We start from the raw sequence: 57,671 nt of genomic DNA on the forward strand, positions 1-57,671 counted from the left end.
ACACCTTTGTATTTACCAAATTTAAATAATGACTCCGCTACTTGATTTGCAAGTTCGCGAGTCGGTGCAAGAATTAATGCTTGCACGTGATCATTTTCAATATTAATGCGATCAATTAACGGTACACCAAACGCTCCGGTTTTCCCCGTACCTGTTTGTGCTTGACCAATAATATCTTTACCTTCTAGGGCTGTTGGAATCGTAGCCGCTTGAATCGGAGTTGCTTCCTCAAAACCCATTTGTGTTACTGCTCGAACTACCTCAGAGTTCAAACCAAATTCATAAAAAGTTGCCAAATCGAAAATCTCCTTTATCTTATCTGATTTTAGCGCCTTGGTGAGCCTATCCTGCGACACGTAAAAGATGTCACATAAAAGAGTTCAATCACCTCTTTTGGCTCCCCGTAAGCCTAACATCTTCTCTATTAGCTATTATATACGTACGTAGAAAGACCATACCCCACAACGATCTGGAATATGGTCGTTATAACGATGCTATGTGTCGCCTATTCCCAAAAAGGTCGGCGCAAATTTCCTTTTAAAAACAAATTCAATCATACCACGTGGGTTATAGAAAAGCAACGTAAGGAAACTTTATTATTTAGTTCATTAACAAAACTGCCACTATTTACACCCAAAAAAGCAGTCCCTTATTAAAGAGACTGCCCAGAATAGATGATTTTATGCTAATCGGTACACTCTTGCCTCATAAGGACGAAGAGAATCGAGCGAACCGTTTGCTGTATAATTCGCAAGTACGAGCGGAGAGTTTTCTGATAAGGCTAGGCTTCTTAAGTCCACTTCAGCCTCTGTACCAAACATGTTCACAAGGATCACATATTTCTCCTCCCCGAGTGTCCGCGTATAAGCATATACTTCTTTATGCTCAGGGAAAACTAGATCATACTGACCATACATTAAAACGTCTGTTGATTTGCGAAGTGCAATCATCTTTTTGTAGTAATGTAAAATGGAGTCCTCTAGCTGCTCCTGCTTTGCTACATTGATGTCACTGTAATTAGGATTCACGCCAAACCAAGTTGACTCGGCTGTAGAGAAACCAGCATTTTTCGAGTCATCCCATTGCATCGGCGTTCTCGAATTATCGCGGCCTTGCTCCCAGATAATCTCCATGATCTCTTCATGAGAACGGCCCTTAGCTGTTTCAATCCGATAGAAGTTTTTCATCGAGACATCATCATACTCTTCAATCGTATCAAATTGTACATTCGTCATGCCGATCTCTTGACCTTGATAAACAAATGGCGTGCCTTGCATGAAGAAAAACATCGTTCCAAGCGCCTTTGCACTCTCAGACCAATACTCTTTATCATTTCCCCAAGTCGATACACTCCGGGGCTGGTCATGGTTTTCAAGGAATAATGCATTCCACCCGCGGCCTTCTAACCCTTTTTGCCATTTAGTCAGTGTTTCTTTTAAGGAAATAAGATCGAGCTCACCGCCCGTTTCTTTTCCCCAAAGACCTAGATGCTCAAATTGGAAGATCATATTAAATGCACCGCGATCTTCTCCTACCCAATCATCTGCTTGATCAAGCTTTACACCGTTCGCTTCCCCAACGGTCATCACATCGTATTTAGCTACCGTTTCATTTTTCATTTCTTGAAGGAACTTATGGATTCCCGGGCGATTCATATGTCCATCAAAAGAAGGGACATAATCAAGCCCTTTTGGGTTAGGAAGATCAGGCAGCCCGTCGATTTTCTTGATATGCGAAATAGCATCAACACGGAAACCGTCAATTCCCTTATCCATCCACCAATTCATCATGTTATACAGTGCCGCGCGAACATCAACGTTTTCCCAATTTAAATCTGGCTGTTTTGTAGAGAAAATATGCATGTAGTACTGCTTTGTCTTCTCATCATATTCCCACGCGGGTCCGTTAAAAATTGACTCCCAGTTATTAGGCTCACTTCCGTCTGCACTTGGATCACGCCAAATATACCAATCACGTTTTGGATTATCGACGGATGAGCGTGATTCGATAAACCAAGGATGCTCATCAGACGTATGGTTGATAACTAAATCAATAATCAGCTTCATATCACGATTATGAACTTCTTTTAACAGTTGATCAAAATCATCCATATTCCCGAAGTCTTCCATAATATCTTGGTAATCACTAATATCATACCCGTTATCATCATTCGGTGAACGGTACATTGGGCAGATCCAGATCACATCAATTCCTAGACCTTTAATGTAATCAAGCTTTTGGATCACCCCTTGCAGATCACCAATCCCATCACCGTTCGAATCCATAAAGCTTCGTGGATACACTTGATAAGCTACTGCCTCTTTCCACCATTTTCTATCCATTTGAATCCCTCCAACCGTTTAACATTCAAAATAAAACGTTTACATTATTAAATATTTATAAATTCATATCTGCCTTAGGAACGTATGTTGACAGCTTTAGACAAACGTTTGCACATTTTCTTTGCTCATTTATTATAGAACGGATTATAAAAAGTTACAATGCTTTCTCTTGATTCCCCCTTAAAATCCCTAACGAAAATAAACGAAACCATCCTTATTTCCCCGCACTCCACAAAAATAAATATTGTCTTTTAAGCAAGGCAGGACAACGATCTAGAATAAGAACTGAGAGAAAACACGGTAAAAAACACTTGCAAGTTAAAAAAATCTCTACTAGAATAACTCCTGAGCAAACGTTTGCATTAGAGCGCACAACTCGCTTTTTGAAAACGGATTCTGAAAACGATTTAATTTATATTTATTAAATATAACTTTAGTTAATTGAGGAGGATTTACATGAGACAGCTTATTTCATTTGATTTTTGGCAAAAGCTAGGGAAAGCATTAATGGTTGTTGTAGCTGTTATGCCTGCTGCAGGGATTATGATCTCGCTTGGGAAACTCATTGCGATGAGCGGCGGCGATTTGGCAGCAGTTGCAACAACTGCCCGCGTAATGGAAGACATAGGGTGGGCGATTATCACTAACCTTCATATTCTATTTGCTGTTGCAATAGGTGGTTCGTGGGCAAAAGAGAGAGCAGGCGGAGCTTTCGCTGCAGTGATTGCTTTCATTTTAATTAACCGTATTACTGGTGCATTATTTGGGGTTAATAATGATATGCTGCAAGACCCTGAAGCAACGATTACGTTCTTTGGCCGTGAATTAGTTGTTAGCGATTACTTTACATCAGTACTCGGAGCACCTGCCCTAAATATGGGCGTATTCGTTGGTATTATAGCTGGTTTCTTAGGAGCTGTACTATTTAATAAATACTATAACTTTGATAAGTTACCGCAATCTTTATCATTCTTTAATGGAAAACGATTTGTACCTTTTGTCGTGATATTTGGATCTACTATTACTGCACTTATTCTGTCATCATTCTGGCCGTTTGTGCAAACGCTGTTAAATGACTTTGGACAATGGATTGCAACTTCACGAAATACCGCACCTGTCATTGCACCATTTATTTTTGGTACACTAGAGCGCTTATTGCTGCCATTTGGACTTCACCATATGTTAACGGTACCGATTAACTATACAGAACTTGGCGGTACGTATGTAATTCAAACTGGTGAAAATATCGGCAGTGTGGTTGCCGGGCAAGATCCGCTTTGGCTTGCGTGGGTAACAGACTTAACAAACATGCTTCGTGCTGGCGATGTGGCTGGATATAATCAATTACTTGAAGAAGTTACACCTGCACGCTTTAAAATTGGTCAAATGATTCTTTCATCTGCTGCCCTGATTGGTGCTGCATTAGCTATGTATTTAAATGTTGATAAAGAAAAGCGTCACAAATATAAGCCTATGTACTTATCTGCTGGCTTAGCTGTATTTTTAACCGGTGTAACAGAGCCGATTGAGTTCATGTTTATGTTTGCAGCTCCACTTCTTTATGTGGTCTATGCTGTATTAACTGGTTTTGCCTTTGCAGCTGCTGATGTCATTAACTTGCGAATTCACTCATTTGGATTTATCGAGCTATTAACAAGAACTCCAATGTCGATCTATGCAGGCCTTGCTCGCGACCTTCTGAACTTTGTTGTTGTCTGCCTTGTGTTCTTTGGATTAAACTTCGTCGTCTTTAATTTCTTAATTAAGAAAATGAACCTTCCAACACCAGGACGTAACGGTAACTATTTAGAAAACGAAGAAGAAGGAAAAGGCTCATCTGAAAAAGCAGAAGTAAGTAAAGACGGCCTTGCTGGAAAAATCATTGCCTTACTTGGCGGAGAAGAAAATATTGAAGATGTAGATGCATGCATGACTCGTCTTCGTGTAACAGTAAAAGATCCAGAAAAAGTAGCGAAAGAAGCGGAGTGGAAAGAAACGGGCGCCCTTGGTTTGATCGTGAAAAACCGTGGTGTTCAAGTTATTTATGGTCCAAAAGCAGATATAATTAAGTCGGATGTACAAGACCGATTAGGAGCGTAGATACTCTTGAAACTATTAACATTAAACGTTCACGCATGGCAGGAAGAAAATCAAGAAAAGAAGCTCGATCATCTAGCAAAAACAATCTTTGAAGAACAATACGATGTCATAGCTCTGCAAGAAGTGAGTCAGCATCGTGACCAAGATGTGGTAGAAGGTCAAATTAAAGCTGACAACTACGGGTACATTTTACAGAAGAAACTCAAAGAGCTCGGCTCAGCTCCATATGAAATGGTCTGGGCTCCGTCTCACTACGGATATGAGGTGTTTGAGGAAGGCATTGCCCTCCTCACACGCCATCCTATTATTGAGTCAAATGACTTTTATGTAACGAAGAGCCGTGAAATGAAAAATTGGAAATCAAGAAATATTGTTGGTGCTGTCATTGAGATCGATAACAAACCGATTCATTTCTACTCCTGTCACCTTGGCTGGTGGGAAGATACAGAAGAGCCCGCACGCGGCCAAATGGATGCGCTGCTAGAGCAGATTCCAGCTGATGGGCGAGTATTTTTAATGGGTGACTTCAATAATCATGCCGATATACGTAACGAAGGGTATGATTACCTCATTCAAAATGGATTTTATGACACGTTTACATTAGCGGCCGAAAAAGATTCCGGAGTTACCGTTGAAGGAAAAATTGCCGGATGGGATCAAAATAAACGAGGAATACGTATCGATTTAATCCTAACAAACCAAAAAGTAAACGTATTTTCCTCAAAAGTGATCTTCAACGGGCGCAATCGTGACATTGTTTCGGACCACTTCGGGGTAGAAGCCGTTATTACTGAATAAAATAGTATCGTACAAAGTGAGCAGGCCTAATGGTCGCTCACTTTTTTTATGAAGTCTCCTCACTTTGAGCTGCAGCACTAAATCCTTTCATGAAATAAGCAGCGGGTAAGAGTAAGCCAAGACTAGCCTGAATGATCGAGAAAAACCTCGCACTTCCAACAGGGACAAGATCCCCGTATCCAATAGATAACATTGTTACCCCGCTGAAATACAGAAAATCTAAAAAGGTCTGTTCGGCAATTTCTCCAGTAGGATCATTAATTAGAAGAACAGGCTCATGAAACGAAAGGAAGTAATAGAGAAAGGCAAAGCCGAATGTAATCCCTACTAGGACGAAAAATAATTTATAAAATAGAGTCGGGCAAAAATAGCTCTGTTTATAGGATTTACTTGTAAAGAAATAATAAAGATTTCCTATTAAAAATAAAATCGTGATGGCTATTAACAGCATTGAAACCACGCTCATCCCCCCTCTCCTACCTTTTTCACTAATGAAACAGGTACAAACCTCTAATTTATCCAACGTTTATTAAAGGAGACATTTGGGAAAGTTCAAAAGAGATACGGATACTACAGCAGAAGGAGCGGATCGGTTATGAAAACATCACAAGCAAGCATCCCAAGTGAAAAAGGATTAGATCACAGCCTCTCACTCCTTAAAGACGGCTATTTATTTATTCACAAACGTGCTCAAGACTTCCAATCAGATATCTTCAAAACAAGACTGATGGGTGAAGAGGCGATTTGCCTTAGAGGTGAAGATGGAGCCAAAGTTTTTTATGATAATGATAAGTTCAAAAGGGAAGGCGCTGCCCCAAAACGTGTTCAAAAAACTTTATTTGGAGAGGGTGCCATTCAATCCATGGACGGCGAAGCGCACCGTCACCGTAAGCAGCTATTTATGTCATTAATGTCTCGTGAACGTCTTCAGGAATTAAATGAAATTACGCGTGCGCAATGGCTTCTTTACATAAAGAAATGGGAAACGCAAAAGAAAATTGTCCTGTTTGATGAAATGGAAGCGATGCTGACAAAGGTTGCCTGTGAATGGGCTGGAGTGCCGTTAGAAGAAAAAGAGGTAGAAAAGCGTACGAAGGATTTCGGTGACATGATTGATGCTTTTGGAGCTGTTGGTGTACGCCACGCTCGCGGAAGAAGCGCAAGGAAGAGAACGGAAGCATGGATAACGTCCTTAATTGAAGAAGTAAGATCTGAGCAGCGGAGTCCTCGTGAATCAACGGCTCTTTATCAAATGGCTTGGCATAAGGAACTGGACGGGACCTTAATGGATGCTAAGATGGCCGCCATTGAATTAATCAATGTCATCCGTCCAACGGTTGCGGTAGGTCGTTTTATTACGTTTGGGGCTGTTGGGCTGCATGAGTTTCCAAAAGAACGCGAGAAGCTGATGCAAGATCAAGATGGCACATACAGTCACCTCTTCACTCAAGAAGTGCGTCGTTATTATCCGTTTGCTCCCTTTACTGGTGCGAGAGTGAAAAAGGATTTCACGTGGAACTCTCATCAATTTAAAGAGAACACACTCGTTTTGCTTGATATATATGGGACCAATCGCCACCCAAAACTATGGGAGAGCCCAAATGAATTCCGTCCTGAACGATTTAAAGGCTGGGAAGGCAGTCCTTTCTCCTTTATTCCTCAAGGAGGCGGCGATGAACATAAAGGGCATCGCTGTGCAGGCGAGTGGATCACGATTGAATTAATGAAGATCAGCTTATCTCAATTGGCTCAGAACATTACGTATGACGTGCCGAAGCAGGATCTTTCGTATGATTTAAGCAGAATGCCAAGCATACCGAAAAGCCGTTTTATTATTCAAAATGTACGTAGACAACAACAATAATACTAAGGCTCGGAAAATATCATTTTAACTTATAGAAATACGAACAGCAGGAGTGGCCTATGTGGACCACTCCTGAAATATGCTCCATTTTCCGCGGGAGCTAGTAAGCCCCGCTCTACAAGAGGCTACCTAAAAAGTTTTCCCTACAGTGTGGTTGATTTCCGCTGCAGGCACTCGCTTTCCGCGGGCGGTCCGGGAGCCTCCTCGTCGCATGCTCCTGTGGGGTCTCCCCTGGCCACGCACATCCCGCAGGAGTCGGTGCCTTCCGATCCAATCAACCGAGCGCGTAGGTTAATAAGTGGTTCCTCTCATTGAAAACAGGTGTTCAGTGACTTACCTTTTTTAGTGAAAATAATTTAATTTGAGTTTCGATTGGTCTGATCGAAAACGAAATCATCCATTAAATTCTTTAAAAACCACGAAACCTAGCGGATGAAATGTGCGTAGACTCCTGCGGTGCCTAGAGCAGGGCTGAGATCCCACAGGGCCAAAGCCCGAGGAAGCTCATCAGCTCACCGCGGAAAGCGAAGCATATTTCAGGAGCGGCCATTCTCCTCTAACGTATGTTTATTTCAATCTTTTATTGTTCCAGCCTTATTTATATCCGGTCTGACCGTTCTTCTAGCCAGCTTTCGAGAAAATCCGGAATTTCTCCTGAAAGCGCAAGGCTGATATGGCCCCCTTTTACGCGCTTATATGTCCGGTCTTCACTCCCTATCATTTTCATCAATGGTTTTGTTAAATGTTCTGGTACGATTAAGTCGTCAGTCGTAGAAACAACCAGCAAATCCGCCGTTACGTTTCGAAGGTTAACATGTTCCCCGCCCAGATAAAGCTCATTTAAAATCAATTTATTTTTCTTTCCCAATTCATTCATTAACTGCTTTAATGCAGCCCCTGAAAAAGGAATATGCTCCTTCACCCACTTGCTTACAAGTTCTGCTTTCTTTGAACGTTTGGCATGGCTTTGAAATGCAGGAGACCATGTATTTGTAAAGGTAAATGGTTTGGTCATCGTCCGCATAGCAATCTCTACTAGCTTAGCAGGAATCAAACCATATTGGTCGATTACCTCATCAAAGCTAATCTCTTCTTTCTTCAATGCTTCCGCCCACTTTTCTAAAAAAGGCGGCTTATCAAAATCAAGCGGCGGCGCAAATAGAATGAGGTTCCGAATAGGCTCCGTGCTTAAGGCCGTATACATTAACGCCAACGTACCACCTAAACAATAGCCAATCACACTCATTTCCTCTGCCCTAGAATGAGCAAGTGCTCGTTTGACAGCCTGCTTGATATACTTCAACACATAATCATCTAGAGTAAGATGTCCATCCTCATATCCCGGCACTCCAAAATCAAGCAAATACACATCGTACCCCTGCTTAGTAAAAGCCTCCACCATACTCATTCCAGGTGCCAAATCAAGAATATAGGCTTTATTCAACAAGGAATAGACGAGAAATAAAGGAACACGATACGTTTTTTTCTTCGCTGGATAATACCAGAGCGTCGCTTTATTTTTCTTCCAAACGGCCACTCGAGATGTTTGTCCTATATGAGGGTTTAATCTATCAAACTGATCCATCTACTCCCACTCCTCATCTAGCATGCATTCAAGCTCATACTGAAACAGACGAGGATCTGTGATATGAGGATTCACCATAAGCATTGGTGATGCCGCATGATCATTATTTATAACGGTTTGCCTGCTGTCATTTCTCTTATTCGTTTTCTCTCTTTGGCTAACTCCCTCTGACTTTTTCTTTAAGGTTTTTGTTTCCTCCCCCAAACGATCAACCTTTTCTTCTAGCCTATCAATCTTTTCTTCTACTTGAATAACAAGATTAGCAACTCTTGCTACATCGTCCTTTGATGGTATATTCAGCTGCTGAGAAATAAGCTCAGAGTATCCTCTTACTTTCTTTAAAGAATGGACATGACTCTCTAGCATAGCATTCATCTGCTCAACACTTTCTGCAGATTCTACCCACTCTTTAACCTGTTGATTCATCTCGTTCTCTAGTTTTTTGCCAAAAGACGTCACGAGTGCTCTTTTAGATTTTGATTTTGATTTTTTACCCATTTTCTACTCTCCTTCTCTCCCTCTATTTCTATACTTCTTCCTGTGAAATTTGCCTTTTATACTATACACACGCTGCGGGTAATCCGTTCATAGATTAACCTACCTTTAAGAAAATCAAGCAAACGAACCAATTATCTCTGTTCTTCCGCATCTATACCTTTCCAATCTCTCTCTTCTACATATCCTAATTCCGTTACTAGTAAAAAAATGAGGATGATGAACAATGACTAATAGATTTCAAAGGAGAAAACCAATACCAGGGCCAAAAGAACATTGGTTAAAAGGGAGCTTACAAGCATTCACATCTGATCCGCTTCGCTTTTTAAGCAACCAAGCTGAGACGTTCGGGCCTGTGAGCTCTTTTCGTTTCGGACCATTTCAAGAAGTGTATTTCGTCAATGATCCAGATCTTATTAAAGAAATCTTGGTGACAAAACAAAAAGCATTCATTAAATCTCGGGATATCCAAATGCTAAAAGCTGTGGTAGGAGAAGGTCTATTAACCAATGAAAAAGAGTCTCACCTGAAGCAGCGGAGACTTATCCAGCCTGCCTTCAAAAAAACACATATCCACCAGTACGCTCAAGATATGATAGAAACAACAAACGCATTTATAAAAGATTGGAAGGACGAAGAAGAGAGAAATATTGCAGCTGACATGATGAATATAGCTCTTGGCATTATTACAAAAACAATGTTTGGCATGGATATGGGACAAGGGGCAGATGTGATAGAACAACCGATGGAAGCAGTCATGAAACTTGGTATCAAAAGAATGCGCTCCCTCTCTCCTCTGCCTTTATGGGTCCCTACTCAGGCAAATCGACAACTGAAAAAGGCGGTAAAAGAGCTGGATGATGTCCTTTTTTCTATCATTAGCAAAAGAAGATTAGAGGATAATCAATCAGAAGATTTATTAGGGATGTTAATGAAAGCTCGGGATGAAGAAAACGGGGCTGTAATGTCTGATCAGCAGCTACGAGATGAATTAATGACAATATTTCTTGCTGGACATGAAACGACAGCTAACCTCTTAGCATGGACGTTATATTTATTATCAGAACATCCAAGTGCTGATGAAAGACTGTACGCAGAAATAAAAGAGGTCACAAATGGAGAAGCGCTCTTACCAGAACATTACACCAAGCTTACTTATACGCAAAATGTAATATCTGAATCAATGAGACTTTATCCTCCGGCCTATGTGATCGGAAGGCAAGTAGAAGAAGACATAGAAATTGGACCCTACTTATTTAACAAGGGGGCGATGGTTTTAATCAGTCAGTATGTTATGCATCGAAACGCATCATTCTATTATGAACCTAACATTTTCAAACCGGAACGATTTGATCATAATTTTCTTAAAACCTTGCCTCCTTTTGCCTATTTCCCATTTGGCGGCGGGCCGCGAGTCTGCATCGGAAACCACTTCGCTATGATGGAGGCTACGTTAGCTTTAGCTGCGATTGCTCAGAATTATAAATTCACCTTAACAAGCAGCCAACAAAAAGTAACACCACAGCCCCTTATCACACTTCGGCCTAAAGGCGGGCTCATGATGAAGGTTGAGAAGAGGAAGTAAAAAGTCAGAAATAGAAGAGGCAAATTTTTTTCATAGACTTGATTCATTCGATTTGCTCTATTATTATTTACGGGGAGGATCCTCCTTTTTAATGTTTGTTTTCAGACACTAACATCATATCGGGGGAATCCTCTTCATTTTTATTAAAGTATCTTTTTATTTTAAAAAATCTTTATGCCCTACTCTATCATCAAGCTTCACATACCTCGATCTCCCTAGATATAAAGGAATTGAAAGTTGTTTTAAATTTGGCAGCCCATTACTCAAAAAGAGAGCCTCATCTCGGTAAAAGCCCACAAGTTCGGCGACAAAAAAATCATGGTCTCCATATGTCTTAACATCAACCGTCTCACATTCATACGCAACATAGGCCTCTTTTAAAATAGGAGCTCCCGTTGCCTCACCTTCAATAAAAGATTGGGTTGATAGTTTATCTGTATCAGCTCCTGAGGTCACCCCTGCTTTTTGAATAACTTCCGCCTTCTCAAACGGTAGAAAGTTTATCGCGAATTTCCCTGCTTTCTTCAACAACTGGTATGAATACCTTTCTCGTCCAATACTTACCCCGTACATAGGAGGCTCATAAGAAATATAAGTATGCCATCCACATGCCATTATATTATGTTCCTCTTCAACTGCCACCGTCACTAGCGCGCCACCATGCCAGGATAACTATGCATGACCGTTTTATCTAGCCGCTCTAACATTTACTTCACTCCTCTCTCCCAGCCTTTTCAATCTCATTTGATTGAAGAATCACTGTACCTGTACTTCTATTTTCTGACGCCTGTTTAACCATTGCCCGTGCAACCACCACGTCTTCAATTCCTCTATACTTTCTAAGCGGGCCCAACAAGAGAGGCTTCATCACTTTCACTGCATGCTCACCCATCTTTTCCCCAAAGCGAAATTCTTCACGATTGCCTAACAAAAGAGAAGGTCTGAAGATATCCACATGTGGATAACCTACTTTCTTCACTGCCTCTTCCATTTCGCCTTTTACTCTGCTGTAAAAAACCTGTGACTCTGAGTCTGCTCCTATCGCAGAGATAACAAGTAAACGCGAAGCCCCTTTCTCCCTCGCTATCCTGGCAACTTTAATCGGATATTCATAATCAACTTTTTTAAACGCTTCTTTTGTTTTAGCTTTTTTAATCGTGGTTCCGATACAAATGAATACATCGTCTACTGCTGGAATATCGTCGTCTTCTAAAGTATCAAAGTTTACCGTATGAACGATTTGTTTAGGGTTTGATTTATCCACAGATCTGCGGACTAGTAAATGTACTTCTTTGTATTCCTTCGACTGAGATAATTGGTTGACAACTTGCTTTCCTACAAGCCCTGTTGCCCCAAGTATTAATGCACGACGGTTCATTTTGAAGTCACTCCTTTGAACACCATTATAATGATTCTGTTTGAAAAGAGCGAAAATTTGACTTGATCTTCCAAACTTTCTCATGTTAGGATTTGGTTTGTAAGAGATTTTGTTTTAAAGAACTTAATAGCATTAACTAGGGGTGTCCAACGAGCTGGGCTGAGAGAAAAACGCGTTGAAGTTTTTTAACCCTTCGGACCTGATCTGGCTCATACCAGCGTAGGGAAGTTAGAGACTCCTAAGTATTTACATGTCTATTTGACTACTTCTACATAGTATAAGCCGGGCCCAAATCTATCATTTGGACTCGGCTTTTTATGTACTCCCCTATCCTTTTTATGTACCGATCTCGTCCTCCATATCACAAGCAGAGGAGAGAAAAAGATGTCTGATACGATGCAAAAAAACTTATCAATCATGTCCCAATTTCCAGAAAGTAAAAAAGTGTATGTGAGAGGTTCAAGAGAAGACCTTAAAGTCCCTATGAGAGAGATTTCCTTATCCAACACAACCGGTTCATTCGGTGAGGAACAAAATCCCCCGCTTCGTGTTTACGATACAAGCGGACCTTATACTGACCCACAGCACACGGTGGAGCTAGATAAGGGGCTCCCCCCGCTTCGGAGCAATTGGATTTTTGAACGCGGTGATGTAGAAACCTATTCCGGGCGAAAAGTGTGTGCAATGGATAATGGGTATAAAAGTGAGAATGATCCTAGAGCGTCCTATCAAGAATTTCCTCGCCAAAGCCTGACAGCCGTTAGAGCGAAAGCAGGAAATAATGTCACACAGCTTCATTATGCGAAAAAAGGTATGATTACGCCGGAGATGGAGTTTGTCGCGATCAGAGAGCAGGTCTCACCAGAGTTTGTACGGGAGGAAATTGCTCTTGGTCGTGCCATTATTCCAAACAATATTAATCATCCAGAATCAGAGCCGATGATCATCGGCAGAAATTTCCACGTGAAAATAAATGCAAATATCGGCAACTCTGCCGTTACTTCCTCTATTGAAAAAGAAGTAGAAAAGATGACTTGGGCGACCAGATGGGGTGCCGATACAATCATGGACCTCTCAACAGGCTCTGATATTCATAAAACGAGAGAATGGATTATTCGAAATGCGGCTGTTCCTGTAGGGACTGTTCCTATTTATCAAGCTCTAGAAAAGGTGAATGGGATCGCTGAAAATTTAACATGGGAGATTTACCGGGATACATTAATTGAGCAGGCAGAACAAGGTGTGGATTACTTTACGATTCATGCAGGAGTCCTGCTGCGCTATGTTCCTCTGACAGCTAAACGCATGACCGGCATCGTTTCACGAGGTGGATCCATTATGGCTCAGTGGTGCTTATACCATCATCAAGAGAACTTTCTCTACACTCATTTTGAAGAAATCTGCGACATTATGAAAACCTATGATATCGCCTTTTCACTAGGTGACGGGCTGAGACCTGGATCAATTGCTGATGCCAATGATGACGCACAGTTTGCTGAGCTTGAAACACTAGGTGAACTGACTAAGACAGCCTTTAATCATGATGTGCAAGTGATGGTTGAGGGGCCCGGCCATGTACCGATGCACTTAATTAAAGAAAATATGGATAAACAGCTTGAGACATGCAATGAAGCACCCTTTTATACCCTTGGCCCGCTTACAACAGATATCGCACCAGGCTATGACCACATCACATCGGCCATTGGAGCGGCAATGATTGGCTGGTATGGCACGGCCATGCTTTGTTATGTCACGCCTAAAGAACATCTTGGTCTGCCTAATAAAGAAGATGTCCGCACAGGTGTCATTACGTATAAGATTGCTGCTCATGCAGCCGATTTAGCAAAAGGACATCCTGGTGCTAAAAAAAGAGATGATGCCTTGTCAAAAGCTCGTTTTGAATTCCGCTGGGAAGATCAATTTAATTTATCCCTCGACCCAGAACGAGCACTCGAATATCACGATGAGACTCTCCCTGCAAAAGGAGCGAAGACGGCGCATTTTTGTTCGATGTGCGGTCCTAAATTCTGCAGTATGAGAATTTCTCAGGATATTCGCGATTATGCCAAAGAAAATAACCTTGAAACCAATCAAGCAATTGAGCAAGGAATGCAGGAGAAGGCACAGCAATTTAAGGAGCACGGCAGCACGCTATATAAATAAGGTGGTGTTAGATATGAAGCTTGTCCGGCTTGCAAAGCTTGAACAAGAACGAGCTGCGCTCAACGCTAGAATAAAAGAAATTGAAAAAGAGATTATAACGTTGCAAACAACATGCGAACATACCTTTTCCGGAGACTCCTATTCGCTTAGCTGTACTAAATGCGGAATCACTCGTGTTCTTTATTATTAATTGCTGCCTCCCGGGCTGTCCCACTTAATCGGGGCAGCTTTTTTTGTTTGGAAAACACCACCGGGCAGCGCTCAACTTATTCCTCACGTTTAAAGAAGCTTAATTTGTGATACATAAGAACATACCAACTAGGACAAAATATGGAAGTAGATTACGAACTGAGGAGGTTCAATTTAATGAATGAGCAAACACCCAATCAGCTGCCTGAGAGACCAGAGCCATATTGGAGAATAACAAGCCAGTTAGCAAGCTTTCCTCCCCTTAAAGAAGACATTAAGACTGATGTCTGTATTGTAGGTGGTGGGATTTCTGGAATTACAACGGCCTACCTGCTCGCCAAAGAAGGATTAGATGTGACCTTAATTGAGGCAGATGTATTAGTCAACGGAACGACAGGCCATACAACCGCTAAAATAACAGCCCAGCATGACCTGATTTATGATGAATTAATCCATAATCTCGGCATTGAAAAAGCAAAGTTGTATTACGAGGCAAATGATGCTGCTCTTCAATTTATCCGTAAGTTAGTGAAAGAAGAGAAAATGGCTTGTGATTTTACAGATGAGGATGCCTACCTCTACACCACTAATAACCGAGGTGTCAGCAAGCTGGAACATGAATTTAAAGCTTATCAGGAAATTGGCATTGATTCTGAATGGATTACCTCCATGCCGCTCGATATTCCTATTAAAGCAGGAATCAAAATGCGTAACCAAGCACAATTTCATCCAGTGAAATATTTAGCTCATCTTATTAAAGGATTTACTGAAATGGGCGGTAAAATATATGAGCATACGGTTGCAGATGATGTAAAAGAAGGCGAAGCTCCTATTGTGGTCACACGTGATGGAAAACGGATTTCAGCTCAATATGTAGTAGCTGCTTCCCATTTCCCGTTCTATGACGGCGCTGGTTTTTACTTTTCTAGACTGCATGCAGACCGCTCCTATGTTGTTGCTGTCGAGTGTGATGAGGAATTTCCAGGAGGAATGTACTTAAGCTGTGATGAGCCGAAACGATCTCTACGCTACACGGATATGGATGGCAAAAGGCTCGTCATTGTTGGTGGTGAACAACATAAAACCGGGCAAGGCATGGATACTATGTATCATTACGCGGCACTAGAAGAATACAGCCAAAAGATGTTCACTAATTCCAAGGTCCGCTTCCGCTGGTCTGCCCAAGACCTTGTGACGCTTGATAAGGTCCCTTATATCGGAAAACTTTCACGCATGCATCCAAATATTTTTGTTGCCACAGGCTTTAGAAAATGGGGGATGACAAACGGCACGGTTGCCGCTCATGTGATTTGTGATCTCATTACACATCGTCCAAGTCCATACGAAGAGCTCTTTAAGCCCTCACGCTTTGTCGCTGACCCGAGTATCCGCCACTTCATGTCTGAAAACCTGGATGTCGCAAAGCATCTTATAAAAGGCAAGTTTGATGATGCAGATAAATCAATAGATGAAATCTCGGTTGATGAAGGGGCAGTTGTAAAAGTAGACGGAAAAAGAGCAGGCGCGTATAAGGATAAAGAAGGGTGTCTCCACGTGGTCGACACAACCTGTACGCATATGGGCTGTGAGCTTAATTGGAATAATGGTGACCGAACGTGGGACTGCCCATGTCACGGATCACGTTTCTCTTACAAAGGCGAGGTCATAGAAGGTCCAGCAACAAAGCCGCTTAAGTCATTAAAAGATAAATAAGTATATAGACTCCCTCAAAACATACCTCTCCTTAAAGTGGATATTGATTTCCGCTGCAGGCAATCGCTTTCCGCGGGCGGTCCGGGAGCCTCCTCATCGTTTCACTCTTGTGGGGTCTCCCATGGCCACGCACTTCCCGCAGGAGTCGATTGCCTTTCGCTTCAATCAACGGAGCGAGAAGGCAGTTGAGCTGATCTATACTTAATGGATGGTTTTAAATGATCTTTAGTTAAAGTTAGAAAAGAATAGATCTACAATGTCAGAAAAAAGTAACATGCCAGTAAAATCAACGTCAATTTCAGACCTGCAAATCACAACATACTGCCATTTTATAAATGTAACTAGGAACATCCAATAGATTAAGGTATGATAGGTGGATCACTTACGTTAGAAAGGTTGTGGTCCCATGAATGGTCAAAACCGCTCCTCTATTAAAATCGGCCAGCGCGTTCAGATTGTTTTAAAAAAAGACCAACGCTCTGGCACGTTAACAGAAGGCATCATCTCACGCATTTTAACGAAATCACCTCATCACCCGCACGGCATAAAGGTGATGCTCGCAGATGGCCAAGTAGGACGTGTAAAAGAAATTCTAGAAGAAGCATAAGAAGAGGAGGCCTCCTTTTCTTATGCTTTTCTTTCTACATGAAGCTCAATTATATGCCCATCAGGATCGAGACAAAAAATCTGAGCGAATCCGCTTTTGCTCAGCGGCTTTTCGATGACCTCTATCCCCTTCTTCTTAAGCCAGCATAAAGCCTGGTCATAATCTTCTACTCTAATAGCAAAGTGATGCCCCCTTGAATCTATTATCTTCTTCTCTTCTATTTTGTTACGGTCTTCGATTAAATGCAGCTGGCCTCCTCCAATTTGAAACCAAGCCCCTCTGAAATCAAAGCCAGGACGCTCTGATTCTTCAAGTTTTAAAATTTCTTTATAAAACTGTATCGATTGATTTAAATCCTTCACAACAAGACTTACATGATGAAGATCAACTATTTTAAGCACTTTGACCTAGCCCCTTTGTCGTTTTTTATTAAAAATTCCTACTATTAAACCGATATGTATATAGAGGTATGCATTTATAAGGAGGATGGAGCAAGTGAAATCGATTCAAGCAAAAGTAATCACCCTCATCTGTACGCTGCTCTTAATTACGTTAGGTGTTGTTTCCACTTTAACGTATTTTCAAGTAAAACAACAGGTTGAGGACAATGTTCGAGTTGAAGGGGAGTCCCTTGTACAAGAAAAAACAGATCTCATCTCATTGTATTTAGAGAATTTCGCATCATCTCTTGACCGTTACAGTCAAGATGGACGCATTATAGACATGCTCGAAGCAGCCGAAGAAGAACAAGAAGCTGCGTGGACGATTGTTAACGAAGACTTTCAAACGTTCAATTCCCTAAATGAACACATCGCTGTTACATATATCGGTTCAAACGAAGGTGAATTTTTTACGGAACCGTTTATTGATGTAGGTTCAGATTATGACCCACGTACGCGTCCTTGGTATACAGCAGCAGAAGAAAATCCAGCAGCCGTCATTTGGACAGAGCCCTATGAAGACGCTAGTACGGGTGAATATGTAGTCACTGCAGCCAAAGCTGTAACATCTGGTACGACCGTGCTCGGAGTCGTATCATTTGATTTATATTTAGAAAACTTAACATCGATTATTAATGCTAGCAGCCCTGGGTACGACGGCTACTTTTTCTTATTTGACCAATCTGGCATTGCTCTTGTCCACCCTACACTAAGCGGGAATCAAGCAGATCATCCGGTTGTGTCCCAATTAATTCAATCATCTAATGATAACGGCTTTATGGATTATCAATCAGAAGGAGAAAACCGTCTTCTTTATTACAATACAGTTTCAGAAACAGGCTGGAGGGCAGGCGCTGTATTCTCACATGAAAATATGATGGCTGGCGCTCGAGATATCCGCACAACGATCATTGTAATCGCCCTTGCTGCTATTTTATTATCAGGCGGTATTGCTTATATTTTCTCAAGAAGAATCACTAAGCCAATCGTTGCGTTAAAGAAAGAAGTAAGTCGTGTAGCAAACGGTGACCTTACAACGACGATGAACAGCACATCTAAAGATGAAATCGGACAATTGACCAATGATTTTAATGTTATGGTAGGATCTATGCGTGAGTTGGTTGAATCCATTCAAGCTTCAGTTGAACAAGTAAATGATTCGGCAGAAAGCCTAAGTGCAGTTTCTGAGGAGACAATCGCTTCAAGTGAGGAAGTGGCAAACGCCATTAGCGAAGTGGCATCCGGCTCTACCCAGCAGGCGGAAGATGTAGATGGGGCAAAAGATTTAACGATCGAGCTGTCCAATCAAATTGAAAAAGTCGATTACCACTCGGATGAATTGGTCGTCTTATCTAAAAAAGCTACAGAAGAAAACCAAAAAGGCTCTACGCAAGTAGCTCTTCTGCAAGAGAAAACAAAAGCATTTAATACTGTGATTGGAAATGTAGAGAGTGTCGTGGAAACCCTTGCTAACCGCATCAAAGAAGTAGAGCAAGTAATTAATACAATTAACGATATCTCGAATCAAACGAACTTACTCGCTTTAAATGCAAGTATTGAAGCTGCTCGTGCTGGTGACAGTGGTCGAGGATTTGCTGTCGTCGCTGATGAGGTGCGAAAGCTCGCTGAGCAGACTTCTCAAGCCACTGAAAAAGTACGCCATACAATTGAAGGGATTGAAGCGGAAACGTCTAAAGTCGTTAGTGAAGTACATTCTACAAAGACTATCACAGCTGAACAAAATACAGCAGTGGCCGCAACAGAACAATCTTTTAATGAAATTGAATACGTTGTAGGCGATATTATCCAAGCGATTGACCTTATTAAAGAAGAAGTAAGACATATGAATGAACGTAAAGATTCTGTTGTCGCATCCATTGAAAACATTGCTGCTATTTCTCAGCAATCAGCAGCGGCAGCTGAAGAAGTTACAGCTTCTACAGAAGAACAAATGCGTGCCCTAGCTACCGTTTCTGACTCTGCTGAGGTGCTGACAGATGCAAGTGAACTTCTTACTGAGCGAATGAATCGTTTTAAAGTATAAAGACAGAAAAGACCCTGACTTGAGTGAACACAGGCTAGGGTCTTAGTCTTTTTATTTATCTAATTTAAGCTTTGCTAATGCATCCGCAAGAGCAGTATTTCCAAAATCTTCATCTTTGTTTTGCTTTTTCATATAGTTTGAAACCTCACGCTTTGAGACTTGCTTATGCTTATTTTTCTTTTTGCGTTCATTAAAGACCGACAGCTTCTCACGATGACCGCACACACAAGCAAATGTTTGACCTTCTCCTTCTCCTCTAAGCTCAAGTTTCTTTTTACATTTAGGGCAGCGAGCATTGGTGACCTTCGCGATATTCTTTTTATAGCCGCACTCACGATCCTGACACACTCTCATCTTCCCTCTTTTCCCATTCACTTCAAGCATCAGCTTGCCGCATTCAGGGCATTTGCTTCCTGTTATATTATCGTGACGGAAGGTTTTATCACTAGCCTTAATCGACCCTACAATTGATTTGGCATATTGCTTCATGTCAGAGATAAAAGCCTGCTTTGTCAGCTTGCCATTCGCAATCGCTTCAAGCTTTTGTTCCCACTCAGCCGTAAGTGCAGGAGTACGTAAATCTTCTGGAACAAGATCAAGCAGCTGCTTGCCCTTAGACGTGATAAAAAGATCTTTCCCTCGCTTTTCAATTAAAAAGGATTGGAAAAGCTTTTCGATAATATCTGCTCTCGTAGCAACGGTTCCAATCCCGCCTGTTTTTCCAAGGGTTTCCACAATCTCTTCCGTTTTATTTTCCATAAAAGCTTGAGGACGCTCCATCGCAGAAAGCAATGTTCCTTCATTAAATCGAGCTGGCGGCTTTGTCTCACCTTTTGTGAGGGTGCAATTCTTAATCGTGAATTCTTCAGCTTCCTTTACTACAGGGAGCCCTTCGCTTTCTTCCTTTGTATCGTATACGACTTTCCATCCTAACGCGAGAACTTGGTCCCCCTTCGCTTCGAACTGCTCCCCACAAGCTTCAGCCTCTATTTTGGTCTGCTCATACTCATATGCCGGGTACAATACAGCTAAAAAGCGTCTAACAATCAGCTGGTAGAGCTTGTATTCCCTATCTGATAAAGCAGATGGTGCCGGGGCCTGCTCTGTAGGAATAATCGCATGATGGTCCGTCACTTTACGGTCATCAACAAAATGAGAGTCCGCTTTCAATGGACGCTTCCTGATGTCTGAAACGAATTTCCTGTAAGGCTGTACATCACATGCTTTTAAGCGGTCGTCTAGTGTTTCAACCAGATCTGACGATAAGTAACGTGAATCTGTTCTTGGATACGTTACTGCCTTATGGTGTTCATATAACTTTTGCAACGTGGAGAGCGTTTCTTTTGCCGAGAAGCCAAACTTCTGGTTCGCCTCACGCTGCAGTTCTGTTAAATCATACAATTTAGGCGCCAACGTTTTCTTCTTCTGTTTCTTAACTGCTTTAACGGTGAGTTTTTCTCCTTCAAGCTTTTCTTTTAAGTTCTTCGCATGTTGATCGTCGAAGATTCTGCGTTCTCCGCTCTCTTTTTGATACCACTGAAAGCGAAGACTGTCTTTTACCGAGATAAATAACTGGTCAAATGACTTCGGCTTAAATGCTTGGATATCTGCTTCCCTTTTTGCAATCATGGCAAGTGTCGGTGTTTGTACACGCCCGCAAGATAACTGAGCATTATATTTCGTTGTCAATGCACGAGTCCCGTTCAGTCCTACATACCAATCTGCTTCAGACCTAGCGACTGCAGCATCATATAAGGGTTCATATCTCTTTCCATCTTTCAGCTGAGAGAACCCTTCTTGAATCGCTTTATCAGTAACCGATGATATCCATAAACGCTTGACCGGCTTATGACAATGTGCCTTCGCTAAAATCCACCGTGCAACAAGCTCCCCTTCTCTCCCCGCATCGGTAGCAATAATGACTTGATCCACATCTCCTCTATTAAGCTGAGCTTTCACGGCGTGGAATTGTTTACTCGTTTTTTTTATAACCACTAAATTAAGTTTCGACGGCAGCATCGGTAAATCTTCTAGTTTCCATGATTTATATGTATCACCGTAGCTTTCAGGATCTGCTAGTGTGACAAGATGGCCAAGAGCCCAGGTCACAATATACTTTGAGCCTTCAAAGTATCCATTTCCTTTTTTTTCACACTTCAACACACGCGCTAAATCTCTAGCTACGGAAGGTTTTTCTGCTAGTACCACAGACTTTTTCATTCAAACACCCTTTCTATTAATTCTCCAAAACATATCGACAAATCATCCTCCAATTATGATAGCACCCCCGCTGTTAAAAAGATATCGCATTGGCGTTTCACGTGAAACATCCTTTATTGTTCCACGTGAAACGTTCTATGTTACCAATTTAAGCCCAATCGCTGCGCTCAGAATCATTGCAAGGAAGACAAGCCTTTTCCAATCGGTTGATTCTTTATAAAAGATCATTCCTAGAAGCGCTCCTCCTGCTGCACCGATTCCTGTCCATACAGCATAGGCCGTCCCCATCGGCAATCCTTCCATCGAAGCTGCCAGGAATAGAAAGCTGATCACAAAAGAGCTTCCTAGCATGAGTAAGCTGGTCATTTTATGGTCATGATGCCACTTATTAATCATTGCTACACCAGCCATTTCAAATAGTCCTGCTAAAATTAAATACACCCATTCCACTCTTACTCCACCCCTTTCTCATGCTGGCTTTGATCTTCACTCGTTACAAGCTTTAATCCTATAATCCCAGCTAAAAGCAACCCTATCAGAAGAACCTTTATTATTTCTAACGGCTCTCCAAATAATAAAAATTCTGCAGAAACGGTACCTGCAGTACCCAACCCTACAAATACAGCATAGGCAGTTCCAACCGGCAGTCTTTTCCCTGCTTGAATTAACAAGTAAAAGCTGACCGCAATTGCTATGACTGTGACCATCCACTCCCACCACAAGGAAGCATGTTTTAATCCAATCACCCAGCCAACCTCAAAAAATGCTGCAATGACGACCTTTCCCCACTCTACATTTAATTTCTCATTTGTTCTCCTGCCCACTCTCTCTTCCTCTCCTTTATCACAACAAGAAAGCCCGGGACATACTCTTTTCTAAAAAGAATATCTCCCGGGCTTTTATCCCTCCGTGTCACAATTGGTTTCATTGTGGGTTTTCTCTCGGACCAGTCCAGTTGAATCGCTGCGGAACCCTAGAAAACAACATATATTCAATTGCCTACATTATTTCAACTTCTCTTTTTAATGTCAACTAGAAAATGTTAACTTCATTTATTTCTACCTAGTTAATGATATGCCAAACGCTTTAAAAAGGAGGTAATTGCTGTCATTCAGTCGTTTCATTTGTAAATATATTGAAATATACAACTACTTCATTCTATTTTTTTACCAATAAATATAAAAACAAGAAAAAATGTGTCCTTCTATGCAGGTCATCTTACTTTTTTGAGCAAAACAAATAAAAATGTCCCTGTTTACATCCTTTGTGTCCCGGATGATGGTCTCTTGTTTACAGCAGAAAAGCTATGAAACAATAAAATTAATCAATAATCATCCTGTATAGACTGAGACATTTTAAAGAGTGATGTTTAAAAAATCTTCATTCGTGGTAAACAGTTTTGGTCAATACATACAGGAATCTTATGAGGAGTGATGACATGAAACAACTATTTTTGTTAAGTAAAACATTTGTAGCATTAGCTATTCTATTTTTCATTTCACCAACAGAAGGACACGCTCACAGCTTGCTGAAACAAGGAGATACGGGTGCAGAGGTAGAAGAGTTACAAAAGCAATTAATTCAACTAGATTACTTAGATACGGATGCAACAGGTTACTACGGCCCTCAAACCGACCAGGCTGTCCGAAACTTCCAAAGTGATTTTGGGTTAGTTGTAGACGGACTTGCAGGAGTTGCTACACATAGTTTATTAGAAGAAGTACATAAGTTAGCGAAAATTGTCTACGGTGAAGCACGTGGAGAATCTTTTGAAGGACAAGTAGCCGTAGCTGGTGTTGTATTAAATAGAGTAGAGTCTGATGAATTTCCTCAAACTCTTGCCGGTGTCATCTACCAGCGTAATGCATTTACTGCGGTTCATGATGGACAATATGAGTTAACACCTGATGCGACAGCATACCAAGCCGTAAGAGAAGCATACAAAGGTACTGATCCAAGCCAGGGGGCATTATATTATTTTAACCCAGACATCGCGACATCTGAATGGATCCAAACAAGAACAGTAGAACATCGTATTGGCAGCCACGTATTTGCTAATTAAAAAAACAAGCCAGGCTCTTATTATCAGGGCCTGGCTGTTTCACTGTATCCACTTTTTTATATCAGCTTCCTTACAAAAACCACTTTTAAATAGTTTCCTTCAGGAAAAGCTTTCGTCGTTTTAAAATCAGGCGGCAGAGAATAGCTCTCTTCAATTTTGTAGCGGTACCCTTCCTTCTTAAACGCTTGATCTATAAAGCCTTTAAACTTCTTCATTCCAAATGTACTGCAATTTGTAGAAGCAACAATGACCCCGTTATCTTCCGTAATCTGAATCGCTTCTTGCAACAGACTTGTATAGTCCTTCTGTGCACTGAACGTATGTTTTTTTGACCTAGCAAAGCTTGGTGGATCTAAAATAACTATATCAAAGCTCAAGTCCTTACGTTTAGCATAATTAAAGTATTTAAACACATCCATAACAACAATGTCGTGGGCCTCGTAATCCATTCCATTTACACTAAACTGCTCAATCGTCTTAGGGAGACTTCTATTAGCTAAATCAACGCTCGTTGTTTTGGTCGCTCCGCCTAATGCTGCAGCTACTGAAAAAGCTCCTGTGTAAGAGAATGTATTCAGTACCGTTTTACCCTCTGCATAAGAATCACGGATCTTTTTCCGTACCTCTTTTTGATCAAGAAACACCCCTACCATCGGGCCATCATTTAAATACACTGCAAACTGAATTCCATTTTCTAAAACAAGCAGCGGAAACTCTCCCCTGTCTCCAGTAACAAAATCATCATCTTCTACATACATCCCTTTTTTATTGAACCGCTTCTTTTCATACAGCCCTTTAAAATTGGGAGCAGACTGCAGTGCTTCAATAACCCAATCACGGAAACGATAGACCCCTTCACTGTACCATGTCATCACATAATAACCGTGATAATAATCAATTGTGAGACCGCCCACCCCGTCACCTTCACCATTAAATACACGAAATGCGGTTGTATCATTTGATTCAAAATAAGAGTTTCTATGGTTAATGGCCTGATGAATTCTCCCTAAAAAGAACATAGAGTCAATTGCTTCATGCTCACTTCTCGTTAAAATCCATCCATACCCTTTATTCTGGCGTCCATAATAGCCTCTGCCAATAAAATTTCCACGCGTATCAACAAGTGAGAGAAGCATTCCTTCTTCCTTTAACGGCTTAATATTTTGGATCGCCTCTTTCTCAAGCAAAGGAGAGCCTGATTTTATTTTTTTTATATGTGAATCGTTTATCGTTACTTTTAACTCGTTCATCTATTTCTTCCACCCAACATTGGCTATTTTCCCGCATGCTACGCACGGGGTTGCACGTTCTTATTCTGTAGGGTGATTATATCATTATTCTAAATAGAACTAAATGTACCCCGCTGCAACCAAATGTGTTAGAATTTTCTAATAACAGATTTAGGAGTGAACCGTTTGAAATTAACTAATCTTGAAAAATACCATGACCCTCTGCTTTATGACGCTCAAAATGATACGTACACAAAAGACTTATCTCTCATAGAAGAATACGCTGATCAATGTCACGGTCCGATTATTGACCTTGCATGCGGCACGGGAAGAAGTGCGGTATATCTAGCAGAACGAGGCCATCACATCATTGGGGTCGATATTCACCAAGGAATGTTAGACCGCGCTAGGAAGAAAGCAGAATCCAAAAATGTCAAAGTAGATTTCCACCTGCAGGATGCAACAAAACTAGATCTCACAGTAAAGAGTCCCTTTCTTTTTCTAGTTGGTAATGCCTTTCAACATTTCTTAACCAATGAAGAGCAGGATGCCCTCTTAAGCGGGATTCATGCGCACCTTGAGGAGGAAGGAATTTTCTTGTTCGGTACTCGTTTTCTAGAAAAAGAAGATATTTTAGGGGTGAAACCGTATGAGGCATCCTTCACAGATCATCTTGGCAGAAAGGTCACAGAGGTTTATGAAGACATTTATCACCCCCTAGAGCAAGTGCTAGAATGCGTATCACAAGTGATAAAAATAGATGGGGAAAAGGTACAAAAAGAGAAAGAAACGATCCGCCTTCGCTATGTTCTCCCACAAGAAATGAAACGGCTCCTAGAAGGACATGGATTTACCATTTTACACGCTTATAGCGATTGGAATAAGACACCAATGCATGCAAAGAGCAAGCAATTGATCTATGTATGTAAGAAAGATTCTGTTTAACACCTGCAAAGAGGGCTGACCATTATGCAGGTCAACCCTCCTCCTCTTAATCTTCTTTATATTGCATATACACAACATGTGTAACTAAATAATCTTCTAAGCCGTGTTTTCCATCAGCACCGCCGAGCCCTGATTTTCTCATGCCAGCATGGTACCCTTGTATCGCTTCAAAATTCTCACGGTTAACAAATGTCTCGCCATATTCCAAGAGAGCAGTGGCACGCATCACTTCATGATAATTTTCACTGTAAATAGAAGACGATAACCCGTACTCGGAATCATTCGCCATTTCAATCACTTCATCAAAATCACGATAAGTTGTGACCGGAAGAACGGGCCCGAAAATTTCTTCTTTCATAATCGCCGAATCATGCTTCACGTCTTTTAACAAGGTAGGCTCAAAGAAAAAGCCTTTTTCTACTTCAGCTGGCTGTCCTCCGACAAGAATCGTAGCCCCGTCTTTCACGGCTTCTTTCACCATATCATAAATGCCCTCTAAATGATCTTTGCTAATTAATGGCCCTATATCCGCCTTTTTATCTTCTAGCGGATTGCCATACGTTGCAGCTTTCATCACATCAACCATTTTCAGTAGAAATTCATCTGCTACATCCTCATGAACATATACTCTCTCAGCATTTGTACAAGCCTGCCCTGAGTTTGTCAGGCGTGACGTTTTAATGCTTTTCACAGCCAGATCGAGATCAGCATGCTTTGTAACGATTGCTGGTGCCTTCCCGCCTAATTCTAAATTAACCTTTGTAATCTGCTGGGCAGCGGCCTCCATTACTTTCGTTCCCGCTTTAATGCCACCAGTCATCGTCACCATCCCTACTTTAGGGTGTGATGCCATGACGTTGCCAATTTCGGAGCCTTTACCCGTCACAAAATTATAAACCCCTTTTGGCAAGGAAGAACGGTGAACAAGCTCATTAAATTTCGCTGCTGTATTTGGAGTCTGCTGACTCGGCTTAAGCACAATCGTACAGCCTGCAATTAACGCAGTGGCTACTTTTCTAGCCAAAATAAACACTGGGAAATTCCATGGCACAATTCCTGCAATTACACCAATCGGCTTTTTGTGTATGAAAATTTGTTCATTCGTCTGATCACTTGGAACGATTTCACCTTCGATTTTTCTCGACCATTCAGACATATAATAAAAATAATCAATTGCCATATCGACTTCGCCCACTGCAAGGTCATAACTCTTACCTTGCTCTTCGATTAGAAGACGTATAAATGTTTCTCTTTCTTCTTTAAGGGCATCCCCTAACTCTCGGACAACTTTTCCTCTTTCATTTGAAGGAACCGTCTTCCATGATTGCAACGCATCATACGCGGCATCAATTGCCTTGTTTGCATCCTCTTCAGTACCGTTTGCAATCCTTGAAATCACTTCTTCTGTAGAAGGATTAACGACATCTATAAATTCCTTTGACGTTGAATCAATAAACTCCCCTGCTATATATAATTTATGTGGATCCATCCTTTTGCCTCCTTATATGAAAAGTACCTACAAAAGCTTTTCCTATTTTGTACGTTTCTTAAACACCTTTTGGACAATCAATGCACAAGGTATTGGATGATAACTTCTTTTCATAATTTCACAAATTACAAGCGAACCTTTGATATTACTTGCCTCGTGACCCTCCTCTCTTCTTTTTAACCTTACAAAAAACCCCTCCCAGGTTTTAAAATATCAGTGGCGGGTACATTTTTACCAAGGAGGCGATAACGATGAAACCAAACTATAAAGAGTTCCAAAATGACGAAGAAGTTGTACGTGAAATTGAAACATTGAAGGCTAGAGGAGTAGACCCAGCAACAATGTATGTCATCACTCATGATGATGATCGTACAGACCGCATTGCAGATAATGCAGATGCCAATACAGTTGGAGCGAGCGAAGTAGGTCTTGGTACCTCCATTAAGAATGTGTTCCGCAAAAAGGGCGATGAACTGCGTGCTAAATTTTCAGAGCTTGGCTTCACTGAAGCAGAAGCAGAAAATTTAGAGAACAAACTAGACCAAGGTAAAGTCATTCTTGTCTTAAAAGAAGATCACCCTGTTAATATGTAATAAAAAATAAGCTCGATCTGAGGCTGTAACTCAGATCGAGCTTATTTTACTGGTTAACTAATACTTTAAGCCGGCCTTGAAGCTCTTTAACTGCTTCTGGTAATGAATGCTCATCTACAGGTTTTGAAAAATAGTACCCTTGCAGCTCATCACATTTAGATTCTAAAAGCATTTCTGCCTGCTCGCTTGTTTCCACACCCTCTGCAGTGACACGCAGTCCAAGTTTTCTAGCAAGCGAAATAATCGAATGGACAATATGATATTCTTTCGTCTCGTTTTCGATATTATGAATAAAGACTTTATCGATTTTAATTTTATCGACCGGAAGCAGACGTAAATAGTTCAATGAAGCATTACTGACACCGAAATCATCAATTGCTACACTAAAACCTACCTCTTTTAAGCGTGATAACTTATGAATAATCGCTTGCTCATTTTTTAATAAGGAATGCTCTGTTATTTCTAATTCAATCTGCTCTGCAGAAATTCCATATTCCGATATCCCTTCAATTAAGCGGCTTTCGATAGACGGTGCGGCTAATGTTTTAGGAGATAAATTAACAGCCACCTTTGCTTTAGGATCGTTTAATGATCGCAGGAACTCACACGCTTTTTCAATGACCCACTCATCGATCAGCTGGATGAAGTCTCTGTCTTCTGCAACGAGTATAAATACATCAGGCGGAATCGTGCCTAGCTTTGGACTAAACCACCTAAGAAGTGCCTCGAAATGAACCGTTGACGTTTCCACATGAACAATTGGCTGAAAATAAAGAGTCAATTCTTTTCTAGAAATTGCTTTACGGAGCTCACGTTCTAGAATAGGCTTATTCATCACTTCGTTCGTATGCTTATTAAAATTAAAGACCGTAATAGCTTGTCCGCCTTTTTGCTTCGCTTGAAACATAGCGTGATACGATTGGTTAATTAAATGTTCAATTGGCAATTCCTCGTTACGCTTGTAGGCGATCCCCATGACGGACTGTACCGATAAATTCATTTCATCAATTAAATACGGCGCCTGAAGCTGGCGTTGAATCTCAGCAGCTACCTGACAAATTTCCTTATCAGACACTACATAAAAAATATATTCATCTCCAGCAACCCGAGCCAATCCGCTTTCTTCAAATTGCAGGACACGCAGCATACGATTTGTCATTTCAACCGTAAATTCATCCATCGATTCATGGCCAATCAAGTCCACAATCCGCTCAAATTGATTAATTTTCAAATAGCATACAGCTAGCTGCTTATCTGATGCATTTTTCACTTTGCTCTCAAGCTTTTCTTTTAAACCCTTAATGCTCGGCAGTCCGGTCAGCGAGTCAAAAAAGTCATCATGAGTCAGCTTTTCTGTGAAACATAATAAATAGTTAATGAAACCATCTTCTTCTACGATCGGTGTGATCACTGACTTACCCATTTGATTCATCGATTCAACATTCATTTTATCCTTATAGGTTACAGGTTTTCTTTTATGAATCGCTTCAAGATACATTTGTTGGAGGTGTTCTGCGATATAAGCAGGGTACACATCATCTATATATTTCCCTAGGCAGTCTTCGGTTAAAGAAGCATATTCTAGTGCTCCGTGACTGAAATAAGCATATTTAAAACGTCCTTCTACGTACTCCATCAAAAATACAATATCATGAAGCTCTTCTAACGTTTTTATGATTTGTCTTAATTGAATCGTCTTATTTCCAATGCTCTCATTCATCAAATCACCTCTTTCTAGCAGAATTGCGCAGATGTCTATAACATGATTCGATTAGACCTTTTCTTTTATATCGACCTAAAAGCAGACTTCTTTCTGTTTATTCTAACTAATTTTTCCTATAAGCGAAATATGTTTTTTTTAGGGAGGCTAAAGAATGATTCATACGGAGAGTTTAAACATGAAGAAGTTATGAATCCAGATGAAAAAAGCCGGTTCACGCTTGTGAGACCGACTTAATTTCTAGGATCTAGGGGAGCCTGGATTTGTATGCTTTTGCTGTTTGCGTTTATTTAAAAACTTTCTTACGATCGGATAAATAATAGGTGCCCACTTGATAATACGTTTAATTAATCGTCCCAAGGATAACGCCTCCTTTTTATGTAATTAAGATACCCTATCACTCGCTTTTCAAACATTATGGTTAGACTTTATATGGTTGACTTTAACTCATTGGTTCTAAACCCCAATCTAATGCATAGATTAAGGTATAAAGTTATGGCAGCATCGCCAAGCGGTAAGGCAAAGGTCTGCAAAACCTTCATCCCCGGTTCGAATCCGGGTGCTGCCTCTAGTATTACCTCGCTTTTGCGAGGTTTTCTTCACGTTTAGCCCTAATTTCTCATTCATGATCAGCCATTTCATAGTAACATTAAGGTAAATACTGGATGAGGGGTTAAAGTGTATGTCAAATAAAGTAATACTAGGCTGCTTTTTTATTGCGGTATCTGCTTTTTTATATGCCTCCAAACATATGACAGCCGCGCTGATGGTCATGAACTTAAATTCAACAGAAGCGAACTACTTTGATGGAGGCTATGCCTCTATTTCAACAGGCATTTCCTTTTGGACAGGCCTGTCTCTACTTGTGGGGATTACCCTGCTGCTGCTTGACTGGTTCCCTGCTATAAAAGGCTTTCTAAAACAAATAATTCAGCCCAAAAATAAAACCTCCCATTGATTGGGAGGTTTTCAGCTGATTTTTGTGCCATTTGGTAAATTTGTATCGGGCTTTAACAGCACCACGTCCCCTTCTTCAGGCACACCGCCTAACACAAGTACCTCTGACTTAAATCCAGCTACCCTTCTCGGTGGAAAATTGACAACCGCTGTCACTTGCCTGCCTATCAACTCTTCTGGGTTGTATCGTTTAGTAATTTGAGCGCTTGAACCTTTTATACCAAGCTCTTCTCCAAAATCAATTGTAAGCTTAATGGCAGGCACGCGAGCGCCTACAAGCGGTTCGGCTGCTTGTATCGTGCCAATTCGGATATCTAATTCTAAAAAGTCTTCAATCGTTGCCATAGGTACCACTCCTTTATCTATTTCTCTTTTCATTCGACACCTATTGCTCATATCCTACTTTTTTGCTTAAACAATCTCGTTGAACATCTTTTGCAGCAGTTTAAATAGTGACAGGGGCTTTACCACTTTTTCAATCTTCCAAGTCGTTTTATTACGCTACCCGAAAGATAGTTGTTACAATAGGTATATGGAAGTTTTGAACTATTCGCGCGCATACTATGTTGTGCACAGTACCTTCCAAGTACTATCTGATGAAAAGAGTTGAGATGATGTCATTAAATCAAAAAGCGAAAACGCTGAAAGATATTAAATTTTCCGTTCTTGACCTTGCACCGGTTATTGTAGGAGGAACGCCTCGTGATTCATTTAAAAATACAGTCGACTTAGCTCAACATGCTGAAAAATGGGGTTACGAGCGGTATTGGCTGGCTGAGCATCATAATATGCCTGGTATTGCCAGCTCTGCTACGTCAGTAGTCATCGGACATGTTGCCGCTCATACAAACAGCATTCGAGTAGGTTCCGGGGGGATTATGCTTCCAAACCATGCCCCGTTAGTCATTGCAGAGCAGTTTGGGACACTAGAGTCTTTATTCCCCGGAAGAATCGATCTCGGCCTTGGCAGGGCACCAGGGACCGATCAAATGACGGCTTATGCGTTAAGACGTGACCGCAGAAGCAACGGCCAAGACTTTCCAGAGCAGCTTGCCGAATTACGTGAATACTTGCAGCCAACTGAAGAGCTTCGCGTTCGTGCTGTGCCTGGAGAAGGACTTGATATTCCGATCTGGCTGTTAGGCTCTAGCGGGTTCAGTGCGCAATTAGCAGGGACACTCGGCCTGCCATTTGCGTTTGCCAGCCATTTTTCACCTGATAACACATTGCCTGCATTAAAAGTGTATCGTGATCACTTCAAACCATCAAAAGTTCTAGATGAGCCATATGCGATGGTAGGAGTTAATGTCATTGCGGCAGATACCGCTGATGAGGCACATCGTTTATCGACATCGATGCAGCAGCAATTTTTAAATCTCGTTCGTAATCAGCCAACGCAGCTCCAGCCTCCAGTTGATAGCATGGATGACTTATGGACACCATTTGAAAAACAAACACTTAACCAGCAGCTAGGTTCATCTGTGATTGGTAATAAGCAGATGGTACAAGAGCAGCTGCAAGCTTTCTTAGATGAAACAGGAGCTGATGAAATGATGGTAAATGCACAAATTTATGATCACAAAGCACGACTCCGCTCATTTGAAATTGTTTCAGAAGTTGTTCGTTAAATAGAGGGTGCAATCTTCGTTTCCATTAAAAAAGAGGTAGAGCAGCATAAGTGCTCATACCTCTTTTTATTTTACTCTTTAATTAAATGATAAAGACGGGTAAGATCATCTTTCAGCAAGATTTTCGGTACAGGATAGAGCGGGTTCGCTTCCTTATGCGCCCTCTCTACCATTAAAGGAATATCCTCTTCTTTGATATCGCTCACTTTATCTGGAATATTCATAGCGGCATTAAGTTCTTTAATTGATCTAATGAACTTTACGGCCTTCTCTTTATCCGATTCTTCCGACGCACAAATCTCCGCTGCATCAGCTAACTCCGCTAATGGCTTATATACTGATGAGCCATAGTACTCTAAAACATGAGGTAGAATGATCGCATTCGCTTGCCCATGAGGTACACCGTAAAACGCGCTAAGTGTATGAGCAATAGCATGGACATATCCGACATATGCCCTGGTAAAAGCCACTCCTGCTAAATAAGACGCCTTCTGCATAGACTTACGGCTTTCTTTATTCAGTCCATCCGAATATGCTGTTGGTAAATGGTTAAAAATGAGGTTCACTGATTGCAAACTGCATTGTTTCGTTTCTTCCGTATTGCTTCTGCCAATATATGCTTCAACAGCATGCGTCAATGCATCCATTCCCGTAGCTGCCGTTATATGAGCAGGGAGCTTTATAGTCAAAAGAGGATCAAGCACGGCATAATCAGGGATAAGAACAGGATCATTAACTGCATACTTCTCCTGAGTTTCTGTGTGAGAGATGACAGCCGCTAATGTCGCTTCGCTCCCGGTCCCTGATGTCGTCGGTACAGCAAACAAAAGAGGGGTTTTTTTCTTCACTTTTAACTGACCTCTCATTTCTGAAATCCTTTTATCCGGCCGAGCCACCCGTGCTGCTACTCCTTTTGCACAATCAATAGAAGACCCACCTCCAAATGCAACAATCCCCATGCATCGATTGGAATGGTAAAGTTCCAATGCTTCTTCTATATTTTGAATGGTCGGGTTCGGTACGGTCTTATCATAAATACACACATCAATAGAAAGCCTCTTTACTTGTTCCACAAAAGGATACAGCAGGCCTGCTGAAATGATTCCCTGGTCAGTGACGATTAACAAACAATCGACCTTTTGATCTTTAATAATGGCAGGAAGTTCATCTAAGCTGCCTTCTCCTTCTAGTAAAGAAGGATAGCGCCAAGGCAGGAAGGTAGAAATTATTTTATAAATAGCCTGATACGACCTGTAATAGCATATACGCATGATATCCCCCCTCTTTTAGCTCATTTTATGCCCCAAAAAACCCAAAAAGTATAAGAAAGTATCTTTAATTGCTATACTATTTATATATATATTTACTATATACCCAAAAGACCAAAAAACTCAAAGTAAATGTTTATTTAAACTAGGAGGTAGACGATTGAGCCTGACAAACCGGCGAAAACAATTTTTAGAGGAGTTAGTTCATATCTATGCTAAAACAAATGAACCGATCCATTACTCCGAGATCGCTAAAACGATTGGTGTCAGCAAATGGACCGCCTACGATATTTTAAAAGAGCTCGAAAAGCATCAATTCCTTGAGAAAACATATTCAGTCAATCCTAATGAAACAGGACGTTCCCTTGTCGTTTTTGTTCCTACAGAAAAATCGAAGGATATGTTTCTTAAAGAAAGAGTTCATATCACAAGCGAAGAAGAATGGATGGGTATTAAAGAAAATGTGCTGGCTTTTATCCATCAAACGAAATCATTAGATAATCAAATCACTCCCTTGCTAGAACGTATGCCCCATGCCCCTTATAAAATTGAGGTATGTGCTCAGTTTTTAGGAGTTCTTCTCGTTTATTTAAATAACCAAGGTCCTAACATACAACATCTTACTCTTAATATGCTGAACATCTCAAAAAATCCAGCCATTCAGCTGTCGACGTTTGTTGGAGCTGTCACAGGAATGATAATTGAATCAGCAAGTGAAACGATCAGTCCTGAAATGGTTGAATTACTAAGGCAGTTTACGCATGCCCTCGAAGAATTAAAAGAGGAAGAACTAATTTATCTGATTCATTTATTAGAAGATTTACGAGCGTAATGCAAATAAAACACAATGGCCTTTGGACCATTGTGTTTATTTATTAGCATAGGGATTTATGAATCCATATGGCTGCCTGAGACCCTTCTCCCATCGCAATCGTCACTTGTTCTGAGTGAGCAGCTACATCGCCTGCTGCCCATACATGCTCCACTGAGGTCATTTTAGAGCGAGGGTCGACTACGATATGCTTGTTAGAAAGCCTCTCAGCTCCTAGCTGCTGAGCCAAATCAGAACGCACCTCATTCCCGCCAAACGCAATGAACCCTTTATTTACCTTTATCACATTTCCGTTCTTTAATCTCACATCCAAAAGAAGTCCATCCTCTTCCGTCAAAGCTGAAACCTCTTCTTGGATATATTCAACGCCTTTTTCTTTGAGTTGTTTAAGCAAATCTTTAGAAACTGTCCTTTTTTCATGGTTTATATACAGTAAGTTCTTACTCCAATAAAGAAGAGTGAGGGCCATATTGGCTCCAACATCGCCACTCCCTATAATGACAGTTTTCATGTCTTTAATTTCATACCCATCACAGTCCGGGCAAACATATACGCTTTTCCCGAGACAAGGGAGCAGCCCTTCAAGTTTAGGAAACCGGTCCATAATTCCAGTAGCAAGCAATACTCGCTTTCCTAATATATCTTCTCTGTGATCGGTTTGAAGAGTGAAATAAGTTTTATGCTTATTTATGGTATCAACTTTCCCTTGTAAAAACTGGACTCCTAATCGTACAGCATGTTCTTTTCCAATTGATCGTAAATAGTCTCCACTTACACCATCGGGGTAACCTAATATATTATGATAACTTTTACATAATAATGATCTGCCTCCATCGCTATCAATGACAAGGACACGATGCTCGTATCTTCCTAATTGAATAGCTGCTTGCAAACCAGCAATTCCGCCTCCAACAATGACACAATCATACATGGTAATCACCTCATCTATATCATTCCCAAATAAGGCAAAACCATAAAAAAACAGCTCCCCCCGATACAAATCAGAAGTAAGCTGTCCTACTCACTTATTCATTCTAGAAAGAAAATCACCTAACAAATCATCGGCATCCTCTTCTTCAGTATCCTCTAACTCTTCTGTAGCTGCCTGTTCTTTGTTCATTTGGCTCCAGTCAAAGTTCATAAGTTCATCATCTGATGTGCGAGGTGGTGTATGCTCCTCCTCTTCTGTTGCTGCAACTTCTTCTATAGCTTCTTTTTGATCATCAAAAGAAGAAAGCTCAATTTCTTGAAGATAAAGAGCCTCATCAATATCAAGTGAAGAACTATTGAGAGCCGCTAAAACAGATGTGGCACGCATCGGATCAGCCAGCAGCTGATAAACAATGCTCCCTAACAAGGCTTCAGAATGAGAGTGCTTAAGCCAATTTCGCTGTTCCTTGCTTAACTGTTTAGGCAAAGGAATCGTAACCGTTTCTCTGTCTTGTGAAAGTGAATGGCTTACCCCTTCTAATACATATTCAGCCATCTTGCTTGAAAAGTTTCTTCTCTCCGTCTCTTTTAACTTCTGAAGCTGCCTTAGAATATGATCAGGAGTATCAGAAGGAAGGCGAAAAGTAATCGCCTGCCCCCTTTCAATTCCTGTTGACCCCTTTTTTTTCATCATAGCACCTATTATTTCTTAGCCGCTTTTTTCTCTTGATGAGACTGAGGATCTTTCGCTGCTGCGACTTGATTATTTTTACGATCAAAATCAGCAATCAGCTTGTAATATGCATTAGCCATCATCCAGATGCTCTCTTTCTCATCTTCAAAGAACGCAATATTATAACCGTCTAAATTATTATTTAATGTTTTCAAGTACTCTTTTAATACCATCGCACCGCCGCCTACAAAGTAGCAAATCTCTGTTTGCGAATTCTTTTGCCATACGTTACGAAGATGGCGGTATTGCTTTTTCGCAAGTTCAAATAAAATGCGGTCTGTAATGTCATGAACACTCGTACGGCTTCCTTTAACCATGATGTGATTGCGGTCTTGCTTTTTCGTAATGACCTCAACTACATCGCGGCGAGTATCTAACTCAACACCGTGTTTCGTTCTAATTTCTTCACGGATGGCCTCAAGAGATTCAGACACCCCAAGGTTAAAGCCTTGAGCCTTATCATCATCAACATTACGGTTTTTAATAACAGCGATATCTGTTGAAAGCCCGCCGATATCTTGAATTAAAATACGCTTATCTACTAGATCACGATTAATAATATTTAAATCTTTATCCATCACTAAGTTAATGTAGGCAGCAAAGCCTTCTGGATATACTTTTACTTGGTCAAAGCGGATGTTAACTTTTAATCCTTGGTATTTAGGTGTCACTAAAAACTCTACTTGGTGAACAGAGCTTAGAAGCTGAGAACGATATCCAACATCTTTTCCTTCTTTTACTTCACGAAGCGGCAAGCCCGTCCCTAACGTATAATTTGCATCTATTACTTGATTAGACTTTTTAAACAGCTCGCCGTTTTCCGCACGAACTGCATCAAGCGCTAATGTAGCAAAAAGCATAACAAGCGTTTGATCTTCTTCAGATTTACTGCTGCCTGGGTCAAGCTCTGTCGCATTGTCGCTTTTTGTCGCTAAATTCCCCACACGATAGATCGCATTATTATCATTTAATGCGGGTGAATGGACACGGATATGTATTCCTTCTAAAGGATCTTTATCATTTAATTCCTCAATTCCAATAACAGGACGATCCTCTGTATCTCTAGCAATTACATTTGGGATATTTAATTCAAAATCAGCTTTTCCAAATAAGGCTTTAACTGAATCATTACCAACATCAATAGCTGCGATTCTACTTTTCGTCATACATGTATCAAACCTTTCCATATAAAATAATGGCTAAATAGAATAATGGATCTAAATCTATCTTTTACCATTTCTATTTAAGAGTATCTCAGCACCATCTTTCCGTCAATCACCCAATAGTTGCATTCAAATAGTATACATGTTTACATTTTTGTATACTTGTATACCATTATGTATGCATGGCTTTAAAACAGTATGTGTACTTGTTTGTATACATGTTTACATTTTTGTATACACATAGTTTACATCTTGTTTTCTTGTTTACATTTTTGTATAGATTATAAAATTACCAGTAATATCCTTCTGTTGGGCACAATTAGACTACTAGAAACGTCATATCCTCTTCTTTCAAGTCCAGCTCAGAACGCTAGTACTCTCCATCGAGCTATAAAAAAATGAGTGCGGTACAAACTATACTAAGATCATTAGAAAGGCTCCACAAAAAAGAGCCAGGCGAAACATTTCCCACCTGGCTGACTTTATACTACTTCTTTTGAATCGTTACATCTTGCAGCTGATATACACCAGATGCATCAGACCAGAACCCTTCAACACCTTCCCCTACTCCCATAATATGAGATGGGTGATATAAGAAAGCCATCGGTGATTCCTCATTTAAGTAGTTTGTTGCCTCTACATACATTTGAAGTCTCGTATCTTCATCTTGTTCTATACGTGCCTCATATAACATTTGATCAAACGCTTCATCTTGCATAAATACGCGATTACCAGAGCCTACACTATCAGAGTGGAATAACATGTGCATAGGATAATCAGCATCACCTGTACCAAGAGATAAGCCTAGAATAAACATATCATGTTCACCAGCAGTAGTAGCATCTAAGTATGCCCCCCACTCTACCACTTGAATATCAACATCAATCCCAATTTCAGCTAAGCTTGCTTGTGTAAGTTCAGCAATATCAATACGTTCACGATTATCATTTGTCCAGATTGTTGTATTAAATCCATTTTCATAACCCGCTTCAGCTAGAAGTTCTTTCGCCCCTTCAACATCACGCTCAATCGCATCTACCTCTTCGCTAAATCCAAAGTTCGTATCATTGATTGGGCCAATAGCAGCTTCACCTGTACCATCTAAAATACCATTAAGCATTGCTTCTTTATCAAGCGTCATCGCAATCGCTTGTCTAACTAATTTATTATCAAACGGTTCTTTCTCCATATTAAAGCCGAGATATGTGATACTTGCGGCATTTCGAACATAAGCTTCAGTTCCAGCCATATTTTCAACACGGCTTAAATCACTTGGCTGTACAGGGTCAATAATATGAGCTGATCCTGTCTCAAGCTCAGCAATACGTGTTAAGTCTTCAGGTACCACTCTGAATGTTACTTTATCTACCTTAGCGTTCTCACCCCAATAATCTTCAAAATTATCTAGAACGAGATGATCACCAGGCTGCCAGTTATCAAATTTAAAGAATCCAGTTCCAATAGGGTTTTCATTTACATATGTACCAGGCTGTTCTCCATTCTCTACTGCTTCGTTATCCCCGTCAATAACCTCTTTACTGATCATACTTGATGCATAATGTGCCATATGAGCAGGAAGCGGAGCAAATGGCTGCTCTGTTTTAAACTGAATTGTATGGTCATCTACTACATTAATTTCTTCCACAATTTCAAAAAGAATAGCACGCGGAGATGCTGTTGTTTCATCCAAGATACGTTCAACATTCGCCTTTACGACTTCAGCGTTAAATTCACTGCCATCATGGAAATACACATCTTCACGAAGCTTAAACTCCCAAACGTCCTCTTCAACCGGCGTCCATTCTTCTGCTAACAAAGGCTCAAGTTCCATGTCGGTGTTGTACTTTACGAGTGTTTGGTAGATATTTGACTGAACATTCCCACTTGGAACATCACTAGACGTATGTGGATCAAGTGACGTAGCATCCGATAAAACCGCTACTACAAGATCACCGCCTCCCTCTGCTTCTACTCCTTGCCCAGTCTCATCTGTCGCTTCGCCATTAGATGTTGGTTCGCTTGCACAACCCACAAGCGCCAAAGCCATAGCAATAGAACAAACACCAGCTCTGAAAAATTTGCTTTTAATCATGACATCCTCCCTTAAAATAGTCTTTTTGACACATACAAAATTACTACACTATTACAAGATTGTAAACAGTATTAACAGAAAATTTTATTTTTTTATTATTTTTAGAAACTATAGTTAAATGTAAAGTGCTGTATTTAATGCCAATCATCTAGTGTCACTAAATATATTTACTATATTTTTCCTTGATTTATGGATAAAGCTTTCTTTGTATATATTTATACTGAAATAATATGTCCTCTTACAAAAGACAAAAAAAGAGAGGGGACATGTCCCCTCTCTGTATACATATTCAACCATTTGTTTATCGGTTCCAATGGCGGTGTTCCATAACCGCTCCAGTAAGGTTTTGACTGAAAATGTTCATATCAGTTCCAGTTACTACTCCTTCTTTTTCTACAATTTCTTGTTCTTCTAGCCACTTAATACCTACATGAGTCGCCCCGATTGGCTTGAAGTGAGCATAAGCTTCTTTAATAAAGTACACAGCATCGTCTTTAAACGATGGATCAACTTCCTTTCCACCGACTACATATAAAGCATCGAACAATACAGATTCGCCAGTCAGGAAGGTGTGATCAATTTCAATTTCGCTGCCTCCTGCGCATTTTTTAATGCCTAATTTATCACTGATAAACTCTGCTTGAATCCCTTTAGACTGAAGCTCATTAAGAACTTGCTTCACTTCGTCTCCGTTAAATCCATTATCTATAATAACCCCAACTTTACGAGTATCAGGCTTTTTAATTGTATTTTCCTGACTAAGAGCCGGAGAAGATTTTGTCACACTAGAACCTTCAGATTGAGGTAGATTCGCTCCAATCGCCTCAGCTACCGGCTTTGCTAAATCCGATGTTACATGGGCAAACATCTCCACGACTTGCTGTTGAACCGACTTACTTTGAACTTTTCCGAGCTCAAAACTGAACGCTTCAATAATGTGATTTTTTTCAACCTCGCTCATACTATTCCAGAATAATTTAGCTTGAGAGAAATGATCTTTAAAGCTTTCACTTCTTTTACGAACTTTACGCCCCTCTACCTTCTCCTGATAATGAGCATAGCCTCCTTCTTCTTCAGATGCTGGTTGTGGTGTATTAGCTGCTAAAGAGTTTTTATGATAACTTACCTGTCCTTTATTAATCGTTTGACGCCCATACCCATCTCGCTGGTTATTATGGAAAGGACATACCGGTCTATTAATCGGCAGCTCATGAAAGTTAGGACCTCCTAAGCGGATCAGCTGTGTATCCGTATAGGAGAACAATCTACCTTGCAAGAGAGGATCATTTGTAAAATCAATTCCCGGTACTACATGTCCTGGATGGAAGGCAACTTGCTCCGTTTCAGCAAATACATTATCTACATTACGGTTTAATGTCATTTTCCCGATGATTTTCACAGGTACTTCTTCTTCTGGCCATATCTTTGTCGGATCGAGTACATCAAAGTCGAAGTTAAATTCATCCTCTTCGCTAATAAGCTGAACACCTAGTTCATATTCAGGATAATCTCCATTTTCAATCGATTCCCATAAGTCACGACGGTGGAAATCGGGGTCTTTACCAGCAATTTTCTGTGCTTCATCCCACACAAGCGAATGAATACCAAGCACCGGCTTCCAATGAAACTTAACAAAATGAGCTTTACCTTCTTCATTAACAAATCGGAAAGTGTGGACTCCGAAGCCTTCCATCATCCGGAAGCTGCGGGGGATGGATCGGTCTGACATTGCCCACATGACCATATGGGCAGATTCCTGATTGTTTGCAATGAAGTCCCAAAATGTATCATGAGCTGATTGTGCTTGTGGGATTTCATTATGCGGTTCTGGCTTAAGGGCATGAACTAAATCTGGAAACTTAATTGCATCTTGGATAAAGAAAACAGGAATATTATTACCCACTAAATCGTAGTTTCCTTCTTCAGTATAAAATTTAGTCGCAAATCCACGAGCATCTCGAACTGTCTCAGCAGAACCTTTTGAACCTGCTACTGTAGAGAAGCGGACAAAAACAGGTGTTTTAACAGATGGATCTTGCAAAAACTTTGCCTTTGTAAACTCTTTCATAGAATCATATACTTGGAACTCACCGTGTGCTGCAAATCCACGGGCATGAACAATCCTCTCAGGGATCCGTTCATGGTCAAAATGAGTCATTTTTTCACGGAAATGAAAGTCTTCCATTAAAGTTGGACCACGTTCGCCAGCCTTAAGGGAAAATTCATCTTCAGAAACTTTTAATCCTTGATTGGTTGTCAATTTTTTCCCTTCATCTTCAACTCGAAATGATTCTAGCTGTTGATCTTTTTTATTCTGCATTTCTCGTTCATTACTCATTTCATTGTCCTCCCTTAAACATGCAATCATTTTTTTACGGTTAATATCCAATACTCTCTACCCTTTGGAATGAATAGTAAAACAAGAAAATGATGACCATTTTAAAAGAGGTGACTTTCGATCTATTTTGTTTTCACTAGTATTTGACTCACTGGTAAATAAAGATAGTTCCACCCTCTCTACTTAATTTGTTATAATACAAGAATGAACGTAAATGACAATTAAAAAGAGGAGAAAGATGCTTGTGTTTAATGTCATCACTCAAGCTGAAACGCTTGCCGTACTAAACTCTATTGGAGAAAATATCTTCATTGCAGATAATGACTTTCAGTTAGTATGGATGAATAATTCTGCCCATCAACTACTAGAAGAAATAAAAGATGATATTCATATATCAAATTCACATGATGTACTAGGAAAGAATTTATCAATTTTCCATCGTAACTTTAATCACCAACAACATATATTAACGCACCATCTTCCTTATCAAACAAAAATCAAGCTTTATGGGAAGTATTCGGCCTTGCTAAAAGTGACAAGACTTAAAAATGAGAAGAATGAAGAGGTTGGCTACATTCTTACCTGGGATGATGTAACAGCTGCTGAGGAAGAAAATGAGAGGCAAATGTCACTGTTAGAGCAGTTAAGTACCCCCATCCTCCCTATGGCTGTCGATGACTCCCTGCTAGTTCCCTTGATCGGAACGTACGATAGCAAGCGCTTTGATCTGTTGCAGCAAAAATTATTAAAGGAGTGCGCCAAACTGGGGATAGAGTACGTCGTTTTTGATTTCAGCGCTATGATAGTTGAAGATCATGATCTAGTGGTCAATCAAATTGCAACAATCTCAGAAACAGTGTCTTTAATTGGCGCAGAGCCTATATATGTAGGGTTTCAAATACCGCTTATAAAGAACTTAGTAGCACAAAAAGTGAAACCAGAAGCCAAAATATATGGCTCTTTCAAGCAAGCCTCGACTTATTTACTTAAGAAAACTGGTTACCTGAGCTCTTAAAGATACTAGTAAAAGAAGCTGCTCCTAAGGGGCAGCTTCTTTCTTATTATTTAATACTTTTCAGGCGGAACCTGTTAGGGCACCCTATTTCTACGAGGTATTAGTAATCCTGCCTAGAAAGAAACCATCCACTTCACTCAACTTTCCTCTCCATAATCTAACGCCTGATTGTGGAATAGGATTGCTGTCTCCATAATAAATGTCAGCATGCTTTAAGTGGATATAATTCGCCTCTTCTGTTCCACTTTTTCCTGCTTCTTCACTTGCAGATGCCATCTGCTTAGATATAGCTTGAGTTATATCATCGCTATCCTCAAATCCTTCACTCAAGTCCATAAAATAATCCTTTGCAGACATCAACGTCCCTGTTATAAGACAACCATCTATTTGTAACGTAAGGTCTAACGTAAACCCTCGGTTATTAGCTGCCTGCACGAAAAATTCAAGAATGGGATCTTTCTTTAGAACTAAATCATTCCTCACCCTTCCATCTCCTCTCACCGTGCAGCCTAAGGAAGTCGATATGGTTAACTCTTATATGCTTTTTCGACTTTACTCTTCTTTTTTAGAGCTTTTGCTAGTTTTTTTTGTGTTAGAAGAACGTTTTGATCTCGAAGAATTCTTTGACTGATCCGATTTCTTTTCTTCTTTTTCTTTTTCTTGTTCTTGTTCCGGCTCTTCTTCTAGATCTTCCTCTTTCTCTTTCTCTTCTTCTTTCTCTTCCGTTTCTTCTTCTGCCTCTTTTTCTTCACCAGATTCCTCATCTGTTTCGCCTTCTTCACTAGAAGGATCTGTGCTTTCTTGCTCTTGTTCTTCCTCTTCTATTCTTTCATCTTCCTCAGGATCTTCCTCAGGCTCTTTTTCTTCTTGATCTTTATCATCATTCTCTTTTCCGAATAACCCTTTAATATTCTCTTCTAGTTGGTCTAAGCGATTGTTCAGCTTATTGCTGCTAGAATCATGACCTTCCTTTTCTTGATCTGAGGTGGTTTCCCCAGCAGAAATCTTCCCTAAAAAGAAACCGTCTACTTCACTTAATTTTCCTCTCCACAACACTTCTCCCTCAGAAGGAGTAGGCTCGCGATCTCCACAATAAACTTGCGCTTCATTTAAGTGGATAAAGCTTGCAGGAGTCTCTTCATCGCCTTTTGCAGACTCCCCTGCTTGCTTTAACTGCTCACTTAGGTGATTTGAAATATCATTTCCACCTTCAAACTTTTCACTTAATAACGAAAAGTATTCTTTTGCTGAGATCATTGTACCGGTAACCATAGCTCCGCCGACATTTAACGTAATATTTAAAGAAAAATCATGCTTATTCGCTGCGTGCACGAAGTATTCTAGTATACTATCTTGTGCGTTACTCATATGACCATCTCCCTTCTCAACTTATTTTGACGAAGTATCATCATCACTTGAGAGGGTTGTACTATTTTTAGATTTAGATTGTGATGATTTTTTTGAAGAAGTACGTTTTCTTCTTGTGTTTCCTTTTTTACTTGTTGTATTTTTTTTCGATGAATCTTTTTTGTCCTCTTCATCAGAATCCGATTCATCATCAGACTCTTCCTCTTTTTCATCTTCGTCTGAGTCTTCTTCTTTATCCTTACTATCATCGTTCTTAGAAGACTTGTCTTCCTTGTCTTCTTCTTCTTTCTCTTCTTCTTTCTCTTCTTCATCTGTGTTTTCTACTTCTTCTGGCTCTTCTTCTTTTGTGTCTTCCTCATCAGTTGAATCTTCATCATTTTTTTCTTCTTCATTCTTTTCTTCTTTATTCTCATTTTGACCGTCTGCTAATTTTGTTAACATTTCTTCTAGTCTGCCTAGACGGTCATGAAGGTTTTCATTTTCTTCTTTCAATGCTTCATAGTCTTCATTTTTAGAACTTTCTTCTGTGCTGTCAGAGTTCTCAGAAGCTGCATTTTCTTCTTCATTTGTTTCTTCATTTGTTTCTTCATTTTTTGATTCTTCTTCATTATCATCGTTATCTTTTGAGTCATCGTTGTGGTTGAATAAGCTCATAGCGGAATTCTTAATTGAATCTGCCGCTTGCTTCGATTTTTCTTTTGCCATCTGACCGAAATCTGATCCTTTGCTCTTTAGCTTGTCGCTGTCGATGCTGTCTTTAATTCTCTTTGCGTTCTCAGGTGTAGCCAAATAACCAACCGTTGCTCCAATTAATCCCCCCGCAATGGAACGCTTAATAGGACTGCCGTTTGAACCTGTTTCCTCGTTCGATGTACCTTCATTATTTGTTTGCTGATCCTCTGTTTGATTCTCTACTTTTTGTTGTTCTGCCATCATAAAAACCTCCTATTAATAATTAAACTCCGTCTGGTCTAAACGGTTTGTATTTAATTTATTTTCAAGAGACTCTAATCTCTCTTTTAACTTCTCATTTTCTTCTTCTAAAGCTTTTGTGCTGTTATTTGAGGCTTTTGAACTTAAGTAAGGGTCTGTTTCCCACCAGTCCATACCAATTTCTTTTGCTTTATCAACTGAGGCTACAATTAAACGGATTTTAATCGTTAATAGCTCCACATCAGCAATACCAACTGTGATATCACCTGCAATAACAACGCCTTTATCTAATATTTTCTCTAACACATCTACAATCGTGCTTGACTGCATCGAGTGTTCGACTGCCATAATCAAGTCCTCCTTACTAATCTAGTTAAAGCAAACTTCCTAGGGGACCGAGGTCAATGTTTAAGTCATCGGCATCAAGGCCAAATATACTTTTTAACTCTTCCATTTTCTCTTCTAGATTCATTAAAGCTTCACCTAAATTTTCAATTTGTTCATCCGTTAACGTACCACCTTCAACACGCCGCATTGCATGCCGCTCAACAATCTGCCGCAAGAGCTCGATAACGGTAAGAACTAGCTGTGCTAAGCCATGTTCAGCTTTATCAGGATCTAAATTAATTCTTCCATTTGTTCGGCTGGCCGGTTGCATCCATTAACTCCTCCCTTTGTAAATCAAAGTTTTCTGATGAAACAGGAGTATTCTGTTGTGCCTGAACGAGAGATTCTACAGAGGCAATTAAAACTCTTAAATCTAGATAAACTAGATCTACCCCCGCAATAGAGATCACTAAATCAGCTTTAATCGCCACTCCCTTATCAAGAATTACATCTAAAATATCAATCAATGCGATATCTTTGTCCTCAATTGATTCTCTTAGAGACATATTGATTCCTCACTTATGAAAACTGGGAAAAGTGGTAGGCTGGCCACGGACCGGATGCGACAAACTGCCATCCCTTTTCTCCCATTTTCTTTTCATAGTCTTGAATTTGTTCTAAGAACGTTTCTACCTTTTCTTTAGGAATGAGATATACTCCATTCCATGTCATGTTCTCTTTCTTTCCGGTTACATCCTTGTTCCAGTTTCTTTTCACTGTACCTTGCAAAACATAACCGAGCAGATGATTATGGACCTCTTCACCGACACGTTCTTTCTCAGCTTCTGCTTCCTCTGCGATGACTTTATCTAGTTTCTTATTCTCAAAAAACTGCTTGCCTCTCGGTAACTCTTTAATCTCTTCTTTTCTAGCTTCCACTGCAGGGTTATTCTTTGCTACTTCTTTATGAAGCAGCTGATCATCGCAATAGATCTTAACATTCCACTCTTCGTTGCCTTTAAGAGAGCTGAACGTTTCAGCAAGTTTTATCTCGTGATCTTCAATGGTTTTCATTAAACTCTCTTCTGATTTATACAACGTACAAAATTTAAGCGGAATTGTCGTATAGCTTTTAGCTAGCTGCATCACGGTCTCATGGTGATGGAAGGCTTTTTCCTGAAGCCACTCCATATCTTGATCAACACGTTCTTTGATCTTCTCTTCTGAATACTCACTACCATCTAATTTGCAAACAACAGCACTGTGCTGCCCTATTTGGATGGGATAAAGCTCACCCTCTTGATCAAACCCTTTCATTGATGGAAGCGGCTCGCTGCTTAATTCAGGTGTTGGAATGAGCCCGTATAAATAAATTAATTGTTCCATCTTTCCTACTCCTTCTCTCTTCGCTGAGCCATCTGCTCCCACTGTTCAATCTCAAGCTGTTTAGCCACTTCATATCGAGTAAGCAGCTCTTCTTCCTTTGCTTTATAAGCTTCCTCAGGAATTTCGCCAAGTTCATACATCATTTGGAGCTGGATCAGTTTTTGTTGAATCGTCGGCAGATCATAAAGCTCTTTATCTGCTTCTTCTTTCACTTTTTCACCAATTTTGATGACAAGGTTAATGGGGGCCGTTACCAGCTTATGAATCATCAGCTTTCTTCTACTTTCAATCTAATATTCACAAAATTATAGGCTGGCCATGGACCTGTGTAATTAAATTCCACTTTGTCATTCCACTTTTCATGAGCCTCATTAACCTTTTGATCAAACTCTTCTTCTTTGTCTCGGTCGACGAGAAAAGAGGCGTTTAACAGCATCGTTTCTCCTATCGGATCATTGGCTTTTGCAGCCACTCCCGCCTTTTCTAATGGCTCATAGACCTTTTCCTTCACTTCGTTTTGCAAGGTCTTCATAAATTGTTGAGCGGCATCTCCAATTTTAATCCGTTCATAATAACTTGCTGCTTCAGATTTCCCTTTAACAGAATGCGCCATCTTCTCTAAATTTGTATTTTCCTTCACTTTAGCTTCTAGCCATTCTTTTTTAGCAATCACCTTTAATCCGACTTCAATTTTTCCTTTTATTTCTGGAAACAGCTTTGTAAATTGGGGATATAAATTCTCAAGTAATACTCCCACGTCTTCTGATGACTGAAATACATTACCAAAACTAACAGGAATAACTGTGTCTTTTTTGTCCATTACGACTGAAACAACGTGTTGATGCATCATCAGATTCTCTTTGTTTGGGTGATAGATCTTCATTGGAACATCTGCTGCTACCATCGCGGCATTTTTATAACGCACTGTAAAAAGTTTTCGCTTCTCGCCTTCAATTTCTACTTCTCCAAAATCATCATCTACATCCGTCTCTATCCCGCAAAATATATACGTACCCATTTTTGTCTCTTGACTCATTCTTAAAAACCCCTTTATTTATGCTATTTCTATCTCCTGACCTTAATTAGAGACATTCATTTGTTTTAGTGCTTTCACTATTAGTTCTTCTGCTGCTTTGATTGGTTGCTCTGTTTCAATACAGCGGCTTAGTTGATGACTTAGGATGTCTAAACATAACTGCTTGAACTCCTCATTTTCTCCATCAATGGCTATGCCCTCTTCTACGACCAGTTTCGCAATCATGAGTGAAGCTCTTAAACTTGGTCCGTTCTCACCTGAACACTCATCTCTTAACCTCGAGACAAGAGTCGTAATCTTCTTTGCCTGACTCTCTTCAAGTCCATATTTACCCGCTGCAATATTCGCTTCATAGTCTTGATCTTTATAATCCACAACAATCGATATTAAGCGATCTAATAAAGCATCCTGGGTTTTAAACACTCCGGCATATTCTTCTGGATTACTTGTGAAAATGACTCTAAAATCAGGATGAACAGGAACAAACGGTTCGGTTTTCTTTGAACCGTACAGGGGCAAGATCTTCTCTTCAAGAATGGATAAAAATAGATTATTAGTTGTAGGCTTAGATCTTGTGAATTCATCGTAAACAAGCGTATAACCATGTTTAACCGCTTCAAGCAGCCGTCCATCTCTCCAGGTTTCTTGGACACTTTCGTCCTTTTTGTAAACAGAGCGTATATAGTTATCAACGATCTTCTTACTTGTATAGCCTGTAAAACCACCAATTAAATCTTTATTATCTAACTCATGATTCCCATGAATCAGCATAACCGGACGTCTCCTCTTCTTAGCAAGGGCGAGTGCCAGAGATGTCTTCCCGGCCCCTGTTGGACCTGTGTAATGAATAGGGTAGCCTGCTTTTAAATAACGCAAGGAGCGAGTTAGCAGCTGTTTTGTGTCTTCATCTTGGATTAGAGCTTCAGTTTTTGTTTTGACCTTATCTTTTAATACAGTCACTAGGCATCCCTCCTACTCATTACTATTCTTTCATTGATCTATGGCACTTCTGTAACGCACCTCACGCCTTCTAAAAGAAGTCACTTCCTTATCCTCATTTAGAGCTACATCGTATACACCGATCATTTCGTCTTTTGCATACTTTTTCATATATTCCTTTTCTTCAATGACTTCAACAATTAAGTGCCAGCCGCCATTCTCCGCTTCTTCAACTGCCGTTATTTTATGAAGAGGCGCAACGTGTTCATTGAAGAAGCCAGCAACATTATTCATGATTTCTTTTATTCCCATAGTGCCCTCCTGCTTATCAGGCAATGTGCAGCCGACTTAAGCCGGCCGACAATGCCATTTAAATACTAAATGCAGCATTTCGTTCATTTGACTGCTCTGGCAGCCCTTCCTCTTCTACCTCATCACGAAGGAGACCTACTGCTTCTGCATAACGTAACCAAGTATCCACACTTGCAATAACGACACGTGCCTCAACTGTTAAAATTTCAATCCCTACTACCGAAACTCTCACAAAAGCATCAATAACAATCCCTTTATCTAAAATCCGGTCAATTACCTCTGCTAAACTTGAACTATCGGTACTTTTTTGAACAGCCATTCTTCTTTCCCCTTTCCGAATTAAGAACCCATTGTCTTAATATCATTTGAAGATTTGATATCCTTTGAGCTCTTCACATCTTTATAACTTTTGATGCTTGAAACTCCTTTAATCTGGCTGACACCTTTTATTCTTTTGTCATCTTTATCATTCTGATTTGATTTGATTTTTTCCTGAAAGTCTTCCCCGGCTTCTACTACATTGCCTATCTTATCTTTCACTTTCAGTAAGGCATCTTGTGCTTTCTCTTTACCTTCTTCTGCCTTATCGTGCAGCTTCTCTGCGCCCTCGTCTTTCGCATCTTCAAGCTTATCAGTCGCATCATCAGCCTTATCTTGGACATTTTCAACAAACTTTTCCTTTGCTTTGTCTTTGACCGTTTCTTTTATTTCATCTTTGATTGGTTCTGGAGTATATTCGACTATTTTTTTAGCCGCTTTGCCGGCAGCTTTTTTAAATGTGCCCATCGAATTCCTCCTCCTCTACTCTGAATCCATGAACGCTATTTCTTAGACTCTACTAAGTTGTTGAGCATTTCTTCAATTTTTTCTAAACGATCGTTTAATTGTTTATTTTCTTCTTTTATTTCGTCGTATTCAGAAGACGACTGCTCTTGTGAAGAGTCTTCTTCCTTACTCTTATTTTGTTGTTCGTCTTGGTCTTGGTCCTGTTCTTCATCTTGCTCTTCATTTTTTTTCTTCGGTAAAAATCCTCCGCCGTTCATATACCCGGATGCCGTTTGTCTAAAGCTGTTAATTGCTTGCTCCGTTAAAATTTCTTGGGCTGTTCTTTTTAATTCTTTTCCTGCCGACCTCATAACTTCAGACTCACTTAAACTTTTCATTACCTTCTTGCTTGTACCAGGACTTGATAACAAACCAATTCCTGCTCCGACTACCCCGCCGATCAACGCTAGGTTCATAGAATTCGTTTGGTTGTTTTTCTCTGTGCTTTGTTTGCTCTCTTCTTTTGTTGTCATATCCTTTCAACCTCTTTTCTTATAAATGTAATAAATTGTATCTTTATATACCTTTAGAAACTAAATTGCGGCTGTGTATTCTGACCTCTCTCGGGCAGGCCTTCTTCCTCCACTTCATCACGCAATAGCCCTACTGCTTCTGCATAACGCAGCCAAGTGTCCACACTAGCTATCACAACCCTCGCTTCAACCGTTAAAATTTCAATTCCAACTAATGAGACTCTGACAAAGGCATCAATAACAATTCCTTTATCTAAGATTCTGTCAATCACTTCTGCCAGACTTGAACTATCCGTACTTTTTTGAATACTCATCTAGCTCACTCCTTTATGGATTGTTTCTTGCGCTTAATCATAGGCTTGATCATTACCAAACGAAGAACAACCAAATTCTGTCGGCTACGAGTCTATTCCTTAGAAAATAATGATTAAAACGAGTCTTTAGTATTGTTTAAATTAATTACCAGTATTTTCATTAGAAACCGGGTTAGTTTTACAACTTTAGCCATCAGGAAATCATACAGGTACTGGTTTTAGCGACATTTTATTAACCTTTCATCTCTTGTTTTGATATATTTTGAAGCAATGGTGCCAGTCTAATAGATGGTCCTTAAGTCACAAGGATGACATAGAAAATAGTTATTTAAATTCTTACATATAGATAGTTTTTACCTTGCCTTGTGATAAACACAAAAAAGCGAACCTGTCTAAACAGGTTCGCAATAAATCTAATCACGTTGATTAAGCATGTAATTATGCTTTAACTTTGGATTTTGATTTGTCTTTTTTAATTTGTTTACTTCTTAGCTGGCCACATGCTGCATCAATATCTGTTCCGTGCTCAAGACGAACACCACAGTTAATGCCATTTTTCTTTAGTTCATCATAGAAGCCTAAAATATCTTCTTTAATGCTTCGTTGATACTGACCATGCTCATCAACTGGGTTGTACGGAATTAAATTGACATACGTTAAATGACGTTTATCTTTGAACATTTCTGCAAGCTCTTTTGCATGCTCTCGTTGATCATTGACGCCTTTTAACAAGATATACTCAATCGTAATTTTACGATTTGTTTTCTCAAGATAATAATCAATAGCTTTCATCAGCTTTTCAATCGGAATCGCTTTGTTGATCTTCATAATCTTCGTTCGCAGCTCGTTATTAGGAGCATGAAGTGAGATCGCTAAGTTTACTTGCAGCTTAAGGTCTGCAAACTCATAGATCTTATCTGCTAATCCACTTGTAGATACAGTAATATGACGAGCTCCGATAGCAAGTCCTTTATGGTCTTTCACTACTTCAAGGAAATCAACCATATTGTCAAAGTTATCAAATGGCTCACCAATCCCCATCACAACAATGTGACTGACTCTCTCGTCTTTCCCAACACTATCTAAGTGATGCTGAACATTCATAATCTGTTCAACGATTTCACCGCTCGATAGATCACGGCTTTTCTTTAACAGGCCGCTCGCACAGAAACTGCAGCCGATATTACAGCCTACTTGAGTCGTAACACAAACAGACAAACCGTATTTATGCTTCATTAAGACTGTTTCAATTAAGTTGCCGTCATACAGTTTGAAGAGGAATTTAATGGTACCGTCACTAGATTCCTGTTTCACATGCTCTGTTAAAGTAGAAATTACAAAATTCTCTCTTAAAAGCTCTAGACAGTCTTTATTTACATTATTCATCTCATCAAAGCTTTTCACACGTTTTCTATATAACCAGTCCCAAACTTGAGTCGCACGGAATTTCTTATGTCCACGCTCCATCAGCCATTCAGTCAACTGATCCATCGTTAAACCGTAAATGGATTCTTTATGCATGTAAAACCCTCATTTCAATTTATATATTTCCCAAAGTCTAAGTGACATCTATTATAAGCCAGTGTATACACAATGTTGCATCTCTTCATTGTCCCATATCTAGAGAACACCCTCAACCATCGTGCCCTAAAAAGACACACTATAACCCATTATAAGGATTGCCAAAGTACTTGACAATCCTTAATGCTGTGTCTCTATATGGAAATTACATACGTTCCCCGTTATGCCTAGGGAGAGTAAGGGTGACGACAACTCCGGATTCTTCCCGATTTTTAATTGAAAGAGAACCTTCATGCTCTTTCATAATTGAGGATGAGATCATCAACCCAAGCCCAGTTCCTGTTTCCTTTGTTGTATAAAAAGGAGAACCAATTTCACATAGCATCTCACTAGGGATCGGAGGACCGTCATTTTCAATATGAATACATACCTGATCTTTAATAGTGGATAATGTAATCTCAATGCATCCTTTATATTCTATCGCTTCAATCGCATTTTTAAACACATTAATCAGCACTTGCTTTAATCGATTATAATCTCCGTAGATAAGAGGGGTATGATTATTATTCCAGTTCACATTAATCTTTTGATTCATACAAATTGATTCAAATAACAAGATCACTTCTTCGATCAATTCTTTAATAGAAATAGGTGCCAGCTCTGCTGCACGAGGTTTTGCAAGAATTAATAACTCCTCGACAATTCCATCCATCCGCTTCAATTCAGCCTGCATCATCTCTTTATGATGAGAGTTTTCCATTAACTGTGTAAATCCTGACAACACTGTAATTGGATTACGGATCTCATGAGCAATGCCAGCTGCTAGTTCTCCGACTACCTTCAGCTTCTCAGATTGTCTTAACTGAGCTTCTGTGCGCTTACGTTCAGAAATATCCCAGATCATCATTAAATAAGCGACAATTTTTCCGTTTGTATCTTTAATATAGGAAATGGCAATGGCTACTGATAATGGCTTGCCTTCCCTAGATTTATGTATCATCTCAAGCTCAGAGGTTGCTTCCCATTGCGGCGGAATAAACTCATTAATATGATAACCAACCAGCTCCTCATACTCCCACCCGTATAAAGAACTAAATGCCTCGTTTACGTTTATAATCTTTCCATTTGAATCATAAACAACAATAGCCTCACTCGTTTGTGTAAAGAAAGCATCCAGATAATTCTCAGTCGACGCAAGCTTCTCCTTCGCCTGCTTCTCTCCTAACCTAGCCTTCACCCATAAGCTTTTTGTAAATTTAATATGAAATAAAAAGAACATCATAATAATGATCGACAAGGCGATAATATAAGCAATATCAACGGGCTCAACGGTAGTAAATATCTCTTCAAACGAAAAATAAAAAAAGTATGTTAACGAAAAGATCGCCAGTACACCTGAGAAGATCGTTACGCCGTAATGCTGGTATAGGGATGTAATAATAATTCCAAGCAAGATATAAATATAGTTTACTAAATACGGAAACTCGACATTCAGTACAAATAAGTAGAAGAACATCGTAAAGGAGATAATATACATCATCCAATATTCATTTTTAAGCAGCTTTCTAATAATCATTAATCCAACTAATAAAGAAAAGCCGACTGGAGGCCATTTAGATGAATAGACTGGATCAAATATGAAGACGGCCATCGTCAACGCATATGAGAGCCACAATACAATGATCATTAATCGATTTCGTTTCTTTATAAAGGACTTAATATCCGTCTCTACTCCCATACGTTCCTCACCCACTCTGCCTAATCAGGTCTTACCTACTACTTAAAATACCATAAATTAGTACAAAATTACATACATAGTTAATAGGTAAGGAAGATAGGTATAAGGAACTTCCTGTACACCCCAATCGATAGTTAATCATATGGGCAGTTAATATCTTTAAAATAAACTATGATGTTGGCACAAAAATATTAATGCGGTCTATGTATACCGCTCCTGAAATATACTTCGCTTTTCGCGGGGAGCCAGTGAGCTTCCTCGGACTAAAGCCCTGTGGGATCTCACTCCTGCTCTAGTAACCGCAGAAGTCTCCGTATATTTCATCCGCTGGGTTACTGCTTTGAGTGATTAATAAATGGAGTGTTTTAGTTATTGTTCAGTTCAAGTTATAAAAGCTGAAATCCGCGACCTCGTTTACTAATGTCATTGAACTGCTGCTTATTATGAGGGAGCAATTTCACAACATCCCCCCTCCGTTGATTGGAGCGGAAGACACCGACTCCAGCGGGATGTGCGTGACCAGGGAGACCCCACAGGACAAATTGCACTGGACCCATAAAGTTGGACACTTTTTTAAGCAGCTTTTTGGGTACTGAGTCGATAAGCTACTGGACTTTTCCGGTTCAATCTTGATTTAATTCTCACATGGTTGTAGTAATAGATGTATTGTTCTAACTCTTCTTTGAAGTGTTCAATACTATCAAATTCGTTTAAATAAAGGAACTCCGATTTCAGGATTCCAAAAAAGTTTTCCATGACAGAATTATCGTGACAGTTGCCTTTTCGAGACATACTTTGTGTGATGTTATGTTCTTTCAGTTTCCTTACGTAAGGGGCCATTCGATAGTGCCAACCTTGATCAGAATGAATCAAGAGATCATCGCCTTTATTTAGGTGCTTTAACCCTTGGTCCAACATCGTATCGACCAAATCATACGTTGGTCTTGATTGGAGCGTATAGGTTATCAGTTCGCCGTTAAACAGGTCAAATAGTGGAGACAGATAGAGCTTCTGTCCAAACAATTTAAATTCCGTAATGTCTGTCACCCACTTTTGATTAGGCTTCTCGGCTCTAAAGTTACGGTTTAGGATGTTTGGAGCTGCTTTTCCAACTTCTCCTTTATATGATTTGTATTTTTTCATTCGTACAAGGCATTTAAGCCCTAGGTCTCTCATCATTCGAAGCACTTTCTTTTTGTTAATCGCATATCCCTTTTCCTGAAGGAGGTCTGTAATACGACGATAGCCATATCGACCAAAGTGCTTATGGTAAATGAATGCAATTCTTCTTTTCCATTTTCGATCAGGATCTGGCTGGCTCCATTTTTTAACAAGGTTATAGTAAGTGCTTCTAGGCATCTTGGCTATTTTCAACATTCGACTCACCGGGAATTCGTTCCTTAGTTCATATACTACTTTCGCTTTGATTTTGTTGGTGATTGTTCTTCCTGAACTAAGGCTTTCAGCTTTTTTAAATACGCATTCTCCATACGAAGGTATTCCAGCTCTTTTTTCAACTCTTCTACCGATGGGTTTGAAGAGTTGTTGCCCTTATTTTTATTCTGATTAACAGTCATTGTAGATAGCCCCTTTTCTCTTAGTTCAAAGGCATCTTCTCCAGCTGTTTCCCACTTTTTCTTCCATCTGCGAAGCATACATGGAACGGGGATATGAAAAATGGCTGATGCCTCTCGAATGGAGTAATTCTCTTCGGTCATAAATTGAATTACTTTCAGTTTAAAGGCAGTTGAGTAGTTTGTATAGGGGAAGGCAAAAGCTTGATCCCCATGATAGCGAACTAACATCACCCAATATCGCAGCGTCGAATCATCTACGCCCACTTGATTTGCAAGTTCTCGATAACTGATGATTTCATTTAGATAACGTTTAGCCGCTTGAAGTTTATATTCCTTGGTGAACGTGGTCATTGATGAAGGCACCTCCTATTGTTGATTGAGGTGTCCAACAATAGGGGTGCAGTACAAAATGCGACGAGGAGGCTCCCGGACCGCCCGCGGAAAGCGTGTGTCTGCAGCGGAGATCAACAACTACTATAAGATGGGTCTTTTTTAAGTTCCTTATACCATCTATGAGAATTCGTATATTTCATCCGCTGGGTTATGTTTTGCTCTAAAATGTAGGCGAGAATTGGGGTAGAATTAGCTCAATTAAATAGTAAAGAAAAAAAGCACCTGGCAAAGGTGCTTTCTCACTGACCCTCTTTAGCAGATCATTATGACTCGAGAACTTTAATGAATTCTCTCATGTAATCGGGGAGGTCTGGCGGGCGGCGGCTGGATACGATGTTGCCGTCTACAACAACTGGCTTATCAACCCAAGTGGCCCCGGCATTCATCATGTCATCTTTAATTCCAGGAGTACTTGTCACCGTCTTGCCTTCAAGGATTTTCGCTGAGATCAAAACCCAGCCAGCATGGCAAATTTGCCCGATCGGCTTGTTCTGGTCATTTAACGTACGAACCATATTCAACACGGAATCAAATCTTCTTAATAAGTCAGGAGACCAGCCCCCTGGCACTAAGATCGCGTCATACTCTTCTGGATTGATTTCTTCAAATGAGTACTCTGAAACAATCGGCACCCCGTATTTTCCGATATACGTCTCATTGGCTTTTTCACCGGCAATATGCACCTCTGCACCCTCTTCACGCAAGCGCAGAACAGGATACCATAATTCCAGATCTTCAAAATCCTTACTGACAATTTGAATGACTTTCTTACCTTCTAGCCTCATTATTAGTACGCCTCCTTTATAAGAGCAGTGTTCTTCCCTGCCTTTATCGTGACAGAATCATTTAGTTGATGCAAACACTCAGAGCATCATCTCTCGCTGCATAGGGATAAACTATAGAGATTTACTGAGAAGACGGGCCAAATCGTCCCATTCTGAAGTCATTAAAGGCTTCATGAATTTCATCTTCTGTATTCATTACAAACGGCCCGCGAGCCACTACAGTCTCATTAATCGGCTTGCCTGTATAAATGAGCATTCTTGATCTCTCATTTGCCTTAATATGCAAATGATCAAACGCATCATTACTTGCCTCTTTTTGATAAGATAACAGTCCAGCTTCCGTTTTTCCTAGTGTTACCTTATCAGCAAAAGTCATTTCTCCTTGGAGCATATAAATATGGCCGTTGTGATTTTGGGGGAGCTTCAGGGAGTAGCACTCTCCTTCTTTTAAAAAAAGCTCAAACATATTAATCGGCACTAATGAATCCATCGGCCCTTTAACCCCTTCTGCTTCTCCTGAATAAATGCGCAGATAACCACCGTCGATTTCTACTTTAGGAGCGTCTTCAACCAGTACATTTTGGTATGATGATTCCGTTCCTTTTAACGCTTTAGGCAGATTAAGCCACAGCTGCAGCGTGTGAATAAGATCATCATCCACTGCTTCTTCAGCATGGCGCGCCCCGCTCCCAGCATTCATGTACTGTACATCACCTGCATAAAGCACTGAATGGCCTCCATTATTATCTGTATGTTCTAACCTGCCATCAATAACATAAGTGATCGTCTGAAACCCTCGGTGCGGATGATCCGAGAACGTCCCTCGCTTAAACCAATCATCAGCCATTAAGATAAAAGGATCATACTCTGTCATCTTATCCGGCGGGAGAACCCAGCCTTGCTGGACATGCGGATATCCATTCTTATTGTATTTCACCTTCCAATGATCACGTATCACACGTTCACCTTCTGTACCCATTGCAAGACACCTCCAGTTATTTGCTTCTATTAGCATACATAGATTAACCAATTCCATACAACGATTTAGCTTGGCTTTGGAAAAGAAGAAATTTGTCGAGCGAAAAAACTTTATCTTTAATTCAAAATAAATATAATAGAATTATAGGTCTTTATACATATAATAAATTACCCACCAACGCATATAATGACCTATGCACAATGCTTCAAAGGTAAGCTATGAAGTATAACCTTTATATGGACACTTGG

Annotated in this window: 58 protein-coding genes, 1 tRNA gene and 2 riboswitches (1 of these 61 only partly in view); of the genes, 17 read left to right on the top strand and 42 right to left on the bottom strand. The window is 40.2% G+C overall.

The window, feature by feature from the left end:
• Together cshA and PQ478_RS20645 are read right to left on the bottom strand one after the other, a co-directional pair.
• Nucleotides 1–296 carry the 5' portion of a degradosome RNA helicase CshA gene (cshA, locus tag PQ478_RS20640; RefSeq protein ID WP_289235436.1) on the bottom strand. Its footprint begins 1,213 nt before the window's first position, so 296 of the gene's 1,509 nt are visible here — the first part of the coding sequence; its start codon is at nt 294–296; its stop codon lies beyond the left edge, outside the window.
• A 384-nt stretch (nt 297–680) separates the two neighbouring features.
• On the bottom strand, nt 681–2,342 hold the full coding sequence (locus PQ478_RS20645; RefSeq protein ID WP_289235437.1) for a glycoside hydrolase family 13 protein: 1,662 nt from the start codon (nt 2,340–2,342) through the stop codon (nt 681–683).
• 456 nt (nt 2,343–2,798) lie between these two features.
• On the opposite strand from PQ478_RS20645, the gene PQ478_RS20650 reads away from it, so the two are divergent.
• Both PQ478_RS20650 and PQ478_RS20655 read left to right on the top strand, forming a co-directional pair.
• Nucleotides 2,799–4,442 (top strand): PTS transporter subunit IIBC, encoded by a 1,644-nt coding sequence (locus tag PQ478_RS20650; RefSeq protein WP_289235438.1) that lies wholly within the window; start codon nt 2,799–2,801, stop codon nt 4,440–4,442.
• Between the two features lie 6 nt (nt 4,443–4,448).
• Entirely contained in the window at nt 4,449–5,240 is a 792-nt protein-coding gene (locus PQ478_RS20655; RefSeq protein WP_289235439.1) for an endonuclease/exonuclease/phosphatase family protein, read from the top strand.
• 46 nt (nt 5,241–5,286) lie between these two features.
• Here PQ478_RS20655 and PQ478_RS20660 read toward each other — a convergent pair whose 3' ends face one another.
• A complete protein-coding gene (locus PQ478_RS20660) occupies nt 5,287–5,706 on the bottom strand; it encodes a potassium channel family protein (protein WP_075681733.1) in 420 nt (139 codons plus the stop codon).
• A 129-nt stretch (nt 5,707–5,835) separates the two neighbouring features.
• Between PQ478_RS20660 and cypC the strand changes: the two genes are divergently transcribed.
• On the top strand, nt 5,836–7,104 hold the full coding sequence (gene cypC / locus PQ478_RS20665; protein ID WP_289235440.1) for a CYP152 family fatty-acid peroxygenase CypC: 1,269 nt from the start codon (nt 5,836–5,838) through the stop codon (nt 7,102–7,104).
• Between the two features lie 598 nt (nt 7,105–7,702).
• On the opposite strand, the gene PQ478_RS20670 is transcribed toward cypC, so the two are convergent.
• On the bottom strand, nt 7,703–8,689 hold the full coding sequence (locus PQ478_RS20670; RefSeq protein WP_289235441.1) for an alpha/beta fold hydrolase: 987 nt from the start codon (nt 8,687–8,689) through the stop codon (nt 7,703–7,705).
• Nucleotides 8,690–9,187, bottom strand: coding sequence for a methyl-accepting chemotaxis protein (locus tag PQ478_RS20675; protein ID WP_012960821.1), 498 nt, complete (start codon nt 9,185–9,187; stop codon nt 8,690–8,692).
• Nucleotides 9,188–9,410: 223 nt separating this feature from the next.
• Between PQ478_RS20675 and PQ478_RS20680 the strand changes: the two genes are divergently transcribed.
• Nucleotides 9,411–10,769, top strand: coding sequence for a cytochrome P450 (locus PQ478_RS20680; RefSeq protein WP_289235442.1), 1,359 nt, complete (start codon nt 9,411–9,413; stop codon nt 10,767–10,769).
• Nucleotides 10,770–10,925: 156 nt separating this feature from the next.
• On the opposite strand, the gene PQ478_RS20685 is transcribed toward PQ478_RS20680, so the two are convergent.
• On the bottom strand, nt 10,926–11,417 hold the full coding sequence (locus tag PQ478_RS20685; protein ID WP_289235443.1) for a flavin reductase family protein: 492 nt from the start codon (nt 11,415–11,417) through the stop codon (nt 10,926–10,928).
• 64 nt (nt 11,418–11,481) lie between these two features.
• On the bottom strand, nt 11,482–12,147 hold the full coding sequence (locus PQ478_RS20690) for an oxidoreductase (RefSeq protein WP_289235444.1): 666 nt from the start codon (nt 12,145–12,147) through the stop codon (nt 11,482–11,484).
• 128 nt (nt 12,148–12,275) lie between these two features.
• Nucleotides 12,276–12,390, top strand: a riboswitch (TPP riboswitch).
• Between the two features lie 141 nt (nt 12,391–12,531).
• On the opposite strand from PQ478_RS20690, the gene thiC reads away from it, so the two are divergent.
• The 4 genes from thiC (at nt 12,532) to PQ478_RS20710 (ending at nt 16,819) form a co-directional block, all read left to right on the top strand.
• Entirely contained in the window at nt 12,532–14,310 is a 1,779-nt protein-coding gene (thiC, locus tag PQ478_RS20695) for a phosphomethylpyrimidine synthase ThiC (protein WP_289235445.1), read from the top strand.
• Between the two features lie 13 nt (nt 14,311–14,323).
• Nucleotides 14,324–14,500, top strand: a complete 177-nt coding sequence (locus tag PQ478_RS20700) for a hypothetical protein (RefSeq protein WP_012960826.1) — start codon at nt 14,324–14,326, stop codon at nt 14,498–14,500.
• 176 nt (nt 14,501–14,676) lie between these two features.
• Nucleotides 14,677–16,212: an FAD-dependent oxidoreductase gene (locus PQ478_RS20705; RefSeq protein ID WP_289235446.1), complete on the top strand. Its 1,536-nt coding sequence runs from the start codon at nt 14,677–14,679 to the stop codon at nt 16,210–16,212.
• 406 nt (nt 16,213–16,618) lie between these two features.
• Nucleotides 16,619–16,819: a YwbE family protein gene (locus tag PQ478_RS20710; protein WP_012960828.1), complete on the top strand. Its 201-nt coding sequence runs from the start codon at nt 16,619–16,621 to the stop codon at nt 16,817–16,819.
• Between the two features lie 20 nt (nt 16,820–16,839).
• Here PQ478_RS20710 and PQ478_RS20715 read toward each other — a convergent pair whose 3' ends face one another.
• Entirely contained in the window at nt 16,840–17,220 is a 381-nt protein-coding gene (locus PQ478_RS20715) for a VOC family protein (RefSeq protein ID WP_289235447.1), read from the bottom strand.
• An 85-nt stretch (nt 17,221–17,305) separates the two neighbouring features.
• Between PQ478_RS20715 and PQ478_RS20720 the strand changes: the two genes are divergently transcribed.
• On the top strand, nt 17,306–19,303 hold the full coding sequence (locus PQ478_RS20720; RefSeq protein ID WP_289235448.1) for a methyl-accepting chemotaxis protein: 1,998 nt from the start codon (nt 17,306–17,308) through the stop codon (nt 19,301–19,303).
• A gap of 51 nt (nt 19,304–19,354) precedes the next feature.
• On the opposite strand, the gene PQ478_RS20725 is transcribed toward PQ478_RS20720, so the two are convergent.
• From PQ478_RS20725 to PQ478_RS20735, 3 genes are all read right to left on the bottom strand, one after another.
• Nucleotides 19,355–21,523, bottom strand: a complete 2,169-nt coding sequence (locus PQ478_RS20725) for a DNA topoisomerase III (protein ID WP_289235449.1) — start codon at nt 21,521–21,523, stop codon at nt 19,355–19,357.
• A 135-nt stretch (nt 21,524–21,658) separates the two neighbouring features.
• Nucleotides 21,659–21,973, bottom strand: coding sequence for a DMT family transporter (locus PQ478_RS20730; RefSeq protein WP_012960833.1), 315 nt, complete (start codon nt 21,971–21,973; stop codon nt 21,659–21,661).
• A 2-nt stretch (nt 21,974–21,975) separates the two neighbouring features.
• The gene (locus PQ478_RS20735; RefSeq protein WP_289235450.1) at nt 21,976–22,347 is read right to left on the bottom strand and encodes a DMT family transporter; all 372 of its coding nucleotides are present in this window, start codon (nt 22,345–22,347) and stop codon (nt 21,976–21,978) included.
• Nucleotides 22,348–22,409: 62 nt separating this feature from the next.
• Nucleotides 22,410–22,511, bottom strand: a riboswitch (guanidine-I (ykkC/yxkD leader).
• Between the two features lie 450 nt (nt 22,512–22,961).
• Here PQ478_RS20735 and PQ478_RS20740 point away from each other — a divergent pair.
• Complete coding sequence (locus tag PQ478_RS20740; protein ID WP_289235451.1) at nt 22,962–23,585, top strand: cell wall hydrolase; 624 nt, start codon at nt 22,962–22,964, stop codon at nt 23,583–23,585.
• A gap of 56 nt (nt 23,586–23,641) precedes the next feature.
• On the opposite strand, the gene PQ478_RS20745 is transcribed toward PQ478_RS20740, so the two are convergent.
• Nucleotides 23,642–24,835 (bottom strand): class I SAM-dependent rRNA methyltransferase, encoded by a 1,194-nt coding sequence (locus PQ478_RS20745; protein ID WP_289235452.1) that lies wholly within the window; start codon nt 24,833–24,835, stop codon nt 23,642–23,644.
• A gap of 165 nt (nt 24,836–25,000) precedes the next feature.
• On the opposite strand from PQ478_RS20745, the gene PQ478_RS20750 reads away from it, so the two are divergent.
• Complete coding sequence (locus PQ478_RS20750) at nt 25,001–25,759, top strand: class I SAM-dependent methyltransferase (protein WP_289235453.1); 759 nt, start codon at nt 25,001–25,003, stop codon at nt 25,757–25,759.
• A 46-nt stretch (nt 25,760–25,805) separates the two neighbouring features.
• On the opposite strand, the gene aldA is transcribed toward PQ478_RS20750, so the two are convergent.
• On the bottom strand, nt 25,806–27,248 hold the full coding sequence (gene aldA / locus PQ478_RS20755; protein WP_289235454.1) for an aldehyde dehydrogenase: 1,443 nt from the start codon (nt 27,246–27,248) through the stop codon (nt 25,806–25,808).
• Between the two features lie 251 nt (nt 27,249–27,499).
• Between aldA and PQ478_RS20760 the strand changes: the two genes are divergently transcribed.
• A complete protein-coding gene (locus tag PQ478_RS20760; RefSeq protein WP_289235455.1) occupies nt 27,500–27,841 on the top strand; it encodes a YflT domain-containing protein in 342 nt (113 codons plus the stop codon).
• A gap of 46 nt (nt 27,842–27,887) precedes the next feature.
• Here PQ478_RS20760 and PQ478_RS20765 read toward each other — a convergent pair whose 3' ends face one another.
• Nucleotides 27,888–29,561, bottom strand: a complete 1,674-nt coding sequence (locus tag PQ478_RS20765) for a putative bifunctional diguanylate cyclase/phosphodiesterase (RefSeq protein ID WP_289235456.1) — start codon at nt 29,559–29,561, stop codon at nt 27,888–27,890.
• Nucleotides 29,562–29,801: 240 nt separating this feature from the next.
• Nucleotides 29,802–29,921: a small protein YxzF gene (gene yxzF / locus PQ478_RS22015; protein WP_012960841.1), complete on the bottom strand. Its 120-nt coding sequence runs from the start codon at nt 29,919–29,921 to the stop codon at nt 29,802–29,804.
• Nucleotides 29,922–30,058: 137 nt separating this feature from the next.
• Between yxzF and PQ478_RS20775 the strand changes: the two genes are divergently transcribed.
• Both PQ478_RS20775 and PQ478_RS20780 read left to right on the top strand, forming a co-directional pair.
• Nucleotides 30,059–30,129, top strand: a tRNA-Cys gene (locus tag PQ478_RS20775).
• Between the two features lie 114 nt (nt 30,130–30,243).
• Nucleotides 30,244–30,519, top strand: a complete 276-nt coding sequence (locus PQ478_RS20780; protein WP_289235457.1) for a hypothetical protein — start codon at nt 30,244–30,246, stop codon at nt 30,517–30,519.
• Nucleotides 30,520–30,530: 11 nt separating this feature from the next.
• Here the strand turns inward: PQ478_RS20780 and csaA are convergent, their stop codons facing one another.
• Entirely contained in the window at nt 30,531–30,863 is a 333-nt protein-coding gene (gene csaA, locus PQ478_RS20785) for a chaperone CsaA (RefSeq protein ID WP_012960843.1), read from the bottom strand.
• Nucleotides 30,864–31,132: 269 nt separating this feature from the next.
• Between csaA and PQ478_RS20790 the strand changes: the two genes are divergently transcribed.
• Nucleotides 31,133–32,146 (top strand): LLM class flavin-dependent oxidoreductase, encoded by a 1,014-nt coding sequence (locus PQ478_RS20790; RefSeq protein ID WP_289237017.1) that lies wholly within the window; start codon nt 31,133–31,135, stop codon nt 32,144–32,146.
• 71 nt (nt 32,147–32,217) lie between these two features.
• Here the strand turns inward: PQ478_RS20790 and PQ478_RS20795 are convergent, their stop codons facing one another.
• Nucleotides 32,218–33,417, bottom strand: coding sequence for an iron-containing alcohol dehydrogenase (locus tag PQ478_RS20795; protein WP_289235458.1), 1,200 nt, complete (start codon nt 33,415–33,417; stop codon nt 32,218–32,220).
• 157 nt (nt 33,418–33,574) lie between these two features.
• Here PQ478_RS20795 and PQ478_RS20800 point away from each other — a divergent pair, with 157 nt between their 5' ends.
• Entirely contained in the window at nt 33,575–34,246 is a 672-nt protein-coding gene (locus PQ478_RS20800) for an Lrp/AsnC family transcriptional regulator (protein WP_012960846.1), read from the top strand.
• A gap of 43 nt (nt 34,247–34,289) precedes the next feature.
• Here PQ478_RS20800 and PQ478_RS20805 read toward each other — a convergent pair whose 3' ends face one another.
• From PQ478_RS20805 to PQ478_RS20825, 5 genes are all read right to left on the bottom strand, one after another.
• Nucleotides 34,290–35,177, bottom strand: a complete 888-nt coding sequence (locus tag PQ478_RS20805) for an NAD(P)/FAD-dependent oxidoreductase (protein WP_289235459.1) — start codon at nt 35,175–35,177, stop codon at nt 34,290–34,292.
• A 90-nt stretch (nt 35,178–35,267) separates the two neighbouring features.
• A complete protein-coding gene (locus tag PQ478_RS20810; RefSeq protein WP_012960848.1) occupies nt 35,268–35,867 on the bottom strand; it encodes a hypothetical protein in 600 nt (199 codons plus the stop codon).
• Between the two features lie 11 nt (nt 35,868–35,878).
• Entirely contained in the window at nt 35,879–37,075 is a 1,197-nt protein-coding gene (locus PQ478_RS20815) for a ParM/StbA family protein (RefSeq protein WP_012960849.1), read from the bottom strand.
• Between the two features lie 484 nt (nt 37,076–37,559).
• Nucleotides 37,560–39,164 carry a glutathione ABC transporter substrate-binding protein gene (locus PQ478_RS20820; RefSeq protein ID WP_289235460.1) on the bottom strand — a complete coding sequence of 535 codons (1,605 nt, stop codon included), beginning with the start codon at nt 39,162–39,164 and terminating at the stop codon, nt 37,560–37,562.
• A 301-nt stretch (nt 39,165–39,465) separates the two neighbouring features.
• Nucleotides 39,466–41,502 carry a catalase gene (locus PQ478_RS20825; RefSeq protein ID WP_075681683.1) on the bottom strand — a complete coding sequence of 679 codons (2,037 nt, stop codon included), beginning with the start codon at nt 41,500–41,502 and terminating at the stop codon, nt 39,466–39,468.
• A gap of 244 nt (nt 41,503–41,746) precedes the next feature.
• On the opposite strand from PQ478_RS20825, the gene PQ478_RS20830 reads away from it, so the two are divergent.
• Entirely contained in the window at nt 41,747–42,517 is a 771-nt protein-coding gene (locus PQ478_RS20830) for a hypothetical protein (protein WP_289235461.1), read from the top strand.
• A gap of 90 nt (nt 42,518–42,607) precedes the next feature.
• Here the strand turns inward: PQ478_RS20830 and gvpU (PQ478_RS20835) are convergent, their stop codons facing one another.
• The 20 genes from gvpU (PQ478_RS20835) to PQ478_RS20930 all read right to left on the bottom strand — a co-directional run bounded on the left by gvpU (PQ478_RS20835) (nt 42,608) and on the right by PQ478_RS20930 (nt 57,423).
• On the bottom strand, nt 42,608–43,000 hold the full coding sequence (gene gvpU / locus PQ478_RS20835) for a gas vesicle accessory protein GvpU (RefSeq protein WP_075681679.1): 393 nt from the start codon (nt 42,998–43,000) through the stop codon (nt 42,608–42,610).
• A gap of 69 nt (nt 43,001–43,069) precedes the next feature.
• A complete protein-coding gene (gene gvpU, locus PQ478_RS20840) occupies nt 43,070–43,885 on the bottom strand; it encodes a gas vesicle accessory protein GvpU (protein ID WP_289235462.1) in 816 nt (271 codons plus the stop codon).
• A 21-nt stretch (nt 43,886–43,906) separates the two neighbouring features.
• Nucleotides 43,907–44,821, bottom strand: coding sequence for a YtxH domain-containing protein (gene gvpT, locus PQ478_RS20845; RefSeq protein ID WP_289235463.1), 915 nt, complete (start codon nt 44,819–44,821; stop codon nt 43,907–43,909).
• A gap of 12 nt (nt 44,822–44,833) precedes the next feature.
• The gene (locus PQ478_RS20850) at nt 44,834–45,166 is read right to left on the bottom strand and encodes a gas vesicle protein (RefSeq protein WP_012960856.1); all 333 of its coding nucleotides are present in this window, start codon (nt 45,164–45,166) and stop codon (nt 44,834–44,836) included.
• Nucleotides 45,167–45,191: 25 nt separating this feature from the next.
• Complete coding sequence (locus tag PQ478_RS20855) at nt 45,192–45,476, bottom strand: gas vesicle protein K (protein WP_012960857.1); 285 nt, start codon at nt 45,474–45,476, stop codon at nt 45,192–45,194.
• Nucleotides 45,442–45,711 carry a gas vesicle protein gene (locus PQ478_RS20860; RefSeq protein WP_075681676.1) on the bottom strand — a complete coding sequence of 90 codons (270 nt, stop codon included), beginning with the start codon at nt 45,709–45,711 and terminating at the stop codon, nt 45,442–45,444. The genes PQ478_RS20855 and PQ478_RS20860 overlap by 35 nt, the downstream gene beginning before the upstream one ends.
• A 13-nt stretch (nt 45,712–45,724) precedes the next feature.
• Entirely contained in the window at nt 45,725–46,531 is an 807-nt protein-coding gene (locus PQ478_RS20865; RefSeq protein WP_289235464.1) for a GvpL/GvpF family gas vesicle protein, read from the bottom strand.
• A 5-nt stretch (nt 46,532–46,536) separates the two neighbouring features.
• On the bottom strand, nt 46,537–46,800 hold the full coding sequence (locus tag PQ478_RS20870) for a gas vesicle protein GvpG (protein ID WP_012960860.1): 264 nt from the start codon (nt 46,798–46,800) through the stop codon (nt 46,537–46,539).
• Nucleotides 46,800–47,567 carry a GvpL/GvpF family gas vesicle protein gene (locus tag PQ478_RS20875; RefSeq protein WP_075681672.1) on the bottom strand — a complete coding sequence of 256 codons (768 nt, stop codon included), beginning with the start codon at nt 47,565–47,567 and terminating at the stop codon, nt 46,800–46,802. Before PQ478_RS20875 ends, PQ478_RS20870 begins: the two co-directional genes overlap by 1 nt.
• Nucleotides 47,568–47,609: 42 nt before the next feature.
• Nucleotides 47,610–48,527 carry a gas vesicle protein GvpN gene (gvpN, locus tag PQ478_RS20880; protein WP_289235465.1) on the bottom strand — a complete coding sequence of 306 codons (918 nt, stop codon included), beginning with the start codon at nt 48,525–48,527 and terminating at the stop codon, nt 47,610–47,612.
• 30 nt (nt 48,528–48,557) lie between these two features.
• On the bottom strand, nt 48,558–48,818 hold the full coding sequence (gene gvpO / locus PQ478_RS20885; protein WP_289235466.1) for a gas vesicle protein GvpO: 261 nt from the start codon (nt 48,816–48,818) through the stop codon (nt 48,558–48,560).
• A gap of 58 nt (nt 48,819–48,876) precedes the next feature.
• Nucleotides 48,877–49,137: a gas vesicle protein GvpJ gene (gene gvpJ / locus PQ478_RS20890; protein ID WP_289235467.1), complete on the bottom strand. Its 261-nt coding sequence runs from the start codon at nt 49,135–49,137 to the stop codon at nt 48,877–48,879.
• A 20-nt stretch (nt 49,138–49,157) separates the two neighbouring features.
• The gene (gvpQ, locus tag PQ478_RS20895; RefSeq protein ID WP_012960865.1) at nt 49,158–49,604 is read right to left on the bottom strand and encodes a gas vesicle protein GvpQ; all 447 of its coding nucleotides are present in this window, start codon (nt 49,602–49,604) and stop codon (nt 49,158–49,160) included.
• A gap of 35 nt (nt 49,605–49,639) precedes the next feature.
• Complete coding sequence (gene gvpT, locus PQ478_RS20900) at nt 49,640–50,116, bottom strand: GvpT/GvpP family gas vesicle accessory protein (protein ID WP_289235468.1); 477 nt, start codon at nt 50,114–50,116, stop codon at nt 49,640–49,642.
• Nucleotides 50,117–50,169: 53 nt separating this feature from the next.
• Entirely contained in the window at nt 50,170–50,430 is a 261-nt protein-coding gene (gvpA, locus tag PQ478_RS20905) for a gas vesicle structural protein GvpA (RefSeq protein WP_012960867.1), read from the bottom strand.
• Nucleotides 50,431–50,868: 438 nt separating this feature from the next.
• On the bottom strand, nt 50,869–51,951 hold the full coding sequence (gene rlmN, locus PQ478_RS20910; protein WP_289235469.1) for a dual-specificity RNA methyltransferase RlmN: 1,083 nt from the start codon (nt 51,949–51,951) through the stop codon (nt 50,869–50,871).
• 205 nt (nt 51,952–52,156) lie between these two features.
• Nucleotides 52,157–53,689 (bottom strand): ATP-binding protein, encoded by a 1,533-nt coding sequence (locus PQ478_RS20915; RefSeq protein WP_289235470.1) that lies wholly within the window; start codon nt 53,687–53,689, stop codon nt 52,157–52,159.
• A gap of 573 nt (nt 53,690–54,262) precedes the next feature.
• Nucleotides 54,263–55,617 (bottom strand): IS3 family transposase gene (locus PQ478_RS20920; RefSeq protein ID WP_435521062.1). Its coding sequence is split into 2 segments (ribosomal slippage): nt 54,263–55,149 and nt 55,149–55,617, totalling 1,356 coding nucleotides; the frame shifts between segments, so codons are not numbered across the junction.
• Nucleotides 55,618–55,922: 305 nt separating this feature from the next.
• Complete coding sequence (locus PQ478_RS20925; protein ID WP_012960871.1) at nt 55,923–56,444, bottom strand: type 1 glutamine amidotransferase domain-containing protein; 522 nt, start codon at nt 56,442–56,444, stop codon at nt 55,923–55,925.
• A gap of 121 nt (nt 56,445–56,565) precedes the next feature.
• Nucleotides 56,566–57,423 carry a pirin family protein gene (locus tag PQ478_RS20930; protein ID WP_289235471.1) on the bottom strand — a complete coding sequence of 286 codons (858 nt, stop codon included), beginning with the start codon at nt 57,421–57,423 and terminating at the stop codon, nt 56,566–56,568.
• Nucleotides 57,424–57,671 lie beyond the last annotated feature (248 nt).

It is taken from the genome of Alkalihalophilus pseudofirmus, assembly GCF_029094545.1.
Classification (GTDB): Bacteria; Bacillota; Bacilli; order Bacillales; family Bacillaceae_D; genus Alkalihalophilus; species Alkalihalophilus pseudofirmus.

Bases quoted from the DNA above. Each gene is read 5' to 3' on its own strand.
- PQ478_RS20645 (WP_289235437.1), bottom strand. From the start codon at position 2,342: ATGGATAGAAAATGGTGGAAAGAGGCAGTAGCTTATCAAGTGTATCCA.
- PQ478_RS20650 (WP_289235438.1), top strand. From the start codon at position 2,799: ATGAGACAGCTTATTTCATTTGATTTTTGGCAAAAGCTAGGGAAAGCA.
- PQ478_RS20660 (WP_075681733.1), bottom strand. From the start codon at position 5,706: ATGAGCGTGGTTTCAATGCTGTTAATAGCCATCACGATTTTATTTTTA.
- cypC (WP_289235440.1), top strand. From the start codon at position 5,836: ATGAAAACATCACAAGCAAGCATCCCAAGTGAAAAAGGATTAGATCAC.
- PQ478_RS20670 (WP_289235441.1), bottom strand. From the start codon at position 8,689: ATGGATCAGTTTGATAGATTAAACCCTCATATAGGACAAACATCTCGA.
- PQ478_RS20675 (WP_012960821.1), bottom strand. From the start codon at position 9,187: ATGGGTAAAAAATCAAAATCAAAATCTAAAAGAGCACTCGTGACGTCT.
- PQ478_RS20680 (WP_289235442.1), top strand. From the start codon at position 9,411: ATGACTAATAGATTTCAAAGGAGAAAACCAATACCAGGGCCAAAAGAA.
- PQ478_RS20690 (WP_289235444.1), bottom strand. From the start codon at position 12,147: ATGAACCGTCGTGCATTAATACTTGGGGCAACAGGGCTTGTAGGAAAG.
- thiC (WP_289235445.1), top strand. From the start codon at position 12,532: ATGTCTGATACGATGCAAAAAAACTTATCAATCATGTCCCAATTTCCA.
- PQ478_RS20700 (WP_012960826.1), top strand. From the start codon at position 14,324: ATGAAGCTTGTCCGGCTTGCAAAGCTTGAACAAGAACGAGCTGCGCTC.
- PQ478_RS20705 (WP_289235446.1), top strand. From the start codon at position 14,677: ATGAATGAGCAAACACCCAATCAGCTGCCTGAGAGACCAGAGCCATAT.
- PQ478_RS20710 (WP_012960828.1), top strand. From the start codon at position 16,619: ATGAATGGTCAAAACCGCTCCTCTATTAAAATCGGCCAGCGCGTTCAG.
- PQ478_RS20720 (WP_289235448.1), top strand. From the start codon at position 17,306: ATGGAGCAAGTGAAATCGATTCAAGCAAAAGTAATCACCCTCATCTGT.
- PQ478_RS20725 (WP_289235449.1), bottom strand. From the start codon at position 21,523: ATGAAAAAGTCTGTGGTACTAGCAGAAAAACCTTCCGTAGCTAGAGAT.
- PQ478_RS20740 (WP_289235451.1), top strand. From the start codon at position 22,962: ATGAAACAACTATTTTTGTTAAGTAAAACATTTGTAGCATTAGCTATT.
- PQ478_RS20745 (WP_289235452.1), bottom strand. From the start codon at position 24,835: ATGAACGAGTTAAAAGTAACGATAAACGATTCACATATAAAAAAAATA.
- aldA (WP_289235454.1), bottom strand. From the start codon at position 27,248: ATGGATCCACATAAATTATATATAGCAGGGGAGTTTATTGATTCAACG.
- PQ478_RS20760 (WP_289235455.1), top strand. From the start codon at position 27,500: ATGAAACCAAACTATAAAGAGTTCCAAAATGACGAAGAAGTTGTACGT.
- PQ478_RS20765 (WP_289235456.1), bottom strand. From the start codon at position 29,561: ATGAATGAGAGCATTGGAAATAAGACGATTCAATTAAGACAAATCATA.
- PQ478_RS20780 (WP_289235457.1), top strand. From the start codon at position 30,244: ATGTCAAATAAAGTAATACTAGGCTGCTTTTTTATTGCGGTATCTGCT.
- csaA (WP_012960843.1), bottom strand. From the start codon at position 30,863: ATGGCAACGATTGAAGACTTTTTAGAATTAGATATCCGAATTGGCACG.
- PQ478_RS20790 (WP_289237017.1), top strand. From the start codon at position 31,133: ATGTCATTAAATCAAAAAGCGAAAACGCTGAAAGATATTAAATTTTCC.
- PQ478_RS20795 (WP_289235458.1), bottom strand. From the start codon at position 33,417: ATGCGTATATGCTATTACAGGTCGTATCAGGCTATTTATAAAATAATT.
- PQ478_RS20805 (WP_289235459.1), bottom strand. From the start codon at position 35,177: ATGTATGATTGTGTCATTGTTGGAGGCGGAATTGCTGGTTTGCAAGCA.
- PQ478_RS20810 (WP_012960848.1), bottom strand. From the start codon at position 35,867: ATGAAAAAAAAGGGGTCAACAGGAATTGAAAGGGGGCAGGCGATTACT.
- PQ478_RS20815 (WP_012960849.1), bottom strand. From the start codon at position 37,075: ATGACGAAAAGTAGAATCGCAGCTATTGATGTTGGTAATGATTCAGTT.
- PQ478_RS20820 (WP_289235460.1), bottom strand. From the start codon at position 39,164: ATGATTAAAAGCAAATTTTTCAGAGCTGGTGTTTGTTCTATTGCTATG.
- PQ478_RS20825 (WP_075681683.1), bottom strand. From the start codon at position 41,502: ATGAGTAATGAACGAGAAATGCAGAATAAAAAAGATCAACAGCTAGAA.
- gvpU (WP_289235462.1), bottom strand. From the start codon at position 43,885: ATGAGTAACGCACAAGATAGTATACTAGAATACTTCGTGCACGCAGCG.
- gvpT (WP_289235463.1), bottom strand. From the start codon at position 44,821: ATGATGGCAGAACAACAAAAAGTAGAGAATCAAACAGAGGATCAGCAA.
- PQ478_RS20850 (WP_012960856.1), bottom strand. From the start codon at position 45,166: ATGGCAGTCGAACACTCGATGCAGTCAAGCACGATTGTAGATGTGTTA.
- PQ478_RS20855 (WP_012960857.1), bottom strand. From the start codon at position 45,476: ATGCAACCGGCCAGCCGAACAAATGGAAGAATTAATTTAGATCCTGAT.
- PQ478_RS20860 (WP_075681676.1), bottom strand. From the start codon at position 45,711: ATGTCTCTAAGAGAATCAATTGAGGACAAAGATATCGCATTGATTGAT.
- PQ478_RS20865 (WP_289235464.1), bottom strand. From the start codon at position 46,531: ATGGAACAATTAATTTATTTATACGGGCTCATTCCAACACCTGAATTA.
- PQ478_RS20870 (WP_012960860.1), bottom strand. From the start codon at position 46,800: ATGATTCATAAGCTGGTAACGGCCCCCATTAACCTTGTCATCAAAATT.
- PQ478_RS20875 (WP_075681672.1), bottom strand. From the start codon at position 47,567: ATGAGTCAAGAGACAAAAATGGGTACGTATATATTTTGCGGGATAGAG.
- gvpO (WP_289235466.1), bottom strand. From the start codon at position 48,818: ATGGGAATAAAAGAAATCATGAATAATGTTGCTGGCTTCTTCAATGAA.
- gvpJ (WP_289235467.1), bottom strand. From the start codon at position 49,137: ATGGCTGTTCAAAAAAGTACCGATAGTTCAAGTTTAGCAGAGGTAATT.
- gvpQ (WP_012960865.1), bottom strand. From the start codon at position 49,604: ATGGGCACATTTAAAAAAGCTGCCGGCAAAGCGGCTAAAAAAATAGTC.
- gvpT (WP_289235468.1), bottom strand. From the start codon at position 50,116: ATGACAACAAAAGAAGAGAGCAAACAAAGCACAGAGAAAAACAACCAA.
- gvpA (WP_012960867.1), bottom strand. From the start codon at position 50,430: ATGAGTATTCAAAAAAGTACGGATAGTTCAAGTCTGGCAGAAGTGATT.
- rlmN (WP_289235469.1), bottom strand. From the start codon at position 51,951: ATGCATAAAGAATCCATTTACGGTTTAACGATGGATCAGTTGACTGAA.
- PQ478_RS20915 (WP_289235470.1), bottom strand. From the start codon at position 53,689: ATGGGAGTAGAGACGGATATTAAGTCCTTTATAAAGAAACGAAATCGA.
- PQ478_RS20925 (WP_012960871.1), bottom strand. From the start codon at position 56,444: ATGAGGCTAGAAGGTAAGAAAGTCATTCAAATTGTCAGTAAGGATTTT.
- PQ478_RS20930 (WP_289235471.1), bottom strand. From the start codon at position 57,423: ATGGGTACAGAAGGTGAACGTGTGATACGTGATCATTGGAAGGTGAAA.